This window comes from Pantoea sp. S62 (assembly GCF_016658625.1).
GTDB lineage: Bacteria > Pseudomonadota > Gammaproteobacteria > Enterobacterales > Enterobacteriaceae > Pantoea > Pantoea vagans.
Genome location: NZ_JACVVI010000015.1, coordinates 57,315 through 112,807, shown reverse-complemented (window position 1 = coordinate 112,807; position 55,493 = coordinate 57,315). Strand labels below are relative to the sequence as shown.

The window sequence follows — 55,493 nt, the reverse complement described above, 5'->3', positions numbered from 1 at the left end:
GGTGGTGTCGCAGTTTACGCTGGCCGCAGATACGCAAAAAGGGATGCGCCCCTCCTTTTCAGGGGGTGCGGAACCTGCTGAGGCCGAACGCCTGTATGACTACTTCAGCGATTACTGTCGCCAGCAGGGCATGACCACGGCGAATGGCCGTTTTGCGGCGGATATGCAGGTCTCGCTGGTGAATGATGGTCCTGTGACGTTCTGGTTACAGGTGTGAGATCGCAAGCGGAGCGGCAGGGAACAGGTCACCTATCCGAGCGGGAGAAACATTACATGTATCACCTTCGCGTGCCACAGACGGCGGAAGAGCTGGATATCTATTATCAGTTCCGCTGGGAAATGTTGCGTAAACCGCTGCGTCAGCCGCAGGGGTCGGAACGTGACGCCTGGGATGCCCTGGCGCATCATCAGATGGTGGTTGATGAGCAGGGAAATCCGGTCGCCATAGGCCGTCTCTACATCAACGCCGACAATGAGGCCGCTATCCGCTTCATGGCCGTTCATCCGTCGGTGCAGGGGAAAGGGCTGGGTACGCTGATGGCGATGACCCTGGAGTCGGTCGCGCGTCAGGAAGGCGCGAAGCGGGTAACCTGCAGCGCCCGCGAAGATGCGGTCGCCTTCTTCGCTAAGCTCGGCTATATCAATCAGGGTGAGATTACCGCGCCGCAGACGACGCCGGTACGCCACTTTCTGATGATCAAGCCGGTCGTTACGCTTGATGATATCCTGCATCGCGCCGACTGGTGCGGTCAGCTGCAACAGGCCTGGTATGATCATATTCCGCTCAGCGAGAAGATGGGTGTGCGTATCCTGCAGTTTACCGGGCAGAAATTTATCACCACCATGCCTGAAGCGGGCAACCAGAATCCACATCACACGCTGTTCGCCGGCAGCCTGTTCTCGCTTGCCACACTGACCGGCTGGGGATTGATCTGGTTGCTGCTGCGCGAGCGCCATCTCGGCGGCACCATTATTCTGGCAGATGCGCACATTCGCTACAGCCGTCCGATCAGCGGACGGCCTGGCGCGATTGCCGATCTCGGCTCACTAAGCGGCGACCTTGACCGTCTGGCACGCGGACGTAAAGCACGCGTTCAGCTTGAAGTGGAGCTGTTTGGCGATGATGAATGTGGCGCGGTGTTTGAGGGCGTTTACATCGTTCTGCCAGCCGATCCGGATGGGCCGCTGGAAGAGGGCGGTTCCGGCGCACGTATCAATTAAACATAAGGGCCGCATTTGCGGCCCTTATGTTATTAACGTACCTCGCCTGCCTGCATGGTCTGCTGCACCTGCTGACTGTCGGTTGTCACCGACAGTGTGCCATTAACCGTCGGGCGTATTGGCTGGCCTGCGGCTAAAGCGCCGCTCAGTTGCAGCTGCATATTGCTGTCACCGGTTAACGGCAATGCGGGCCATCCCCAGTTCTGCAACACATTCACCGGCACTGCACGCCCCGTCAGTTGCAGCGTAAGCGGACGGGCTGGCTGCTGGCCGACGGTAGCCGTCCCTTCCATCAGGCCCTTGTTACTGAACGCACTCAGCTCGGTCACCTGAATCTGTTGTGGGTCGGCACTCAGCGCAATCGACGGGTGACGCAGATCGGTGCGGTTAAAGGTCGACTCTGCCGCGTTCAGGCTGAGCTTACCCGACCAGATCCCCCACTGATGCTGCTGCGCCAGCAGCAGGTTCTCGCCGGAACCATCCAGTGAGGTCAGTTGGAAGGGAAACGCCGGATTGATGTCGATAATCAGGTTACGATTAGAGGTGAAACGCGTCACCGCTACGCTATCCAGCCACGCGGGCAGTGCCGCCTGCCAGCGGTCGCGCCAGTCCTGCGGCAGGGTATATTCCAGTCCGGCAACAGCCAGATTTTTCAGCGTCAGGCGTTTATCGCTGCGTGACCAGTCACCGTCAGCCCGAATCACCCCGTTCGCCCAGCGAGAACTGAACTGCGTCAGCGCCAGGCCCTGCGGAGAGAAATCCAGGGTAACGATAGGGTCATTAAGCTCGAATCCACCGTTGATAAAATTGCTGGCATTCAGCGCCAGCGAACCATCATTACTCTGCCAGTCATCGCCCTGCCAGTTAACGTTTCTCAGCGTCAGGTCAAGATCTGTCACCGCCCAGTCAGGCCCCTGCAGGCGGGCATCAGTCATGTCGAGGCGCGTAATCGCAATCGAGGGAACCACCTGCAGGCTATGCAGGAAATCTTTCAGGCTGCTGGCGGTCTGCAGACGAATATCATTCAGTCGCAGCTGATTAATTTTCCAGTTGCCCTGGACATCGCGCTCACCGTTGCCGGTCATGGAACCACGCGCCAGGTCGGCACCCATATTGTCAAAGCGCATTCGTCCTTCGGAAACACTGCCCTGAATCAGGACGTTTTCAGCTGGCACCTTATTCAGCGTCATGCTGCCTGCGCTCATCTGGAAGCGGGCATCGCGGCCCAGCATATCAAGGGCTGTGGGTTTCCACGGCAGAATGCCGCCATTAACCTGCTGAGCAAACAGCGGTAGCGTGCTGTTGGGGCTGTCGATACGCATGTTATTGAGCTGCAGGCGATCGGCCTGAATGGGCAGCGCACTGCCTGGCGTCAGGTTGGCCAGATTGACTTCCCCGTCGCGCAGTTCAAGACTGCTGAAATGCAGCGGATCGCTGAACTGAATCAGTGCCAGACCGAGATCGACCCGTTTCGCTACCAGAACCGCAGGCTGCCCATCATGACCAAAGCTGAAGTCATCCAGAATGATGTGAGAGGGAGAAGAGAAATTGTGTTCAATTTTACTCAGGGAGAGATGCCATTCGGTTTTGTCGCTCACCCAACGGCTAAACCAGCCTGCACCCCACTGTGTCTGCAGCAGCACATAGATCACCACGAGGATGAAAAGCAGCAGCAAAAGTAAGGTGAGGAAAAACTTTCCAATAAATTTCATAGCATCCTTCCCGAGTTAAATCCGGTGAGAGGTTGTTATGCCTGAATTACCGTTACAGCTCAACAGCCTGGATGTAAATCCGAATAATTAGCAGGCAGGCCGAAGCCTGCCTGTGGACTTACTTCTCTTGCGGAAAAATCAGGTTAAGCACGATGGCGGTAATGCCACCTGCCGCAATGCCGGAAGAGAGCAGGGTTTTCAGCCACTCGGGCGCAAACTGCAGGATTAAGGGTTGCTGAGAAACACCCAGCCCCACCGCCAGCGACAGCGCGATGATCATGATGGCGCGACGGTTAAGCGGCTCGCGTGACACGATGCGAACGCCCGAGGCGGCGATGGTGCCGAACATCACAATGGTTGCGCCGCCGAGCACCGGCTCAGGAATGAGCTGAACCAGACCGCTGACCGCCGGGAACAGTCCCAGCACAATCAGCATCAGTGCGACCACAAAGCCCACGTAGCGGCTGGCCACGCCGGTCAACTGAATCACGCCATTGTTCTGACCGAAGCAGGAGTTAGGGAAGGTATTAAACAGCGCGGAGACAAAGGAGTTAAGACCATTCGCCAGCACGCCACCTTTCAGGCGTTTCATATAGAGCGGTCCGCTCACCGGCTGCTCTGAAACATCCGAGGTGGCGGTGATATCGCCGATGGTCTCCAGAGAGGTGACCATAAACACCAGCATCAGCGGGATAAGCAGATTCCAGTCGAAGCCCAGTCCGTAGTAGAGCGGCGCTGGCACCATGATTAACGGCTGATCAGCAGGAATACCTGCTGCAGGCAGCATGCCCATCGCCCAGGCCAGCAGATAGCCCACCGCCATGGCAATCACCAGGGAGGCGACGCGCAGGTAGGGATTCCTCTGTCGGTTCAGCAGCACGATCACCAGCAGCACGGCTCCGGCCAGCATCAGATTTTTCGGCGCACCAAAGGTATGGTCGCTCATCGCACTAAAACCGCCGCCAATGGATGTCAGGCCGACCTGAATCAGCGACAGGCCGATAATCATCACCACAATACCGGAGACCAGCGGCGTAATGATCCGGCGCGCCAGATGCAATACGCGCGACAGCACCATCTCGGTACAGGAGGCCACCATCAGCGTGCCAAAAAGTGCCGCCATCATAGTGGGCACGTCAGCACCGCCATTTTTCAGCGCCATCCCGCCCATAATCAGAGGCGTCACGAAGTTGAAGCTGGTGCCCTGAATCGACAACAGGCCCGAACCCACCGGTCCCCAGGTTTTTATTTGCAGCAGTGATGCCACGCCCGATGCAAACAGCGACATGCTGATCACGTGCCGGGTATCTTCTGCAGGCAGGCCCAGCGCCTGACAAATCAGAATCGCAGGCGTAATAACCGCGACAAACATTGCCAGCAGGTGCTGACCGGCGGCAAACAGCGTTTGTGGCAGGGGTGGACGATCTTCAAGACGATAAATCAGTTCACTTTTCGTGGCGGAAGGCTGATCTGGCTGAGGAGTGGTAGACATCTTCTGTTCTTCCCAAAAAATAGTGTGGCGATTGTAATCATCCGTCGGGCAAAAGCAATCGTTTGCCCGGCGAGGATAAAAAAGGCCGACTCAGATGGAGATCAATCAGACGTTGGTATAACGGGTGTTCTCTGGCAGCCAGCGTTCAATCAGGGCGCTGGCCTGCTCGGGATAGTGCTGGTGGATGTGGCGCGCCACACGCTGAACTTCCGGCACCATTGCGGCATCGCGTAGCAGGTCGGCGACTTTGAACTCCGCGTTGCCGGTCTGACGCGTGCCCAGCAGTTCACCCGGCCCGCGAATCTCCAGATCGAACTGAGCAATGACGAAGCCGTCATTACTGTCACGCAGCACCTGAAGACGCTTCTGCGCCGTTTTGCTCAGTGGCGCTTTATAGAGCAGCACACAGTGCGATGCCACGGCACCACGACCTACACGGCCCCGTAGCTGATGCAGCTGCGCCAGCCCTAACCGCTCCGGGTTTTCGATAATCATCAGGCTGGCATTCGGCACGTCAACGCCGACCTCGATGACTGTCGTCGCCACCAGCAGCTGCAGTTCATTCGCTTTAAAGGCCTGCATCACCGCCTGTTTTTCCGCGGGCTTCATCCGGCCATGCACCAGTCCGATATTTAAGTCGGGCAGCGCCGTTTTCAGGGATTCCCAGCTGGCCTCTGCCGCCTGCGCTTCCAGCAATTCGGACTCTTCAATCAGGGTGCAGACCCAGTAAGCCTGACGCCCTTCGCGGCAGGCATGCTCAACCCGCGCCACAATCTCATCGCGTCGGGTATCTGGGATCGCCACGGTGGTCACCGGAGTACGTCCCGGCGGCAGCTCATCGATGGTTGAGGTATCAAGATCGGCATAGGCGGTCATCGCCAGGGTGCGCGGGATCGGGGTAGCGGTCATGATCAGCTGATGCGGATGGAAACCCTGCTCCTCGCCTTTTTCCCACAAGGCCAGTCGCTGGTGGACGCCGAACCGGTGCTGTTCATCAATAATGACCAGCGCCAGACCGTTGAACTGCACCTGCTCCTGAAACAGCGCGTGTGTACCCACGACCATTGCCACCTGACCGCTGGCTATCGCTTCCTGTTGTGCCTGGCGGGCTTTGCCTTTCTGTTTTCCGGCCAGCCAGCCCACTTCAATGCCCAGCGGCGCAAACCACTGACGGAAGTTACTGGCATGCTGTTCAGCCAGCAGTTCGGTCGGCGCCATCAGCGCAACCTGCTTATCATGGGCGATAACGTTCAGCGCAGAGAGCGCGGCTACCAGTGTCTTGCCCGAGCCGACATCGCCCTGCACCAGCCGCATCATCGGGAAATCGTTGGCCAGATCTTTCTCTATCTCCGTCACCACGCGTTTCTGCGCATTAGTCGGTGAGAAGGGCAGCGCGGCCAGCAACTGGTCGCTAAGATTGTGTCGCGGCGTCATTGGCAGCGCGTAATAGCGCTGAGCACCGGCGCGCACCGCCAGCATGCTGAGGTTGTGCGCCAGCAACTCTTCCAGAATCAGTCTGCGTTGCGCCGGATGACGGCCACTTTCCAGCTCACTGAGTCGAAGATCGGGCGGTGGACGATGCAGGGTGCGCAGCGCATCAGGCAGGCTGATTAAACCGCCGCTCAGCTCCTGCGGCAGCAGCTCGGCAATCGGGCAGCTCTCCAGCAGCGTCAGTGCCTGGTCGGTAAGATTACGCAACGTGGCCTGCCGGATGCCTTCGGTGGTGGGATAAACCGGCGTTAAGGTCTCTTCCAGCGCCACATTGCTCTGTTCGCCCTGGATGCGGTACTCGGGATGAATAATCTCCGCGCCGCGCTGACCGCGTTTAATCTCACCATAGGCGGTGACGCGACGGCCTGGCGACAGGTTGTTCTTCATGCCGGCATTGAAATTAAAGAAGCGCATCGTCAGGACACCACTGCCATCGCTGATCTGGCACACCATCATCCGGCGGCGACCAAAGGTGATGTCAGTGTGCAGCACTTCGCCTTCTACGGTGGCCCAGATACCGGGCAGCAGATCGTCAATAGCATAAAGCTGGGTGCGATCTTCGTAGCGTAGCGGGAGATGAAGCAGGAGATCCTGAATGGTATGCAGGTCAATTTTGGCCAGTTTTGCTGCCTGGCTGGCACCGACGCCGGTCAGGGTACTGAGCGGGATGGCATCCAGCAGACGGCCTTTCATCTTTTTTTACCGGTCGATTGCATGGTTGCCCACCAGCTGGGATCGGCGTCGACTTCGCCCTGCGCATTGATGCGCGGATAGGGTAAACCCTTCTGCTTTGCGACCCTCGCCAGCACCGGGAATCCGCCTTCAAACAGCAGGCGTTGCTGCTCATCGTCGTCCAGCAGGCTGTAATCGCGCAGGTAAAGACCGGCGTTTTGTCGCTGCCGCTGCGCTTCATAGAGGATCAGCGCACAGGCGACTGAGACATTCAGTGACTGCACCATGCCTACCATGGGAATCACGATCTTCCGGTCAGCCAGCGCCAGTGCTTCTTCAGTAATGCCGGTTTTTTCCTGTCCCATCAGGATGCAGGTGGGAAGGGTATAATCAATCTCACGGAAATCCACGGCATCGTCAGAAAGATGGGTCGCCAGAACCTGCATCTTCTGCTGTTTAAGCTGTTTTACAGCGTCGCCGATGGTGGGATGGGTAACCACTTTCACCCAGCTGTTGCTTCCGGCAGACGCGGAAGCCTGGGTGCGCATCCGCTGGCTGGGCCAGACAGCATGCACTTCGTGGATGCCGACTGCGTCGGCCGTGCGGATCACCGCAGACACATTGTGCGGCTTATGCACCTGCTCCATACACACCGTAAGATCGTGCTGGCGCAGTGCCAGCATCGCCTGAATCCGGGCAAAACGTTGATCGTTCATGCCTAATTACGGTTACGGTGGACTTTGATCACATCCGGCATCACGCGAATTTTACGCATGATATTCGCCAGATGGACACGGTCGCGTGCGGTCAGGCGGATAAAGGCGCTGTAGACGCGGCCATCACGCTCTTCGGTATTCAGGCTCTGAATATTGGAACCGGCCGTGTTGATTGCTGCCGTCAGGTTCGCCAGTGCGCCCTGATGGTTGAACATGTCGACTTTGATTTCCGCCACGAACTCCTGCTCGGTGACTTTATCCCACTCGACCGGCATGAATTTTTCCGGCTCTTTCTGGTAGCCGCGGATATTGCGACAGGATTCATGATGCACCACCAGTCCTTTGCCAGGGCTGACATGAGCAACAATCGGGTCACCGGGAATCGGTCGGCAGCATTTAGCGAACGTAATCAACACGCCATCAGCGCCTTTGATCGGCAGCTTACCGCGCTTGCTGTTACTGCTGATGGTCTTGCTGTCCGCCTGCAGCAGGTTCTTCGCCACGACCACGCTCATCGCATTGCCCAGACCAATTTCCGCCAGCAGATCGTCAAGCGAGGTCAGCTTCATACGGTCCAGCTCCTGCCGGATGTTCTCCGCCGGAATCTCCGCCAGTTTACGGCTGCCGCCCAGCGCATGGCTGAGCAGACGGCGACCCAGATTAACCGAGTCTTCACGCTTGAGGTTTTTCAACAGCTGGCGAATTTTGGCGCGGGCTTTGGAGCTGACGACAAAGTTGAGCCAGGCGGCGTTGGGACGGGCGCCTGGCGCGGTGATGATCTCAATCGTCTGTCCGCTGGTCAGGGATTGCGACAGCGGATAAGGCTGACGATCAACGCGTGCGCCGACGCAGGCATGGCCGATGTCGGTGTGAACCGCATAGGCGAAGTCCACCGGCGTCGCGCCGGTTGGCAGCTCAACAATGCGGCCTTCAGGCGTAAAGACGTAGATCTCATCCGGGAAGAGATCGGACTTCACGCTTTCGATAAATTCAAACGAACTGCCCGCACTCTGCTGCAGCTCCAGCAGGCTTTGCAGCCAGCGCTGAGCGCGAATCTGTGCGGTAGTGCCACTTTCGCCCGCCTGTTTATACGCCCAGTGCGCAGCGACCCCCATTTCCGCCATCTGATCCATATCCTCGGTGCGAATCTGCACTTCAACCGGCACGCCGTGCGGACCGATCATGGAGGTATGGAGCGATTGATAGCCGTTAGCTTTGGGGATGGCGATGTAATCTTTTACGCGGCCCGGACGCGGCTTATACAAGCTGTGCATCTGGCCCAGAACGCGATAGCAGGTATCCAGATCTTTCACGATGACGCGAAAGGCATAGATATCCATGATCGAGTGAAAACGCTGCTCTTTAAGCGTCATTTTGCGATAGATCGAGTAAAGATGCTTTTCGCGACCGCTGACGCGGCAGGGAATGCCTGCTTCCTGCAGACGGCCATCGATCTCAGAAAGAATCTTCTGGATCATCTCTTTACGATTACCGCGCGCGGCTTTCACCACCTCTTTAATCACCCGATAGCGGTTCGGGTAGAGAGCCTCAAAACCGAGCTCTTCCAGCTCCGTTTTAAGATGGTGAATACCCAGGCGATGCGCCAGCGGACTGTAAATCTCTAACGTTTCCAGCGCGATGCGGCGACGTTTGTCCGGGCGTAATGACCCCAGGGTGCGCATATTGTGGGTGCGGTCAGCCAGCTTGATGAGAATGACGCGGATATCCTGCACCATCGCCATAATCATCTTGCGGAAGTTCTCTGCCTGCGCTTCTTTCTTGTCGCGGAATTTCAGCTTATCCAGCTTGGAAACGCCTTCGACCAGCTCCGCCACGCTTTTACCGAACAGCTGTTCCATGTCCTGGTAAGTGGCAGGCGTATCTTCAATCACGTCATGCAGCAGCGCGGCCATGAGGGTTTCATGGTCGAGCTTCATTTCCGCCAGAATACAGGCCACGGCAACCGGATGGGTGATATAAGGCTCACCGCTGGAGCGTGTCTGTCCCTCGTGGGCATCACGTGCGACAAGGTAGGCTTGCTGGAGGCGCTTGATCTGCTCCTCTGGCAAGTATTTTTCAATCAGTTGATTGAGACTTTCAAACAGATACAAGGGCGACCTGCAGGTGGCTGTTAACGACGACCTTCAGCGATAGCGGTAACGGCCTGTAACTCAGCGGCTTCCTGCTCTTGCTGTTCCTGACGGTCACGCACATCTAAAATCTGATTGGTGACCAGACCTTCTTCGATTTCGCGCAGAGCGATAACGGTAGGCTTGTCGTTCTCTTCCGGAACCAGCGGATCTTTGCCGCCAACCTGCATCTGACGTGCACGACGTGCAGCGACCAACACCAGGTCAAAACGATTACCAACTTTTTCTACTGCGTCCTGAACGGTTACGCGTGCCATAGGTGTGCTACTCCACAGATGAAGAAATGACTGCGCATCATACTGAAACTGTATTCAGACTGCCAACAGTTTGCTGATTAAAGCATCGTGACGCGCCTTCTGGCGCGCCATACGCAGACGTTCGGCGCGAATAATGGTTTTCAGATCGGACAGCGCCAGATCGAAATCATCATTCACAATTAAATAGTCATACTCGGCGTAGTGGCTCATTTCCGCTACTGCCTGCGCCATACGACGCGTGATGACCTCTTCGCTGTCCTGGCCACGACCGCGCAGACGGCGATCGAGCTCTTCTTTCGACGGCGGTAAAACGAAGATGCTGCGTGCGCCTGGCATTCTGGCGCGGATTTGCTGCGCACCTTGCCAGTCGATGTCGAGAAACACATCAACGCCGGTTGCCAGCACCTGCTCAATAGCATGGCGCGACGTACCGTAATAGTTGTCGAAAACTTTAGCGTGTTCGAGGAAAGCATCTTCCGCGATCATCCGCTCAAATTCATGTTTCTCAACGAAAAAATAATGTTCGCCATGGGCTTCACCCGGACGCATGCCGCGCGTCGTGTGCGAAACAGAGACCTGCGTATCATACAACGGCTGGGTCTTTAACAGTGCCTGAATCAGGCTGGATTTCCCTGCGCCGCTGGGTGCAGAAACAATATAGAGCGTGCCTTGAGCCATGGTTTTCTTGAATTGATTAAAAGCGGAGTCGATTTCCTGCACAGTATACACAGCTTCCCGCTGCCACGCAGCGTTTGCGCAGCGGCAACAGCCAACTTTTGCGTCTCTTCGCGCAAATGTCTGTCAGACCGCTGCAACTAATCCTTTATTGCCACGATATCCCTTCCTGAACCGGACATCGTTTCTGGCTGACGCCAAAGCATTGATATTGAATACCGAAAAACGTCAGGGGAAAGAGTATGAAAGGATTCGGCTGGCCGCTGTTTGCGGCTGTTTTGTGGATCGTTACATGGCCTGTGCATAGCGCCGTTTGTCCGGTCTGGACACCGAACCGGGCGACGGAAGAGATCCGCCGCCTGCAACAGCAACTGCAACACTGGGATGACGCTTACTATCGTCAGGGCCAGAGTCCGGTGGCGGATGCGGATTATGATGCTCTTCAGCAGCGACTGATTCAGTGGCAGCACTGCTTTAGCCCTTATCAGCCGGCTTACGCCCCACAACTGCCGGGTAATGGCACGTCATTGCACCCGGTCGCCCATACTGGCGTAAAAAAGATGCGGGACAAGCTGGCACTGGCTTACTGGATGCAGGGGCGACGCGATCTCTGGGTGCAGCCAAAAGTCGATGGTATCGCCGTTTCACTGGTGTATCGCCAGGGCAGACTGGTGTCGTTGTTAAGTCGTGGCGATGGATTGCGCGGTGAAGAGTGGCTGGCTAAAGCCGCCTGGATCCCGGCGATTCCGCTGAATATCGAGACCCGACTCGACGAGGTTGTGCTGCAGGGTGAGCTATTTCTGCCGATGACCGATCATCAACAGGCCATTGATGGCGGTAAAAATGCTCGCGCACAGGTGGCCGGGGCCATGATGAGTAAACAGCGTGTTCCCCTGCTGAATTCGCTCGATGTTTTCATCTGGGCCTGGCCAGATGGCCCGGCAACAATGACGGAACGCCTTGAGCAACTCAGTCGCTGGGGACTGGGCATTGCGGCAAAATGGAGCCACAGCGTTAAAGATGAAGAGGAGGTCGCTGCCTGGCGGGATCGCTGGTTCCATGCTGCGCTGCCCTTTGTCACTGACGGTGTGGTGGTTCATCAGAGTCTTCGTCCTGCGGGCAAAAACTGGCTGCCGGGAGAGGGAACCTGGGCTGTTGCCTGGAAGTATCAGCCTCCGGAAGTCAGCGCTGAAGTGCTCTCCGTTGATTTTCCGGTTGGTCGAACCGGGAAAATAGCTGCCGTCCTTAATCTGCAGCCGGTGCAGCTGGATGACAAGACCGTCAGGCGGGTTAATGTCGGATCCCTGCGTCGCTGGCAGGAAAGCGATATTGTGGCGGGTGATGTGATTACGCTGAGTCTGGCGGGTCAGGGGATTCCCCGGCTGGAGCGGGTGATCTGGCGCGTGGCAGAGCGCGACTATCCTCAGCCTCCCGACGCGTCGCATTATACGCCGCTAAGCTGTTACACCTTCAGTGCGGAGTGCCAGAAGCAGTTACTGGCAAAATTACGCTGGCTCAGTCAGAAAACGGTGCTGAATATTCCGGGCGTTGAGCGCAGCACCTGGCTGCGCTTACTGGAAACCGGCAGTATGACGCATCTGTTCGGCTGGCTGACATTAACACCGGAACAGATCGCTGCCGCAACGGGCTTCTCTCCGGAACGGGCGAGTCAGCTCTGGCACCGTTTTAATCTCACCCGTCAGCAGCCGTTTCGTCGCTGGGTGGATGCCTTAGGTATTTCACTGCCGCGGAAAGCCCTGAAGTCGCTACCCGATCAGCAGTGGGAGAGCTTAATGCAGCGGGATGTGACGGGCTGGCAGGCGCTACCGGGCGTTGGTGCTGCGCTGGCAAAGCGTCTGGTTGCGCAGTTCCATGATGCTCGTGTGCAGGCGCTGATCGCGTTCCTGCAGCAGCAGGGCATACCTTCTTCCTTAATGCTCGGGATGGGGATAGTTGAAAATCGGCAAACCGAGGCGGAAGCGCAGCGCCAGTAAACGGGCAAAGAAGCCGAACAGCAGGGTAATGATAATCACCGCTTCATGTGCCAGCGTAGTTTTCAGCAGCAGGATATAGATCCAGCCCGAGGCGAAAGCGATACCGGCGTAAAGCTCCTTCTGAAACACCAGCGGAATGCGATTACAGAACATGTCACGCAGTACGCCACCGAAGACGCCGGTAATGACCGCGCTTATTGCGGCAATAATCATGGCATGTCCGGAATCGAGCGCAACCTGCGCGCCGATAATGGAAAAAACCACCAGTCCCAGCGCATCAAGCACCAGGAACACTTTGCGCAGATGTGTCATCAGTGGCGCCAGGAAAGTGGTGATGACCGCTGCTGCCGCCACAATCATGATGTATTCAGGATTTTTTACCCAGCCCAGCGGGTAGTGACCCAGCAGGATGTCGCGCACCGAACCACCGCCGATGGCAGTCACTGACGCGATAATAATGACACCGAACAGATCCATTTTGCGGCGGCCTGCCGCCAGCGCACCGGTCATGGCTTCAGCAGTAATACCAATGATGTAGAGAACGGTCAGTAACATAGCAGACTCCGGTAAAACGGCGGCAAGGCGACGCCTTTGCCTGAAAGACGGCGACAGAGATTTTCAGGCGATCGGCGTCCGTGATAAGCGCAGTGTATACCAGCCAGCCCTGGCGTCCGTATAGAAAGACTTTTCTGCGCAGAGCCTGCGGTGAGTGCCTGTTTAAATCTGAGAAGAAACAGTCTGCAGAAGGTTTGTGCGTTGCGGCCCGCTGTTTTCCGGTTCCGGACGGGCGGATATTAACCGACCGTGAACGCCAGACAACGGCTGGAGGTAAGTCAGTTTATAAGTGAGGTAAAAAGGCTGGATGCGGCAGATAAAGAAGGGAATGGATCAGAGAAATAAAGCAACAGGCTTAATAAAAAGAAAAGGCGTGCTGGTTAACAGCACGCCAACGCATCGTTTCGGATGCTCAGAGCCCACCATACAGACTTATTTTATTATTTGTTTCTTGCACGAATTTTAGAAAAGGCTTTCAGGCTAAAATGGTATTCCGGCTGGAACCATGAACGACCATAGTAGCAGTAAATCAGCATGCGAATAGATGCCATCGCCAGATAACCCCAGATCGCACACAATACTGAAGGTGTCAGCCAGACGGTAAATAAAGTGACGGCAAGACCGGCTAATACTGATGAGGTTTCAGCAAAAGCGATACGGGTATATTGTTTTTCGCGCTGTAATATCGCACGGTAATGCTGACCCTGCGGGATGATAATAAACACCACTGAGACCATCTGCAGCATTAACGCCAGTTCAGGTTGACCAAACAGACTGTTCAGCAGGTGACTGCCCGTAAATAACAGACCAAACACCGCGACACCCATCAACATATTACCCCAGTAGATCGTGGAGAGGTCGTTGATAGAGAGCATACAGCGGCGGATCAGCTTATTTGAGAAGCCGCGATCGGCCAGCGTATCGATAGCCAGTAAAGCTATCACGGCGATCGCCAGCAGGTTCAGTTCATTCGCCTGCAGAATCTGCGCCAGCAACGAAAGCTGCAGTACGCCGATGCCAATAATTTTGATTGAAGAGAGCAGAGACCACTTTGCGCTATTAAGACTGCTTTCACGTATTGCCATAATATACTCGTTAGAGTTCATTGACTCTGTGAGAATTAAATCGTTGTGTAACAGCAATGAGAGGTTGCTGTGACACCGTTGGTTAGTGCAATTTTTCCGGCCGGAGTCCTGAAATACCTTTCCAGGCTTGCCATGTTATTATGGATTCAATCAAATGGTGCCCGGATAAAAAACAGATATCCCTGGTAAATTCTCTGTTTCGTGTCATGGCGGAATCCCCTGCAGCGAATAAGAATTCCGCCAGATCACGAATAAATCCTGTTGTAGTTTTATATTCTCCTGCCAGCATCCTTGCGGCAATCTCAACGAATTCTTTTTCTGATAACAAAGGATACGCAGAGCGGTCCATGACTTTTTTCCTGCTTTATCGTTATGGGTATTGCTGTGTGTGGAATGATTTATACATTGTTTTATTTAATTTAACACCATAAGAAAAGTCTGATTACGCGACCGCAGAAATAAATGGTTTCACTTCATGCATGATAAATATTAAATCTCCAGTACGAGAGTAATAAACGATTGTTGATGATTAATGTATGTGCTTTAGCAAAATTGTTTACACAGCAGATGAAGATGCCTGAAATCAGCGGGGATAGCCTGTCTGTCAGGCACTTTTGCCAGGAATTTTCCTGGCAACAATGCTTAAGCAGGGTTGGTGATAAACGTGCAGAAGGGGTATGCAATCAGATAAACGCTTTATGCTTTATCATCGGAAGTTTTTCTGTTTTTTTTCATAAACAGCCAGTGATAAGTACAGAGAAAAAATCGAGCTAAGTCATTGATTTACTGGGTCAGAAGCTGGTTAAGCTTCTCAAGATCGTTGCTAACCCATTCAATATCCTGCTTAAATCTCTCATCTGAAGTAAATGGCTGGCGGTAAACCGTTACCATTACCTCGGCACCCTGCTCGTTGGCTATCACGCGCATCGGTACATAGATTTCCTTTCCTGAGCCACTGTCAATCCAGTGATCCATTACGCCAAACGGATTATGTGGCGAGAACCGGAGCTTTACGTTTCCCTGAGGGCCTTTAGCACGCCAGCGATTGCCATCGGGTTCTAATGCACTATTCGTCAGCCCGGACGCCCACTTTGGAAAAAATTCCGGCTTCCAGATGGTTTCATAAAGATCTAACCAGTGACGCGGAATCGTCAGGCTCAGCGTGCGCGAGGAGAGCATATAACCTCCGGAGGATAAGCTAAAAAAGCATTAAAGCATGGGGTCAGGCTCGTTAATACGTTGTAACAGCAGAAGTGTGGTGTTGAGAGGGTTTCGTACAAACGGCAGACAACGGATGAGGCTGTCTGCCGCTGACTCAGATGAAATTGCCGCGTGCAGAAACTGCATGCTCTTCGCTATGCCCACTGGCACGACGCAGAACAAAGCCATCCGACTGTGCCATCACTGCGCAGCTGTGATTCGGGAAGATACGAAGCAGCATGCCGACTTCAGGACGGCGATCCTGATAAAGCAGAAAACCATGCTCCTCAGATAACTTTGTCACCTCATACGTGTGGCCCGCTTCGTCGGCTGCAACACCAAAGCCGCTGGCATTGGTGCCGTGTGGCCCTTTATCCGAACTCAGCATTTTCGATCCGGCATCCACAATTGCGAAATGATCGTTTACCGCTACCACACGGGTAATGACGCTCATTGCCAGCTGGTCGATCTGACTTAGCCCGAGGCGACAGGCGGTAAGGTCCAGCAGTGCATAGTTGCCAGGCCGGATTTCACTGATGCCGGGCGCAACCTCGGCTGCCAGGGCCGTAGGCGTTGAACCCACAGAGAGCGGGCAGTCGGTAAATCCCGCAGCCTGCAGTCTTGCCTGAAGCTGCTGCATCAATACCGTTTCCTGTCTGGCAACATCAACAATAGCCGCGGCATTACCGGCACCATATGCGTGGCCGGCATGCGACACTAATCCGGCAAAGCGTATGCCTCTGTCCCGCAGCGCCTGAGCAATCAGCACAGCTTCATCACTATCAGGATTAACACCAATCCGGTGTAATCCAACATCCACCTTAATCGCCACCGCCAGCGCGCAGTCTGGCTGTTGCTGCCACGCATCCGCAATCGCTGCCACACCCTGTAGCCTGTCCGCGATCAGGGTAAGTTTTGCCTGATGAAGCACGGCGAGACGCAGCAGCTCAGCCACGCTTTGCGGCTGCACAACCGGGTAGGCTAACAGCAGATCGCGAACGCCCCCCTGAATAAAGCTGATACCTTCGCTGGGTTTAGAGACCGTGACACCCTGAGCACCATATTCAAGCTGACGCTGAGCAATCCAGACGCTTTTATGTGTTTTGATATGCGGACGCAGCGCGACGCCTGCCGCACTAGCTTTGCGCTGCATATGCTGCAGATTCTGCTCCAGGCGCTCTGCATCCACTTCAATATAGGGCGTAAGGCGGTCATCAATCAGCGGCCTCTGCCACTGCTGTGTATCGTTGATATCCATAAGCTTATCCGGCTTTAACGAGGTAAGAGAATTCATCATTCCTTAATTAACTTTCTGATACCAGCCTGGTGGCCGTGAAAGAGGCGCTGAACAGCAAAAATTAAAGCGTGTGTTAACCCAGGATAGAGCATGCAGCACATGGATGAACCGGAGAGGATATTTAAGCAGACGGGATTAGCAGAATAAAAAAAGCAGGCGCGGTGCCTGCTTTATCTGTTTACTCAGACGTAGAGTGATTGTTCACCCGGCGGACGGGTTTTGAATCGGCGATGCAGCCAGAGGTATTGTTCCGGTGCACGCAGAATCTGATTCTCGATCACTTTATTCATATAAGCTGCAGCAGCAGCCTCGTCCGTATGAGGATAATTTTCCAGCATCGGCTCAATGATCAGATGATAGCCCTCATTATCTGCATTACGAATCAGCATAATCGGCACCATCGCTGGCTTCGCCAGACGCGACAGCACAAAAGTGCCGTTGGTGGTGGCCGCTTTTTCTACCGCAAACAGTGGCGCAAAGGTGCTGCCTTTCGGGCCATAATCCTGGTCCGGCGCAAACCAGACCGATTCACCCTGTTTCAGAGCATTAACCATGCCGCGCAGATCGCGGCGGTCGATCATCGCTTTGTTTGAGCGCATCCGGCCTTTGGTCTGCACATATTCCATTGCCTGATTGTTGTGCGGGCGATACATCGCCATCATCGGCTGACAGAGACCGCTGATGCGGCCGCCCAGCTCCAGTGACATGAAATGCACGCCAATCAGCATCACACCGCGCTTTTCACTCTGCGCAGCGTGGAGATTATCCATACCTGACACTTTAAACAGACGTTTTACCGCACGGTCAGACCAGAACCAGGCAATACCGGTTTCAGCCAGCGCCATACCTAACGACGCAAAATTACCGGCAATCATATGTTCTGTTTTTTCTTCACTGATGCCAGGAAAGCAGAGCTCAATGTTACGACGGGTGATGCGCTCACGGCGTTGCAGGAAATGACGGGAAATTTTGCCGGCACCGGCACCGAGACGCATAAGAACAGGGTAGGGAAGCTGGACCAGAAGCCAGAGTACACCAAGACCAAACCAGGTAAACCAATAACGCGGATGCAGCAGCGAACTGCTAAATTTTCCGGTGTTTTTCATTAACAACCTTCATGAGATAGATGGATGTATCGCATAAAGAGCACTTCCATAAGTCTCCAGGCGGTACAGCTGTACTGATTTCGACCAACACTTTATCAAAAAGTGCCTTCAAAGAAAGGGAAACTACGGAATATACAGGATTGACCTGTTTCATGGAGCCAGCGTTTCGGGTGCGAAAAAAGGGTTCACAACAGGAAAAAGATTTTAAATTCAAAAAATTAAAAAAGACAGACCTGAAATGCGAAGTGTGACTGACAGGCGTTCCGGAAGAGTCCGGAAATGTTTATTTATCAATCTTTACGTAGTGTTGAAGCCAGCCACGGTAATAAAAGGTCGGAGGTGTTGATGAATCTCAAACTATAGTGCCTGAAAAATGAACAAAGCGCCATCAATGGCGCTTCATTAATGACCTGCCGGAAATGTATTACTCGATATTCTGAATCTGTGCATTTATCGTTCTTCATATTATTGATTTTAATAAATTTTTATTAAATTTTTCCTTTTTGGTACAGTATTTGGTACATGAGCCTTCGGTAATGCTTAAGTTTGGCCATTTTGACAATGATAATGGGAATCAGGTTTTTTCAATATGCAAGATTTTTTTCAAAAAATTTCACCATTTCCGGACAGTGGCTCAGGGCTAGGAACTTTAATTTCAGTGGTACTGCCATAATTAATTGATAATTAAGGTTTTTATTTAAACGGTCGTGATGCATCCCGCTAAGAATCTCTGGGATCGGTATTTAATTACAAACTTTAGAATTAAACATAAGTTATGTTCGATTTAATTTTCATTAGTAGTTTTTTATTTTAAAAATTTTTTATTGCTCGATATTTAATTTCATATGGAATTTTATTAATTTTATTGCGTGCATATTAAAGTTATTAATGTTTGATCGTTCACGATTTAAGCAGTATAAATATGTTTATGATTATCATCATGAGGTTAAAGGAATTGCCATGCCTTTAGATGTTGCTTATTCGTTAGAAATTGAAGATTTTATCGATGCAGACAAAGCTTACGAATTTTACTGGTCCGGCCTAATCACTAACAAGAAAGCCTTTATCTGCCCAGGCGATAGTTGCCAGGCACAAGTAACTTGCGCAAATATTGATGAAGAAACTCAAAATATGAGAGTAGTGCCACATTTCAGAATTTATGGAGAGCATGGTGAAAAATGTGAAATTTTTAATAAGATACCATTGAAAATATTGGAGATGACTTCTGAAGAGAGTTCAGGTGAAAAAAAATCGGTTGAACTTTCTGTGGTTGATTCCTTTATGCTTATAAGGCCTCCCTCATATTATGAAATAAGAGACAAGAATACTAATGTTGACGGGGATGATCTTAAGAAGAAAATAAATTATAAAAGTAAAAACCTTACCTATACTTTGAGGCAAAATGGCTTTATTAGTAGTGTATATTCTGTTAGGACAATAGTTAGCCGATATATAAGGTATTTTTCTGATAAGTCAATTGAAAATAGACTTATAAATATAAGCGGTAAAAGTGTTCCGTATACCTCTTTTTTCAAGTTGATATGGGAACAAGACTTAGAAAATTTGCCTGAGGATAGCCTGATTTATTATGGCTGGGCGTATATTGACAGGTACGACAAAGGATATAAGGTAAAATTTAAAAAAGGGTTTAAGAATAAGGATGGGGTTGTTTTGCCTGTTTCTTTTTTCATAAGCGATAATTTGATTGAAAAGTACCCTATTAAAAAATTAGTAACAAAGAGAATTTCATCTATTTCCTCTATGAGCAAACCTACAGGCTTCGTCTTTATATATGGCACACCAAAATTAAAAAAGTTGGCAACAACCTCAAAAGAGTACGTAAATTTTGCTTTATATAATCTTGATATGGTTGATGTTAACAAAGATAGCCCTATGCCTAAAAGAAAATGAATATTACTTAAACCTAATTTCCATATAATTCTATGTTGAAAATTAAAAGAGAAATAACATGGCTAAGCTTACGACTATATCAACAATCTCGTCTTATTTTGGTATCAAAGAAGATCTTCTTGATCAGTTAGATGTTGTTGATGTTTTACTTGACTCAGATACACTTCTGTTTATAGATCCCCTTTTATTATCTGATAGCAAACATGACGAAATGAGCAGGGATGCATTCAAAACATATAATGAAACTTTCGAGAAGATAATTAATCTTCTAAAAGCATCAGATGAAATAAATGATCCTGCTTGGAAAGCTGCTAAAAAATTATTTTCTTTTTCTGAGATCGGTTGGACTTGTCTAGGCTATGGTTCTTCCAGCAAAGGCTCAGGGTTTGGGCCTGAACTTGTTAATACCTCAATGATTACAGCATCGAAAATCATAAAATTAAAAATAGATGATCCTGATCTTTTTATGGTTATGTCTTTATTCGAGGAAGGCATTGGTGCTGATAGAATAAGTGATATGACTACAAATATAATATTTAACCATCTTCTTGATTTTACGCTGAAGGCAAATGAAACCTTAAATTTAAAAACGATAAGTTTTAAATTTAAAGGCAGCGATTATACTTCGATTCTCAATCCATTGACTAATGCTCCTCTAATTCTAGTGCCAAAAGATATAGTTCGTGATCTCCCTATTTCTACAGATTGGAGTGGTGCTATTAGCACGATGAAAGAAAATGTTGATTTGCGGGACAGGATTAATGCAAACTTAGGTAGCCTTCTTGCTTCAATGAGCCGAAAAGAGAAAGCTAGAGCAAAAGAAAGGGCATTAGAGAACCGAGAGTATTTTGAAGATTTACTTCAGTTAATAAAAGAAATTGATAGAGAGCCTTATGATTTTGATAATGATAAAAATGGAGAGCTTTTTTGGGCTAGATTATCTTCCTCTTTTAGTAAGGAACATCCATTCGATTTATCTAAATTCAAAAGAAAACTCAATATTGATGATGTTGAAAATTTGGTTGAGGAGATTATCAATCAGTTCTTAGATTTAGTAGAAAACAAGGGGTTATGGAAGGAAATGTGGACTGAGGAGGGAAAAAACAGAAAGGAAAAAGCTGCACAAAGGTTACTGTTTGCAGTCGCTTATTCTTATTGTAAAGCAAATAATTTAGACATAAGTCCAGAGGCTGATGGTGGTAATGGACCTGTTGACTTTAAAATCTCCCAAGGTTTTGATGCTAAAGTTGTTGTTGAAATTAAATTATCAACTAACAATCAGTTAGTACATGGTTTTGAAAAACAGCTTGAAATATATAAAAAAGCAGACGACACGGATAGAGGTTTTTTTGTCATAATGGATGTCGGATTTATGCGAAATAAATACCGAGATTTGCAGCTCATTAATACAGAATTTAAAAAAACCAATAAGAGAACATCTAAGATAATTTTAATAGATGCTAATCAAAGGGCATCAGCCAGCAAAAGAATCTAATAGCATTCGTGCAGGATAACTGAGCTTAAAGAAAGTGCTGTGTTATTCTGCACTGAATGACATATCTCTCTAGCGCGCGCTCGTAGCCCCGCCACGCCTGCCCGCTTTATGCAGCAGTTTTCATGCACCTGCATGATTAAGCCTGAACCGCGCCGCTGCTGGCCTTATCTGCCGTTCCGGGGTGCCGGAGACTCATGCGTTTTCATGCAGCATAGACATGCACTCACGCAACGGACGTAAAAAAGCCCGGCACGGGCCGGGCTTCGGTGAGTTTCTGTGTCTGTGGCTCAGAAAAGTTTGCGCTTGCGGCGGTCGGTTCTGGCTCCCCGGAAAGGATGCGCACCGCTGACGCTCAGCACGTCATCACGGAACATCAGCGGCTGATTTACGCTCGTCCATCGCTTAATCAGGTTCTGGACATATACGCGGTACAGCGTGTCGGCATCGTTCGCGCCTTCGATAACGCCCGGTGCGTGGGTTGAGCCATTCCGTTCAAACTGGCTGTACTTCATTCTGAGCAGGCTTCCCAGCTCGGCGCCATGAATGATAAAGAAGTCATCAATAAGCGTATCAATGCGTTCATCCGTGATGCCCTCATGACTGAACACGTAAGCGTTAGCCTTGCGCCCGGTCACGTCTGCCAGCACGGGCAGCTGCTTTTCCTTTTCGGCAATCAGCCCGGCAAGATCTGATGCCGTTTCCTGCTGCTCCAGATACTCCACGCGCAGCGTCTTCATCTCCGGCGTGACATTGCCGCCATTCTGTCCCAGCAGTTCACGGAAGCGTGCCCGGTTTTCCCGGCTTGCCTGCTCCATCTCGGCCTTACGCTGGCGCAGCTCGCTGAGATTTTCAGTGGCGGCATTTTCGGTCTGTCGTGCCTCCAGCCAGGCCAGCATCTTCGTGTTGAGGTCTTCGATACGCAGCCGCCATTCAGAGGACAGCCCCTTTACCAGCTCAGTGGTGTGCCTGATAACGTCGGCCTCGGGTAACCGCAGGAGCCATCCGGCTTCCTTGAGTGGACGCTGTGCTCTGGCCTGCGCCGTGCCGATACGATTACCGGCGGCCTGAATCTGTTCGTCGGTCATCTGCTGCTGTGTCATGCTGTTTTTCCTCTCTGTCAGGGCTGTGCGTGGCGGTCTTCGCGGGCGCTGGCTGAACCATAGCGGCCCAGCGTTTGCGGCTGGCGAACCGGCACGTCATTCTTCGGTTGCGGCTCTGCCATTGCGGGTCTGTGTGGCTTCATGATGATTTTCTCGACGCTCTCCAGCGCGGTGAAGGTGCAGGAGCAGTCGAGGTTCTGGCACTGGTACCAGGTACGCTTTACAGAAGGAGCTTCATAAGCGCTGGTGCGGGTGTGGGCTACCTGACCGCATTCGGGACATTTCAGGGCCATTTCGTTTTCCTGTGTGGTCGTTTTCAGTAAGTCAATTGTGCCGGGGCTGGCACAGATGAACTATGTGCGGGCCGTGTACCGTGCCTGACACAACGCCTGCCAGAAAAGGGCGGCTGGCTGACTTACCTTCTGTAAGCGGTGTAACACGAGTAACAGGTGTTACAGCCATGAATTAAAAGAACATTTCTTTATTTTTCCGGTGTAACAAGACGGGTAACACGGTGTAACAGCGCTGACGGATGCGTTACACCTGTTACACCTCACCAGTTAGAGAGGTGTAACAGGCTCAGGCCTTACTGAATGCGGCTGTTACACCCGTTACACCTGTTACCCTTTAAAAATAAGACTCACGCAAAGCCTTTAACGTCAGCCCGGCACCTCGCTGTTGAAGACGTAGAGCCTGCGCACGTTCATCTCTGGCGGGCGGATGCTGGTCTGAAGCTTGCCGTCGGCAGAGGCCATGAGATAGCCACGGTCGGCGCACAGGCGCGCCACCTTGCGCGGATCAAACCCCCTGCAGATTTCCTTCCAGCCGGACGGCATAACGTAGAACGTCGTCACCGCCTCGGTGCCGTGCGCGGTGCTGCCTTTTTCCACCCTGCGCCAGCCCACCATGTTACCGGGCCGGTTGCGCTCGTCGTGCCAGTCGGCAAAGCGGCTGTACTGGTTGGCCGTGAAGAAGCTGCGCACCTGCTCCAGCGCGGCAATGTCTTCCTGGTTGGCGGTGTGGCCGCGGTCTTTCAGCCAGGCGTTCAGGCACACGCGGGTTGCCCGCAGCGCTTCACCTTCCTGCCAGCCGGTAATGCCCAGCCGGGTCGCCAGCTCACCGGCCATTGCCACTAGGGCAAAGCGGTTGACCGCGCGGCCCACCTGATTGCCCGCGTCAGGCGGGGTCAGGGCGGCGGTGTACTCCTTCAGCAGCGTTTTAGCCTGCGCCGTAAGACCGTTCAGGTCGGCGGTCAGCGCCTTCAGCCACTCGCGGAACGGCGCGCCGTAGTAGCTGGCCGTCGCCCATTCCAGATGTTCGGCCAGAGCCTTGCCGCTACCGAAGCCGTGCAGCTCCTCAAACACGCCGAACTTCCCGGAGTCGCTGGGTATCTGGATCATCCTGACCTCCATTCCGGCAAAGGTGCGCTCGCCTGCCTTCGCGGCGTGCTCGGTCAGCGACAGCTCGCCGGTGGAGAAGAACAGCAGCCGCCACTGCTTGCGGGTGCGCAGCTCGCCGTCCGTACCGGCACGGCCCTTGCCCTGACCGTTTGCCAGCATGTAGGCGATGTTGCCCGCTTCGCGCCCGTCCACCTCGCGGATTTCGTCGAGCATCATGGCCGCGTCGTTGCGGCGGCTGGCGCAGCCCTCCAGCGCGTTGCCGGTGGCGCGCCACGTCTGCCAGTAGTCCGGCCCGCCGCACACGGAGGTGGCCGCCTTCATGGTGGTGGTCTTGCCGTCCGTGGATTCCCCCTTGAGGTGATAGCCGCCGCCGTCCATGCCGACCAGCCGCAGCAACGGGGCGGCAAAGGCGAGGCTGACCGCAAACGCCACGCGGGAGTTGCCAGTGCAGAAGCGGGAAACGTGCTCGCGCCACTCCTGCGTGGTGCCGGACACGCGGAAATCGCGCCCCTGTACGGAGGTGGTCTGGAGTATCACGCTATCGGCCCCGTCGCCGCTCACCTCGTCCTGGAGGACGTAAACCTGACCGTGCCAGCCGGTGCGGCTCACGCAGGTCACGCGGCGCTCCGGCTTGCACAGCGAGATATATTCCATCAGGCGCGCGCGGGCCTCGCCGGTGGTGCTGATGTACGACAGGCCGTTGACCAGCAGCACCCGTCGCAGCTCCTCGCCGCTGCCGCTCAGCATCTCCATCGGCATGGCCCAGCGGCGGCGCTCGCCCCATGTATCCTCCCACTCCAGCAGGCGGCCAAAGTTGCCGCCGTCGGCGTCGCAGGTGATGGCCGTGACGCGCAGCGGATTGCAGATTTTGACGTTCTGGATTTCGGTTTCGCCGTTGCGCTGCACCTGCTTTTCGTACCAGAGGTATTCCTGTGTCAGCCGGAACCCGTGCGGCAGCTGCGTGCGGCCCTCACCGCACAGCACCAGACCGTTACGAAAGGCTTCGCGGGCGCGGGTCACGCCGTGCTCCCGGTGAAAGTCGTTCCAGTCGGCTTTGATTTCGCCCGGCGGCAGGCTCACCCAGCCACTGACGGCTTTTGCTGCCTTCTCTGCGAACGCTCTGCCGGGGTTCTCACCCGCATCCTGAAAATCGTTGTCACCGGCGATGATGATTTTCACCTCCGGCCAGCGCGCCCGCATCGCCTGCGCCACGTTCGGCAGGTTGCCTGCCGAAATCGCGGCCACCACGCAACCGGCGGTCAGCTGGCTTACCGTGAGCGCCGTGGCGTAGCCCTCGGTGATGACCACCTGCACCGGCGGCTCAGGCGGCAGCGGGCTGAGCGCCACAAACGCAGCCTTCATGGTGCTGCCGGGCAGCAGGCTTTTCTCCCCTGCGGGGGCAATCAGCTGCGCACCGGTCACCGCGCCGTCTGATGTGGTCAGCGGCAGCAGCAGGGAACCCGCAGGGAAGGCCGTGCCGCCTATGCGCTGTGCGCTGCCGGTCAGGCAGGCCGGATAACCGGCAAAGCCTTTGTCTGCGAGGTAGGCACTTTCACCGCTGTGGCTGGCCTTCTCCAGCGCACCGACGATGGCGGCCATGTCGCGCTTCGGGACTTTTTCTCTGGCAGGCTTAACCGGCAGGGCTTGCACGTCACGCACGTCCAGCACCTCTGCCACCGCCTGCGCAGCCTGCTTTACCCCTTTGCCCGTCACCAGCTTCACCAGGTCAAGGCCGTCACCGTGGCCGCAGTGGCTGCAAATCCACGTACCCCGGCCCTCAAGGTCATCCATGCGAAAACGGTCTTTGCCTTCACACTTAGGGCAGGGGCCGTGCCTGCCGCCGTCCGGCACGTCCACGCCCAGCATCTGAAGAATGACCGGCCAGCGGCCGCGTGCGGCGGCTGTGATGTGTGATACTGACTGTACTGTCATAACGCCTCCTTAATGCCGGTACAGCGACGCGCCGGTGTCGCAGAACGATTCAAACGCCGCCGGAAGCGTGGCGTAAAGCCCTTCCATTACCTCATACCCGCGCGCCGTCAGAGCGGGCGGTGCGGTCAGGAGCGTCGGCTCCACCATGTCGGTAAGCAGTGCCAGCGCCGCCGCAGCGCCGTGCGCTTCGCCATACTCGTTAACCATCGCGCTCTCAATATGCAGGGCGATGGCCATCTCGATACGCTCCACCGTCATGCGGTGCGGGCCGCGCATTTCGCTGCCGGTGTCGGCCAGATGCCTTGCCCGCCATGCGTAAGCGATGGCGCGACGGTACAGTGCCGTTGTCAGCTCGAGCGGGAACACGGATACCTGTGGCTTCTTCATTCGCGGGCCTCCTCAATCAGTGCACAGCAGCGCGTAACGTCGGTCAGGTCGGCGCGCAGGTAATCCATCAGTGCGGCTACGCCGGGCAAGCTATGCGTGGTTAATGCACCCGGACAGGAATGCTCGGAAAACAGTAGCTGGAGCAGGTCGCAGGCTTCCTTTGCACGGGTCAGCTTCTCAAAAGCGTCTTCCGGCAGGCCGTAGGTAAAGGCGGCAAATGCACCGCTTTCAGGCAAGGGGATGCCCTGAGCACCGTTGTGCCCGATTGAAACTGTCATGATTTACTCCATTAAAGCTGGCTGTGTGTCAGAGGAATTTTGAGTAGTGGCCGTCGTCAGGCTCCGCAGGCTGCTGTGCAGCCCGCTCTCGCCAGCGCTCATACTTCACCGTGGGATGCAGATTAAACGGGCTGAACCCGCCGCTGCCTCCGGTCGGGACGGTGAGACGATGCGGCGCACCGGCAAGCCGGGTATAGTTTTCCTGAAACCACGCCAGTGGGGAGGAGGTCACCTGACCGTCGCTGTCGTAGCGATACAGAACCTCGTGACTGAACTCAGGGTTAACGGATGCGACTGACGCAGGTGCATCGGTAAATCGCAGTATCGTCACCGTCCAGCCCTGTGAATGCTGCCAGCGTTCGCCGCTCTGAGGATATTCACGCATGGCAGCCTCCGCGGCAGGGCAGGCGGCCCGCAAATAGCAGGATGTAATCAGCCGCCATTCGGCTGCGGGCGCTGCGCTCGTCAATGGCAGTAATACGCAGCATGACGGGGCGGCAGGACAATTGAGAGCGGTTGATTGCCGCGAAGATCCAGGTAGACTTTGATGCAGCCATAGGGGTACTCCCAAGTTCATTTATGGTCAGGCTTTGCGAGGTATTGCGAGTACCTTGCAGAGCCGCTTGTTTTCAAATGCTTTGTTATATAAGGTACGTACCTTACCGTTCTTATTAAAGTTAAAGGTACGTACAATGTCAAGAGTTAAAGATCGCACTCCTAAAACCGGTGGCAAATCGCCCACCTTCCAGATCCGCATCAATCCAGAGCTAAGAGAGCAACTCGATCTTGAAGCTGCGAAAGACCAAACCACACTCGGCAACTGGTTCAAGGAGGTTGCAAGAGAAGAACTTAGGCGTCGTGGCATTGAACCTAAAGGATGATTTTTGCGGTGACTCGTCGCCGCATATTTTTCAATGTGCACGCTGCTGCCCTATCCATTCTTTTACCTCCTCAGCGCGCCAGGCAGTAATACGAGCGGAAATTTTTACTGGCTTCGGAAATGATCCAGATGCAACCCGTCGCCATAGCGTTGCTGACGAAAACGGCAGGCAATGCATCAACTGTTTTTGTCTGATAAATCCGGTTTCAGGGATGATTCCGTAAGGTGTGTGCTTCAAATTAGGATCTCCTATCTCAATGAGTACAAGTGGTGTGGGATGAGATTAATGGAGACGCATTGATGAATTCCACTGAAAGTGGAATTCCATAAAGAAGATGAAAATTCCATCAAAAAAAATGAATTCCATCGATTCATTACTGTTGGAGAGGGAAGGTGAGGGCTTTTAAACTTATGATTTATAAGTGACTTATTTTAAAGAGATTTGTATTGCACTTCATTGCACCTCATTGCTCTTTATAAACACTTAGGTTCGACACTATTGGCCAATATTGGCAACTAAAGGGCAATCGAAGGTAATGCCTGGGCATTGTTTGGCACATTTCGATACCGGAAGAGATATCAATGCATCCTAAGAGCAGGCAACAAAACGTCACTCCTCATCATAAAGTGAGTTAAGAGATGCTCTCAGCTTGTCGTAAAAAGAAGATTTACCCATCCCTTTTTGGCTTATGCCATTAGATTTCGCATAATCGCTCAACAATCTGTGCAAAGGTTCGATGCTTGGGGAACCAGCATTGTTAATCCACTTTGTCGATCCACTGGTTGATTTTTCCATAGCGAGATTGATCGCGAGCAAACCTATAATTTTATGAAGAGATGCATTCTCCTCGTTTTTCTTGTGGGCACCACGCTTGTCCTGAACATTTTCTTTAGCGATTAAAACTGCCTTTTCGCCGCCACACTGAAAAATGAGTGATTCACCATACTTTTTATATGTTTGACTCAAGGCTTGAGTGCATCTTTCGATCAAAAAATCGGGAGTTACATCTTTTTCAAGAAGAATGAAACAAGATGAGAAAAGGATGTTTGCCTCTATGGGGCTATTGGTCGCGATTGCTTTAGGATAAAGTATATCCAGTTCATTTTGCTTTCCTTGTGATTTAAGGATAGCGTGTAAATTCCTGTTAACTCTAATTAGATATACACAATAATCACTGATAATACTGTTTTTATCTTTCGGTAACTCATCGTTTCTAAGGTTAGGATCAACATTGGCTAATGCCCTAGCCAATTCCTTTATTTCAATTTGGGGGTAGTGGGTTAGCCTTTCAATGGAGCTACCTTTTGAGAAACTAAAATCCATTATAACTTCGCCTCTATTTCTGCTAGAAAGTCAGCCAGTTTATCAAGCGCTAATTTTCTTTCATTAAAGTAATTATGTCTATTGTAGATACCTTCAACGCCTTTAATGCGATGATTAAGGCAACGCTCTGCTACCACTGGATCGATATTTAAAAATGCCAGGTGGGTTCTGGCAGTTCGTCTGAAGTCGTGGATAGTAAAGCCTTCAACTCCTTCCATATGCGGTTTAAGCTTTGCCAGCGCAACTGGAAGTGTACTTTCGGCAATATGAGGTATCATCCTGTTCTGCATTTTTCTGGCTGGCAGAACCCATTCACTGCCTAAAGAAAGTTGCTTTAGCTCATTCAGCCAAATTAAAGATAATTTAGGAAGAGGGATATCCAGGTTATCGCCGTTTTTAGTGTTTTTTAAATACCAGATACCTTCCTCAAGATCAAAGTCTTCCCATTTAGCTGAGCACAGTTCCATTTTCCTGCAGCAAAGAAGTAAAAGTAGCTTAAAAGTTATTTCATTCTGTCGGCTAAATCCTTTAGCTATTTTCATCGCGCGAAAAAGTAACGTAATTTCCTCTTCTGAAAGAAAACGATCTCTGGATTTTTCCTGTCCACCTGCATCATTGTTATCAAAGGCTGCCGCTGGGTTAACACTCAGATAGTGACGTTTTATACCATAGTTAAATATGCGCTTTATCCAACGTAATACATCATTAGCGATAGTTGGCGCGCCGCGTTGAACAATGCTTTGCAACATTTTATCAATATCACGAGGCTTAACGTCTTCAACCTTTATGTTGCCTATGTGAGGATTGATATCTTTTTCAATGCGCCTGCGAAGAATATCGGGGTGTTTCCAGCGTCCAACAATTTGTTTCTCGTAGTACTCAATCGCAAGGTCAGAAACACTACGAGCATTCTTCTCTTTCTCGATTTTGGCAAGCGTAGAGGCTTTGCGCTCCTGCTTCTCTCCGGCGACGTCATAGCCTAAAGCTACTCTTGCCGATAGCTCTCTGGCCCGTTCGCGCGCTTTTGCTAAGGATAGATCCCCGTACGAACCGATCCACATTGCACGGGCTTTGCCTCCGTAGCTGTAGCGAAAGCGCCATTTGGGTATTGAGAACTCTTTGCGGTAGCAAAGGTACAATCCGTTTCCGTCAGAGCGTCCTTCAAACCGTTCCTGAGACTTGAGCCAGGCTTTTATCTGTATGTCTGTTAGCTTTCCCATTCTGCCTGCTTGTACCAAACCGATAACGGTAAAAGGATAATTGGTACATCAGATGGTACAGTAAAAGCGCGAGGTTTTGCGAGATGTGATGATTCTTAATGAGACAATAAAACCCGTAAGTCACGGGTTTTATTGTTGTTATGACATCATGTGAAAGTAAGTGAGAACTTACTCGATGTTCTGAATCTGCTCGCGCATCTGTTCAATCAGCACTTTCAGTTCGATCGCTGATGCGGTGATATCGGCATTGATCGACTTTGATGCCAGCGTGTTCGACTCACGGTTGAACTCCTGCATCATGAAATCGAGCCGACGGCCAACCGCTTCTTTCTTTTTCAGGATGTTGTAGGTCTCTTTAACGTGCGCATCCAGACGATCCAGCTCTTCGGAGACGTCGACACGCTGCGCCATCATCACCAGTTCCTGCTCAAGGCGATTGTTCTCCAGCTGAACTTCAGCATCTTCCAGTTTGGCGACCAGACGTTCACGCTGCCATTTGATGACTTCAGGCATCTGCGCACGCACTTTACTGACTTCCTGCGAGACCCCTTCCAGACGCTGCTCAATCATCGCTTTCAGCGCGGTGCCTTCGCTTTCACGTGCCGCAATGAAATCATCCAGCGCACTATCCAGCGCCTTCAACAACTGTGTGTTAATGGCATCCAGATCCTGCTCCTGTGCAGACATCACACCGGGCCAGCGCAGGATATCCAGCGGATTAATCGCGCCTTCATCGCTCTGCATTTTCACCCAGTTGGCTGCCTGCACCAGCTGTTTCGCCAGCGTTTCGTTGAGCATCAGCTCGCCCTGTGCACTGGGGTCTGCGTCATAACGCAGGTTGCACTCAATTTTACCGCGCGTCAGACGCTGACGAATGCGTTCGCGGATAACCGGCTCCAGCCCACGAAACTGTTCCGGCAGACGGATGTAGGTTTCCAGATAACGCTGGTTAACAGAACGCAGCTCCCAGGCGGCGCTGCCCCATTCGCCTTTGGCTTCGCTGCGGGCATAAGCGGTCATACTGCGGATCATAAGCGGTACTCATTTGCGGAAAGATGGGTGAAGTATAGCGAGGCGAGCCACGGCATAACAGGCATAAGCGTCTCACCGGAAAATAACGAACCATTTCCGCTTTCCGCGAGAGCCACTTATGATGACCACTAACCCCTTGTGAGGATGATCGATTTATGTCACGCGTTATTGCTCTTCCTGTTGTGATGGCTCTGCTGCTGGCAGGTTGCCAGACGCGCCACGCGCCGCCCACGAAACCGCAACCCATCTGTGCGGGTGGCGACATGATGATGCAAACCACACTGTGGTTTGGACTGAGCAAACCAGATGGCGGCAGGGTGAGTTCACTCGACTGGATGAACTTTGTGGATAATGAGGTCACGCCACGCTTCAAAGCGGGACTGTCGGTTTATGACGCTAAAGGGCAATGGCTGGGCGAGAACGGCAAACTGGCACGTGAGAACAGTAAAGCGCTGATGCTGATCCACGGTATCGATCCTGCCATCAATCAGGACATTGAGGCGTTACGTACCCTCTATAAAAAACGCTTTGGTCAGGAGTCGGTGATGCGGGTGGATGCACCCGTCTGTGTCGGATTCTAGGATGAACGCGGGCGGCAGCGAGGCCGCCCGCGGAGTACTCAGATAAACAGACCGGCAAAAGCCGCAGAGAGCAGGCTCACCAGTGTGGAGCCATAGACCAGCTTCCAGCCAAACCGGGAAACCACATTTCCCTGTTTCTCGTTCAGGCCTTTAATTGCGCCCGCCACAATGCCGATAGAGGCAAAGTTAGCAAAGGAAACCAGGAACACCGACAGAATACCCAGCCCACGCGCACTCATGCCCGCCGCGACTTTCTGTAGCTCAATCATCGCCACAAACTCATTCGCGACCAGCTTGGTTGCCATGATGCTGGCCGCCTGCAGGGCATCCGCTTTGGGAATGCCGATCAGCCAGGCCAGAGGATAGAACAGATAGCCAAGCAGCTGCTGGAAGCTGTAACCGAACACCGCCGCAAACAGCGCGTTGATGGCAGCAATCAGGGCAATAAAGCCAATCAGCATGGCCAGAATGATCATCGCCACTTTGAAACCAGCCAGGATGTACTCACCCAGCATCTCAAAGAAACTCTGCTCTTCATGCAGTTTTTCCAGCGCGATAGGCTGCTCATTCTGGCTCTCCATCGGGTTAATGATCGACAGAATGATGAAGGTACTGAACATGTTAAGCAGCAGTGCGGCAACCACATACTTCGGTTCAATCATCGACATATAAGCACCGACAATCGACAGCGAAACGGTAGACATCGCGGTCGCTGCCATCGTGTAGAGCCGGCGCGGCGGGATATCACCCAGAATCCCTTTATAGGCGATGAAGTTTTCCGACTGACCGAGAATCAGCGTGCTGACGGCGTTAAATGACTCCAGCTTGCCCATGCCGTTAATCTTCGACAGCAGCGTCCCGAAAATCCGGATCAGCAGCGGCAGGATGCGCCAGTGCTGCAATATGCCGATGAGTGCTGAAATAAAGACAATCGGGCAGAGCACGCCAAGGAAGATAAATGCCAGCCCCTGTTTGCTCATTCCGCCAAACACGAATTCTGTACCCTGTGCGGCAAAGCCAAGCAGCGTCTCAAAGAATCCCGCGAACGAGCCAACCAGCGCCAGCCCTCCGGCAGAGTGAAGGAAGAACCAGCCCAGCGCGGCTTCCACCACAATCAGTTGAACAATAAAGCGCAGGCGAATCTGTTTACGGTCATGACTGACCAGCAGCGCAAGGGCGAAAATCACCACCAGCGCCAGCAGGAAATGAAGAATGGCGGCCATATGTCTTTTTTATCAGAGAGAAAGGAAAGCGCATTTAGCCACAGCTGGCCGGGAATTTCATCTGGTGCCTGCGTCAGACCGGCGCAAGAGACAGCGGGCAAGGAAGTCCGTATAATGCGCAGCCAATCATTAGCAAGCCGGAGAATACCCATGCGTCCAGCAGGCCGTAGCGCACAACAGGTGCGTCCAGTCACATTGACCCGCAATTACACCAAACACGCAGAGGGTTCCGTTCTGGTGGAATTCGGCGAAACGAAAGTGCTTTGCACTGCCTCCGTAGACGAAGGGGTTCCGCGTTTCCTTAAAGGCCAGGGCCAGGGCTGGGTCACGGCTGAATATGGCATGCTGCCGCGTTCTACCCACAGTCGTATGGCGCGTGAAGCCGCAAAAGGCAAGCAGGGTGGCCGTACGCTGGAGATTCAGCGTCTGATCGCCCGTTCACTGCGCGCCGCGGTTGATCTTAAAGCGCTGGGTGAATTTACCATTACGCTCGACTGTGACGTCATTCAGGCCGATGGCGGCACCCGCACCGCGTCAATTACCGGCGCCTGCGTGGCGCTGGCCGATGCGCTGAACAAGCTGGTGGCCAGCGGCAAGCTGAAAGCCAATCCAATGAAGGGCATGGTCGCGGCGATTTCAGTAGGTATCGTTAAAGGCGAAGCGCTGTGCGATCTGGAGTACGTTGAGGACTCCGCGGCAGAAACCGACATGAACGTCGTGATGATGGAAGATGGTCGCATGATCGAGGTGCAGGGCACCGCTGAGGGCGAACCGTTCAGCCATGAAGAGCTGCTGACGCTACTGGCGCTGGCACGTGGCGGCATTGAGGAATTGATTCAGGCGCAGAAAGCAGCGCTGGAAAATTGATGTAACAGGCGACCTCAGGGTCGCCTTTTCTTTATTTGAGGAGTGAGAAATGAAAGCCTGGCAGCGTCAGTTTATTGAATTCGCCCTGAACAAGCAGGTGCTGAAGTTCGGTGAGTTCACTTTAAAGTCAGGGCGTAAAAGCCCCTATTTCTTTAATGCTGGTCTGTTTAACAGCGGACGGGATTTAGCGCTGCTGGGACGCTTCTACGCGCAGGCGCTGGTGGATGGCGCTGTCGATTTCGATCTGCTGTTCGGCCCGGCCTATAAAGGCATTCCGATTGCGACCACCACGGCGGTGGCGCTGGCGGACCATCATGACCGCGATGTGCCCTACTGCTTCAACCGCAAAGAAGCCAAAGATCACGGTGAAGGCGGCCTGCTGGTGGGCAGCCCGCTGCAGGGCAAAGTGATGCTGGTGGACGATGTGATCACGGCAGGTACAGCGATTCGTGAGTCGATGGATATTATCGGTGCGCACAACGCTACCCTGGCAGGCGTGCTGGTGTCGCTTGATCGTCAGGAGCGTGGACGTGGAGAGATGTCGGCGATTCAGGAAGTGGAACGTGATTACGGCTGCAAAGTGACCGCCATTATCACACTGGCCGACCTGATTAGCTGGCTGGAAGAGAAGCCGGAGATGGCCGATCATCTGGCTCAGGTTCGTGCCTATCAGAAAGCGTACGGGATTTAACAGAGGCGGGCATGATGCCCGCCTTCTTTGACTCTTTACACCAGCTGGGCGGCCATCAGCGGCCAGCGAGCCTCAAAGTCTGCGGTGGGACTGAAACGAAACTCAGAACGGACATAGCGCGACAGTAAACCTTCACAGAAAGCCAGCAGCTGGCTTGCCAGTAACGCCTCATCAGCCTGAAAAGCTTCGCCCTCACGCATTTTCCGTTCACGCATCACCTGACGCAGTTGCACTTCAATCCGCTCAAACAGCTGATTAATACGTCCCTGCAGCCGGTCCTGCTCGAACATCAGCGCATGGCCGGTCAGGATGCGCGTCAGTCCCGGATTACGCTCACCAAATCCCAGAATCAGTTGCACGATCAGACGCAGGCGCGTCATGGTCTCTTTTTCATCTTTGAGGATCAGATTGATGCGGGTAATCAGACTGTCTTCGATAAACTCAATCAGGCTATCGAACATGCGTGTCTTACTGGGGAAGTGACGATACAGCGCCGCTTCGGAAACGCCTACCGTGGCTGCCAGCTTGGCGGTGGTAATGCGCTGACTGCCATCACCTGACTCCAGCATCTGTGCCAGCGCCTGCAAAATCTCTTCGCGACGGTTCCGCTTCGCGACTTTTTTTTCTGCCATGACCTTAAAAACCCCTGAAATTCACCTAAAAACAGGCAACACCTACGCATCTGCCACAGGAACGCGTCCCATGGCGATGAGGAAAAATAACGGGCGTAAGTGAAAGTCGGTAATGCGGGTTACTGGCGACCTGAGTGGCCGAAGCCGCCTTCGCCGCGCAGGCTAGCGTCGAAATCGTCGACCAGGTTAAATTCCGCCTGTACCACCGGTACAAAGACCAGTTGTGCCATGCGATCGCCGGGTTGCAGAGAGAAACTTTCCTGGCCGCGATTCCAGACCGACACCATCAGCTGTCCCTGATAGTCGGAGTCAATCAACCCGACCAGGTTGCCCAGCACGATGCCGTGTTTATGGCCAAGACCGGAGCGCGGCAGGATCACAGCGGCCAGATCGGGGTCGGCGATATGAATCGCCAGACCGGTCGGGACCAGCGTGGTTGTGCCTGGTGCGATGTCGAGCACCTCATCAATACAGGCGCGTAAATCTAACCCAGCGGAACCTGACGTGGCGTAGGTCGGCAGTGGAAACTCTTTGCCGACACGCGCATCCAGAATTTTAACGTCTATTTTTTTCATCATAACGGCTGACAATCTCGTCTATTAATTGTTGGCCAAGGAGAGACTTATCGCTGAGCGGTAAGCGTTTTTCTCCATCCTGCCAAAAAAGGTGAAGAGCATTGGTGTCGCTATTAAATCCCTGTCCGGCTTTAGCGACATCATTAGCGCAGATCAGGTCCAGATTCTTGCGCACCTGTTTTTGCCGGGCGTATTCTTCCACATTCTGTGTTTCAGCAGCAAATCCAACCACAAATGGCCGGTTTTCCTGAAGTGCGGCGACCCCGGCAACAATATCGGGATTCTTTACCAGGTTCAGCGTGACGTTATCATCGCCGCCCTGTTTCTTGATTTTATCGGCCGCAATATCGGCTGCCCGGTAGTCTGCCACGGCTGCGCTTGCAATGAAAATATGTTGTTTATCTATCTCGCTCATGACGGCGGCCTGCATCTCCAGGGCGCTGGTAACATCAATGCGCCGCACACCCGCTGGTGCCGCCAGGCTGACCGGACCACTGACCAGCGTTACCTGTGCGCCACGCCTGGCAGCAGCGGCGGCAATCGCAAAGCCCATTTTGCCGGAGCTGTGATTCGAGATGTAGCGCACCGGGTCCAGGGCCTCACGGGTTGGACCGGCGGTTATCATAATGTTGAGATGTTGCAGATCGTTGACGGGCGCCGCCCACTGCACCGCATGGTCAACAATCACCAGCGGGTCAAGCATCCGGCCCGGCCCGACATCACCGCAGGCCTGGCTGCCGCTGTCCGGCCCCCAGATCAGCACGCCACGCTCATGCAGCGTATGCAGGTTGTACTGGGTCACCGCCGCACGATACATCTGCTGATTCATGGCGGGCACTACCGCTACGGGTGAGGCCGTCGCTAAGACGGCGGTGGTCACCAGATCGTTTGCCATACCGGCAGTGATACGGGCAATCAGGTCGGCAGTGGCCGGTGCCAGCACAATCAGGTCGGCCCATTTTGCCAGTTCAATATGACCCATCGCCGCTTCCGCTGCCGGATCAAGCAGATCGTCAAACACCGGATAGCCTGAAACGGCCTGCAGGCTGAGCGGAGTAATAAAGGCCTTTGCCCCCTCCGTCATCATTACGCGGACATCAGCGCCGCGGTCGCGCAGGCGACGCACCAGCTCAGGTGCTTTATAAGCAGCGATACCGCCACTCACGCCAAGAAGAATTTTTTTGCCGACTAATCCCATCATGATGTTGGCCTCACTAAGCTCTCTGCCGCCCGCGGCGGCGAATGCACGGACTTTATCACAAAAGCGTGTACGCGCCTTTTCACCAACTGCGTTTGCGAGCTGCCTCGAAGATTGATGCGCCACTGATAGCGGTACGCTTCAGGATGGGCCACTCTTAGGCGCATCTCAGGGAGAGCAAAGATGAAAATCAAGGGACCACGGGAAAAACTGCAAAAACTGGGCGCGCATTCGCTCAGCGATACCGAACTGCTGGCCATCTTTCTCCGCACCGGCTCGCCGGGGCAGAACGTCCTTGAGCTGGCCGGGCAGATGCTGGAGGGATTTGGCTCGCTTTATCAGCTCATGACGTCAGACAAAGCGGCAATTTGCAAAATTAAAGGGGTCGGTGATGCCAAGCTGGCGCAACTGCACGCGATTGCCGAACTGGCGAAGCGCTTTTTCGCCAGTAAGCTGGCGCGCGAAAGCGTGATGGAAAATCCACAGATTACACGCCAGTATCTGCAAAGTCTGTTAGCCCACCAGGAGCGGGAGATCTTTATGGCCCTGTTTCTGGATAATCAGCATCGGGTGCTGCGGGCACAAAATATGTTCTCTGGCTCCATTAATAGCGTGGAAGTTCACCCCCGCGAGATCGTCCGGGAAGCGCTGAAGCTCAACGCAGCCGCCCTGATACTGGCGCATAATCATCCGTCGGGGATGGCGGAACCGAGCCGTGCTGACCGTGAAGTGACCCATAAAGTCAGCGAAGCCTGTCAGCTATTCGACATCCGTCTGCTCGATCATCTGGTGATTGGCCATGGCGAATATGTCTCCTTTGCTGAGCGGGGATGGCTCTGATTCAGGGAAAATTCGCGCCAGGTGGCGGCTTTTTGCCCGATCATTCGGGATCTTTATCTGTTCGGGACTTGAGCACTTGGGCTGAGCGGCGTATACTACGCCACCTTTGAGAATCTCGGGTTTGGCGGTTAGGCCAGCTTAGCGGGTTCCATGGAACTCGCCTGGCGGGCTGCAAGCCTGACGAGGCGGCCAAAACCTAATTTTTAAAGCTCGAGCTGATTTGATTTTTGGAGATATAGACATGTCACGAGTCTGCCAGGTAACTGGAAAGCGTCCGGTAACGGGTAACAACCGTTCCCACGCAATGAACGCGACGAAACGCCGTTTCCTTCCGAACCTGCACTCACACCGTTTTTGGGTTGAGAGCGAGAAGCGCTTCGTTACTCTGCGTGTATCTGTTAAAGGTATGCGCATTATTGATAAAAAGGGCATTGATACGGTTTTATCCGACATGCGTGCCCGTGGTGAGAAGTACTAAGGTACTAAGGAACTGAATCATGGCTAAAGGTATTCGTGAGAAGATCAAGCTGGTTTCCTCTGCTGGTACAGGTCACTTCTATACCACCACGAAGAACAAACGTACTAAACCAGAGAAGCTGGAACTGAAAAAGTTCGATCCGGTTGTACGTCAGCATGTGATCTACAAAGAAGCTAAAATTAAGTAATTTTAGTGTTCTGCTAAAAACCCGGCTCCGGCCGGGTTTTTTGTTTGTGTAAAACGCTGAGGAGAAGGTATGCCAGAGTTGCCAGAGGTTGAGACCAGCCGCCGCGGTATCGAGCCGCATTTGGTCGGTGAAACCATTCTTCACGCCGTGGTGCGTAATTCACGTCTGCGCTGGCCTGTTTCGCAGGAGATCCTGGCGCTAAGCGATCAGCCGGTGCTTAGCGTGCAGCGTCGGGCGAAATATCTGCTGCTGGAACTGCCGCATGGCTGGATTATTATCCACCTGGGCATGTCGGGCAGCCTGCGGGTGCTTTCCGAAGAGCTGCCAGCAGCGAAGCATGACCATGTTGATTTGGTGATGAGCAACGGCAAAGTACTGCGTTACACCGACCCGCGCCGCTTTGGTGCCTGGCTCTGGAGCAGCGATCTGACGGGCAGCAGCGTGCTGGCACATCTTGGGCCTGAGCCGCTTAGCGACCAGTTTGACGGTACTTACCTGTTTGATAAGTCACGTGGCAAACGGACGCTCATCAAGCAGTGGCTGATGGATAACAAAGTGGTGGTGGGCGTGGGCAACATTTACGCCAGTGAGTCACTGTTTACCGCCGGGATCCTTCCCGATCGTGCCGCAGGAAGTCTGTCACAGGCTGAAGCGGAGCTGCTGGTCAACACCATTAAAGCGGTGCTGTTACGTTCAATTGAACAGGGCGGTACTACGCTGCGTGACTTTTTACAGACCGACGGCAAACCTGGCTATTTTGCCCAGCAGTTGCAGGTTTATGGCCGGGCCGGTGAACCCTGCCGGGCATGCGGTACGCCGATTATCAGCGGCAGGCACGGGCAGCGCAGCACCTACTGGTGCCCCAACTGCCAGCATTAAGCCAGTTTAGCCAGCAGTGCCTGATGCACAGGCGCGGGCAGAAAGGCGGAAACATCGCCGCTGTGACGCGCCACCTCTTTGACCAGCGAAGAGGAGATAAACGAAAAGCCTTCAGACGGCATCAGGAACACACTCTCCAGCGTTGGCAGCAGGTGACGATTCATCTGCGCCAGCTGCATTTCATATTCAAAATCTGACACCGCACGTAAACCACGGACCAGCACATTCGCCTGCTGGTCACGGGCGAAATTTGCCATCAGGTCGCTGAAGCCGATCACCTCAACGTTCGGCAGATGGGCCACCACCTGACCGGCCAGCGCCACGCGCTCATCCAGGCTGAACATCGGTTTTTTACTGGGGCTGGCAGCAATGGCCAGAATCACCTGATCAAACATCTGCGCTGCCCGCGTCACGATGTCGAGATGACCGAGCGTTACAGGATCAAACGTACCGGGATAGATGGCTTTAGTGGTCATACTCGCCCTTTTGCCGAAGCGTGATTCAGCGCCCAGAGGGCTGAATATTTATTGAAGGTATATTGCGCGTTGACCACCGCCAGAATCCAGCCCTGTTTGCCGTCGAGAAAACCGGCACGCAGCAGCAACGTTTTAACAAACGCGCCCAGCGTATGGCTGAACACAGAAAAGAGGCCGCAACGCTTACCGCGCTGGTGACGTTCCGTGGCCCAGGCTTCAGCATAGGCCAGTTGTTTGCGCTGAAAGGCGATTAAATCGCGGCAGGTCAGATGTTCCAGAGCGCCAGGCAACGCCACCACCGGTGCGCCGTCACTCTGCAGTGATTCATGCACCAGATTGTCATTGTAATGGAAGGTGCGTGGATAGAGACGCATCACGCGGTCGGGATACCAGCCACTGTGGCGCATAAAGCGGCCGAGAAACAGATTACTGCGGCCCAGGCTGTAAACCGTGCGGCTGGGTGGGGCGACCAGCACCTGCTCAATCGCGGCACGCAGTTCGAGTGAAACACGCTCATCTGCATCGATCATCAGAATCATGTCGCCGGTGGCATAGCCCTGTGCGCGCTGGCGCTGAATGCCATAGCCCTGCCAGTCATCACTTTTATAGACCTGCGCCCCAGCCTGCGTGGCGATCTCAACACTGTCGTCACTGCTGCCAGAATCCAGCACAATAATTTCGTCGGCCCAGCTGACTGAGGCCAGACAAGCCGGCAGCAGCTCCGCTTCATTTTTGGCGATCATCACCACAGAAAGACGCTGGCGTGCTGACATTAGTGGGCCCGTGGTGGCAGATGCGGTTCGAGTAACTGTAGCAGACGCTGAAGCGCACCCTGGTTCTGGTGCAGTACGTCTACCGCATGGCGTCCGTAATAACGGCGGTAATCATCATCCTGTAACAGGTTGGTGACCTCTTTTTCCAGTGAAATCACGTCGGTGACGGTGATCAGACCCTGGCCTTCCTGCAACTTGCTGCAGATATCTTTGAAGTTCCAGATGTGAGGCCCCATCAGCACCGGAAGGGCATGGGCCGCGGGTTCCAGCGGGTTGTGTCCGCCCCGCTCAACCAGGCTGCCGCCGACAAACGCCAGATCGGCGATGCCGTAAAGCAGCATAAGTTCACCCATTGAGTCGCCGATGACCACCTGCGTGGAACCCGAAGGGATCTCACCGCTGCTGCGCAGGATAAAGCTGAAGCCGCGTTCCTGCGTCAGTTCGCGCGCATCGTTAAAGCGTTCAGGATGGCGGGGAACCAGAATCAGCAGCAGATCCGGAAACGTCTGCAGCAGGCGACGATGGGTATCCAGCACGATGGCCTCTTCGCCTTCGTGCGTGCTGGTGGCAATCCACACCGGGCGACGCGGCGCCCACTGGCGACGCAGTGTTACCGCTCTGGCGGCCAGTTCTGGCGTCACGGAAATATCAAACTTCAGGCTGCCGGTAATCGCCAGCTGTGAACGTTTCAGGCCCAGACTCAGGAAGCGGTCGCCATCTTCCGTATTCTGTGCCGCAATCAGCGTGATGCTCTGCAACAGCTGGCGCATAAATTTACCCAGCTTGCGATAGCCTTTGGCGGAGCGGGCCGAGAGGCGGGCATTGGCGATCACCAGCGGAATGTTACGCTGGTGCAGAATGCGGATAATGTTCGGCCACAGCTCCGTTTCCATGATGATCACCAATCGTGGATTAACCGTATCCAGAAAACGATTAATCGAACCTGGCAGATCATAAGGCAGATAGACGTGATGCACATCTTTGCCAAAAGCAGATTGCGCCCGCTCAGAACCAGTTGGCGTCATGGTGGTGACGGTAATCGGCAGGGTCGGGTAACGATGACGCAGTGCGCGCACCAGCGGAATCGCGGCCAGCGTTTCACCCACAGAGACCGAGTGCAGCACAATGCCGTCAGGCTTCACTTTGCCGACACAATAGCCATAGCGTTCTGCCCAGCGTTTGCGATAGGCAGGCGCTTTACGACCGCGCAGCCACAGGCGCAGCCAGATCAGTGGCTGAATGAAGTAGAGCAATGCGGTGTAAATGGTCGTCATAGTTACCGTTACAGCAGGTTCGCGTCTAAAAACAGATTAAAATGAGATGGCGGCATGGTATCAGAAACCCTGCATGCACTCATCCCACATTGTCAGTTGCTACTCACTACCTGCTGATAAAGCGAAGTCAGCGCCTGCGCCAGCCGTTGTGGACCATAAAGCTCAATTTTTCGCCGTGCCGCGTCACCCATTCGTGAATCGACGGAAAGTGCCGGTATGGCGTTAATTGCCTCATTTAAGCCATTGATATCCAAGGCATCACAGACGAAGCCTTCCTGACCAGCAGTAATAAATTCCGCGCCACCGCAACCGGTGCTGGTAATTACCGGTAAGCCGCAGGCCATCGCCTCCAGCACCACATTCGGAAAGGGATCATAGAGCGTGGGCAGCAACAGGCCATCCGCCGCGTGATAGAACGGCTGCACATTCTGCTGTACGCCGACAAAGCGCAGGCGGTCCAGGCAGTGAAGCTGGTTTGCCAGCTGCTGATAACGTTGTAATTGTTTATCCTGGCCCACCACAATCAGATAACGATCGCTGGCAGCCAGCGCCTGTATCGCCGCTTTCAGTCCTTTGCGCTCAAAGCCGGAGCCGACATAAATCAGTACGGTCGCGGCATCGGGCAGTGATAGCTGCTGTCGGGTGGCGCGACGGGTTGCTTCCGTGGCGGGCTGGAAACGGCTGGCATCGATAGCGTTATGAATGACATGGATTTTTCCGGCGTCGAGCGAAAAGCAGCGCAGGATATCGCGCTTAACCATCTCTGAATTACAGATCACCGCTTTCAGCGTCGGAGAGTTGAACATCTCCGCTTCCGCCTGCAGAACATAGCGGTGATAAGGACTGAGTGCAGCACTCAGCCGTTGCCAGGATGACACGATGCGGGCGCGCTGTTCCAGCCACACGCGATGCACGCCATCACCCGCACGGAAAATGTCACAGCCCGCGATGCGCTCATGGCTTTGTACAATATCAAACTTTTCGCGCTCCCAGCAGGCGCGTGCTGCCCGGGCAAAACCGCGCTCACGGGAGACCCGGCCTAGCTTTGCCGGATTACAGATATGCAGATGCCAGTCTGGGTTGGGCGTGCCCTGCCAGCTGCGGGTAATGATGTTGAGATCGAGCTTTTCGCTGCCCAGCGCCTCCAGCGCGCGTGAGATAAAACGTTCAGCACCGCCATCCGGACGATATTTCTGCCGGACAATCGCCAGCCGTAACTTACTCATTCAGGTAGCTCCTCGCTGCCGCGACCACATCCGTTACCGGAATGGCCGAGAGATAACGCTGGTCAGTTTTGGTGTCGATGGAATCGGGTGAGGGCAGCGGGCCATAATCGCCCGCCCAGATAACCTGATTGTTGTCACCCCAGGGCCGCCAGTGCTGCAACTTGGTCGGGCCAAACAGCGCAATGCAGGGGGTTTCAAGCGCAGCAGCCATATGCATCGGCGCAGAGTCGACGCCAATAAACAGACGGGCATGATCGATCAATGCCGCCAGCTGCGGCAGCGTGAACTGACCCGCCAGCGAAACCACATCCTTTGATACACAGAGCGCGCGAATGCGGTTAATCATCGCCAGCTCCTGCTTGTCCGGCCCGGCGGTCAGCACCACTTTGCGGCCCGTCTGCGCCAGCTGATCAAGTGTGGCTGCAACGCTCTCCTCTTCCCAGCATTTAAAGCCCCAGCGTGAGGTCGGCTGCACCACAATATAGGGCGCGGTAATATGATGTTCCGCCAGTCGGGCCAGCACGATTTGCCGATCAGCGTCGCTGTAGTGCATTGAGACGCGTGCGCCATCGCTGCTGATGCCGAGGGGCGCCAGCGCCGACATATTCTGCTCAACGGTATGCAGTTTGCTGTGATTGTGTGTGGGGACCAGGCAGTTGTGACACCATCGCCACAGCACGTTATCGCGTTTTTTATAGGCAAAACCGATGCGAACGGGTGCCGCAGAGAGACGGGTAATCTGGGCAGCGCGCCACTGATCGGCCAGATTGATCACCAGATCATAATGGGCGTCGCGCACGGCGCGAATTAATGCACGCTCATGGCCCAGCTTGCGCCAGGTGCCCTCCTGCTTCCATTTGCGATCGATGACGTGCAAATGGCGGATGGCCGGATGCGCTTCCAGCATCGGACGCGTTTCCTGATAGAGCAATACGTCGATGCTGGCCTGCGGATAACGCTCATGAAGCGCATTGATGGCGGGCGTTGTGAGCAGCATGTCACCATGATGGCGCAGCTTAATCAGTAATATATTTTTTGGAGAGAAGTTTGCTGGAATCAGGCTGGCCATAAACAAGAGTTCTCAGAATTCAGTGAACCGATTGTAGGGCAAACCCTTTTTAGGATAAAGCCAGCCTCAAAGGTTATTTATCACGCCAGCGATAGAGCCGCGCCAGCCATAACAGCAACTGATACCACTGCTTAATTCCCCGGGCATTACGTAGCATGCGCAGGTGTGTACCGGTCGTGAACAGATCGGCAATGATTGCCTGGCGTGCGCGGGCATCAGGCTCACGTCTCACACTGTGGCAAACGCTGAGCGCTTCATGCGTTACCTGATAGTGAAACGACGGGTAGATCTTCACGCGGTCACGATAACGGGTGTTTAGCTCTTCCAGCAGCCGCGCAATCTTCAGGTAGTGACGCTGATATTCCACGTTGCGCTCGCCGGTCCGTTTGCGGTTGCTGATGGAGGCGTCGTGCATATAGTAGCGATAGAGCACTGCGTCGGTATACCGCACGCGTTTCGCCAGCAGCATAAACTCGGTGGTCCAGGGAATATCCTGATGATGCAGGCCCGGTTCAAACTGCAACTGATGCTGCTCAATCAGTTCCCGACGATAGATCCCCAGCCAGACCACATGCATATAACGATGCGTTTTCAGCGCGGTATTGAGCCAGTCGGCACCGCTCAGCACCGGCGTGCTGCGCAAACGGTCCAGCGGAATCAGCGGTTTTACCCGCTGGCTGTGTTTGAAAAACCACTCGGCGTTGCACTGTGCCGCATCCAGATTGTCCGCTTCTGCCATCGTTACCAGCGTCTGATACATCTCGGGCTGCATGGTGTCATCTGCATCCGGGAAGGTGACATATTTCCCGCGGGCTATCGCCAGACCGGCGTTACGGGCGCGCGACACGCCGCCATTTTCCTGATGAATCACACGAATATGAGCGTGCTGCTGTGCATACAGGTCAGCGCGCTCACCTGAGCCGTCGGTTGAACCGTCGTCGACAATGATGATCTCCAGCGAGACCAGCGTCTGCGCCAGCAGAGACTCCATGAACTCATCAAACATGCTGCCCGCATTGAACATCGGCGTAATGATACTCAGCAAAGGAGAAGTACTCATCACACTATCTTCACCCGCGTTGAATTCACTGCGAAAGGGCATTGCCTCGTCATAAATCATTTCCAAATCAGCAGAATGGAATCAGGAAGTTAACGATTATAAGACGGTGTAGCTTTCCTGCTTTACTAAAAACCACGCCCGACAATAATAATGCGCTATATGCGCTTTTTTTACGCAAAGTCGCTTTACAGGTAAACAGATTATTATGCTGGTGTTCATTCAGCGTCTTTTTTATAAGAAATGGTGGTAAACAGCAGGCGGGATAAATGACGGGAAAGTCAGGCGCTGAAATAACCGCGCCCGTATCAATTATGATAAACCTGAGAGCGCTATTGCTCGCTCTGCTTAAAAAACTTGAGACTGACATACTTCATCATCCAGCTCATGCTTTCAGCATACTGTTTCTGATGCCACTTGATGCGGGAAAATCGCTTCATCTCTTTATAATGTCTCGGTGTATCAAGCGGTTGTGAAGCCCAGGGGGAGCGCTGGTAATAGCGGTAGTAGAGCTGAGCAAGATCGCTGCCCGCCCAGGCATGCCAGGGTTTGCATTTACCGGTGTAGTGAATCATCACGGTGTCCGCTGGAACGGCAGTATGATCCCAGACTTTATTGGCGATGATGTCGTAAATATAGTTATAGCGGTCCGGCAGGATCAGAATCTCATTCTCCAGCACGATATTCAGCGCATCCTGATCGGGAAAACCAAACTCTGCGCCCTGCGTCACCAGCACGTCAGTAATGCGCGCCGTAGTCTGCCTTTCGAGCCAGCGCGGAATATTGATCAGCATAAAGCCGGAGTTGAAATAGTGATGATGCTTCAGCCCCAGCCTTGCGCACTGGTTCTGCCGCGCACGTGGTGTGTCGTTACAGGCCGCCAGCGTGTAATCCGCGATATCCAGGGCGAACAGGGGCGAGTAGTCACCCACTACAAGCGTGTCAGCATCAATATAGATCACCCGATCGCTGTAGCTCGCCACAGTTTCAGGGATCAGGAAGCGGTAGTGGATGCTTTTAGGATAGCGACCCACAGCAGGCAACTGATCAACCCAGGCACTGTTAAAAATATGCAACGTAATCGCCAGACGGTGGCCTGTGGCCAGCAAGTGCAGTTTTTCCACATCTTCATCACGCAGGGAATCGGAGAAAATATGGGCGTGGAACGCGGTATCAGGATGATGATGGAGAAGTGAAAACAGCGTAATGCCCAAGCCACGCGCATAGGCGTGGTTGATGCCAAACGCAACGTGAACCGGATTATCATCCGTGTCAGCAAGCGTGTTGACCAGCAGCTGACTTTGCTGAACGGCATCAGCAAGAGGGGTAATTGCCATTACGCTTTACTATTCCAGATTATGAGTAATAAACGTTTGTATTCTAGTCAGTTTATCATGATCCAGCCCGAATAATTTTTCAGCGGGCTGATCAAACTTAAAACGGGTAGCAAAAACGAACGTCGAGGCCGCAATATTATCGGGTCCGATAAACAACACGTTATTGACCGGACGCTGCTCCCTGACTTCACACGGCCCGTAAAGCATGATCACCGGAATCTGCTGGGCATCAGCAATATACGCATTGCCAGAATCAGAGGCGATATAGAAATCCATCTGCGCAATGGCCCAGGGAACCTCTTCCAGTTTCAGCTCACCAATCAGGCTGACGATATTCTCTTTGGGGCCGGTCAGGCTCAGTAACTCATCCAGCCACGGTTGCTCAGCCGGTGGGCCAAAGACATAAAAGGTACAGGGCAACTCAGCCAGCGCCGCCATCAGCTGCTGCCAGATGCTGGCAGGAATGGTTTTGGCCCGATTACCGGCAGAAATACTGATACCTATTTTAATACCGCTGCACGGATTACGCAGCGCGGCGGGCGGCTCAGCCGGCTGCAAGAGCGGCGAGGTCGCATGTTTGGGAAAATCGGTATAGCGGTAGTCACGGTTAATCAGTTTCAGATAACTGTCGAGCGTTAAATCCGTTTTGCTATGGTCGACAATGCCGCTGGCGCTGCGATAGAAGGTTGCATGATAGGACTTACGCACATAGGTGCGCAGAAACTGCTTGTTCGGTGCGTTACATAACGCGGCGAAAAACAGGTTCACGCTGTTGGGCTGTACCAGATAGACGTTGTCATAACGGTTCATCAGCGTGAACGCGAGCTTCAGTTTGGCAAAAAAGCTGCGTTTAGCATCTTCAATCAGAAAGTAGCGGCTGACCGTGTCATCGTGACGCGCCAGCGGCTCGACCGCCTTGCTGATCAGCAGTTCAGACTGACCCAGGGCGCGCAGCATCGGGGTGATATTGATGAAATCACCTATCTTTGCCGTCTGGATGATTAAGCTGCGTCCGGTTGGACGGTAAAACAGCCGCATTACCGTCCGCAAAGGCACCAGCAGCAGATAGATCAGCACATAGTTCATGGCGTATTTTCCCTGATAACAGCCTGAAGTTTTTCTGCCACCGCGTCAGCAGTCAGCTCCGCCAGATTATGATTCGGGGCGCTCAGTGCCTGTTGGTTCTGCCCATAACCACCAATCAAACCAGGATCGGTCGGGCCATACAGCGTGAGGTTGGGACGATCCAGTGCCGCCGTCAGGTGACTTAATCCGGTATCGACCGAGACCACCGCCCGTGCGCCCGCCAGCTGTTGGGCTATCGCTTCCAGCGTCAGCTTAGGCAGCACCTCAACATGCTCAAAGCCTTCAGCAAGACGCAAGGCGCGTTGATGCTCATGTTCTGCACCCCAGGGCAATTTCACCCGCAGCCCGCTGGGCTGCACCAGCTCAATCAGCTGACGCCAGTGGGATTCCGGCCAGTGCTTGTTGTCACGTGTCGTGGCATGCAGAAAGACCAGATAATGATGTGCGTCAGCGGACATATGATGCAGAAAGTGTCCGGCAATCGCGTAGTCACCCTGACTTTGCGGCTTTTCATAGCCCAGGCTTTTGGCGAACAGTTCACGCGTTCGCTCAACCGCGTGTTGTCGCTTACTGACTTCATGGCGGACGTCATACCACCAGCTGGCAAACGGCTCACGCGCGCTACGGCTGTCCTGCCCGTGCTTTAACCCTTTCGATAAGCGGGTAACCAGCGCGGCACTTTTGATTAGCCCCTGCGCATCAATGACGACATCGTACTCACGCGACTGTAACGCGCGCTTAAACAGCACTCGCTCTTCACGCTGCTGACTGCCAAACCAGTGTTTGCGCCAGCGGCGGATTGCGACCGGTAACACCTTATCGACCGCAGGATGCCAGCCAGGGATCTGCGCGAAGTTCTCTTCCACCACCCAGTCGAAACGGATGCCGGGGATAGCATGCATCGCATCGGTCAGTGCCGGCAGTGAATGCAGTACATCGCCCATTGAAGAGGTTTTAACAATCAGGACGTGCATGGCACCTCCTGTGGTGCGAGCAGTTCGCTCAGCGTCTGATGTACGCGCTCAGGCTGAATATCGATCAGGCTCTGGTGATAGCCCTGGTCGGCATCGCCTTTACGCACTTTGTGATAGCCGGTAATCAGGCGAATAATACGCGCCTGTTTTGCAAGCGGCGGCGTAAAGTCAGGGCTGCTCGGCCCATAGAGCGCCACCAGCGGACGGTCCAGCGCCGCAGCAATATGCATCAGGCCGGAATCGTTACTGACCACGGCCCGGCATTGCGCCAGCAGAATCACTGCCTGCTCCAGCTGGGTTTCACCGGCCAGATTACGGCAGTGGCCGCGTGCATCTTCTGGCAGCGCAGCGATAATCTCGTCGCCGGTCGGGCGATCTTTGGCGGAGCCAAACAGCACAATCTGGAAGCCTTCAGCAATCAACTGACGGGCCAGCGTGGCGTAGTGATAGTGCGGCCAGCGTTTGGCCGGACCAAATTCGGCACCCGGACAAAAACCGATGATCGGACGGGTTGCCGCCAGCTGAAACTGTGCGGCGGTTTCAATCTTTTCCTGCTCTTCAACCTGCAGCTTTGGCCACAACAGCGGCTGTGGCAGCTGCGCCGCCGAGGCAACCGGTGTGTCGTAGCCCAGCGCAATGTAGCGCTCAACCATGAGTGGAAACGCGGTTTTATCCAGCACCCGCAAATCGTTCAGCAGGCCATAGCGCATTTCACCGCGCCAGCCGACGCGGCGTTTTATTCCGGCAAAGAAGGGGACCAGCGCCGACTTAAAGGAGTTAGGCAGCACATAAGCACGGTCGTAGTGACTGGCGCGCAGCACTTTCCCCAGCCGGCGACGCTCACCAATCTCCAGTGCGCCATGCCCGAGCGGCATCGCCAGCGCCTGATTCACCTCCGGCATGCGTGACAGCAACGGACGGCACCATGCCGGTGCCATCACATCAATCACTGCATCCGGATGTTCGGCCTTGAGTGTGCGATAGAGACTTTGCGACATCATCATATCGCCGACCCACGACGGGCCGATTACCAGAATTTTCATCGCCGGAGCAGCTTCCTTTATGCGTTGCGGTTCAGCCAGACCATATATTCAGCGACGCCCTGCGCCACCGTTTTAAAGGGCTTGTCGTAACCGGCAGCACGCAATTTAGTGAGATCGGCCTGGGTATAAGCCTGATAGCGTCCTTTGAGTTTTTCCGGGAACGGGATGTACTCGATCTGACCTTTCTGGTGGAACTTCAGTACCGCATCAGCCACTTCCTGGAAGGATTCGGCGCGGCCTGTACCACAGTTATAGATTCCGGAGACGCCATTTTCCCAGCACCACAGATTCACTTCTGCCACATCATCAACGTGGATGAAATCACGTTTAAAGCCATCGCTGCCTTCAAACAGTTTTGGATTTTCATCGTTGCTGATCTGCGTGTTCAGATGGAAGGCAACGCTGGCCATGCTGCCTTTGTGGCCTTCGCGCGGGCCGTAGACGTTGAAATAGCGGAAGCCGCACACCGGCGAGTTCGCTTCCGGCAGCATCTGACGGACGTAGTGGTCGAACAGCATCTTGGAGTAGCCATAGACATTCAGCGGCTGCTCATACTGGCGCTCTTCGATGAAATTCTCGTTGCGTCCACCGTAAGTGGCTGCGGAAGAGGCGTAAAGGAACGGGATCTCGCGCTCAAGGCAGAAGTGCAGCAGCTCTTTGGAATACTGATAGTTGTTCTCCATCATATACTTACCATCCCACTCAGTGGTGGAGGAGCAGGCGCCCTGATGGAAGACCGCTTCGATCGGGCCTAAATCATCGCCCGCGATCACGCTCATCAGGAACTCTTCTTTGTCCATGTAATCGACAATATCCAGGTCGACTAAATTGGCAAACTTGGTGCCATCCTTCAGATTATCCACCACCAGAATGTCGGTGTGACCGCGATCGTTCAGCGCTTTGACGATGTTGCTGCCAATCATTCCTGCGCCGCCAGTTACGATAATCATGTTGTTACCTTCAACGTTGTGGGGTGAAACAGGAGGTTTCACACACGAATACCTCACATCATAACATTTCATCAGGGTGCAGACAGCCAGATGACTCTGTAACGCGTTACGCGTACATCGTCGTGGCGTGAACTATGCTGCAAAAATGACATTCTGTTGGGCGATTTATCGTGAAGAAGCGGCCTGTTCAGTAAGATATGCCAGATTTTTGCCATCTGAGGAGAGCAATGATGCCTGCGCAATTTTATCAACAACTTCGTCAGCAACTTGATGATGCACGTCAGGAAGGACTGTTTAAACAGGAGCGGATCATCACCTCTGCTCAGCAGACGGAAATCGCGGTTGGCAGCGATCCGGCAGTGATTAACTTCTGCGCCAATAACTACTTAGGTTTAGCGAACCATCCGGCGCTGATTCAGGCGGCGAAAGAGGGAATGGATTCGCATGGTTTCGGCATGGCGTCGGTGCGCTTTATCTGCGGCACGCAGGACAGCCATAAGCAGCTGGAAAAGCGGCTGGCAGCGTTTCTCGGGATGGAGGATGCCATTCTCTACTCCTCCTGCTTCGACGCCAACGGCGGTCTGTTCGAAACCCTGCTTGATGCGCAGGATGCGGTGATCTCGGATGCGCTGAATCATGCCTCCATTATCGACGGCGTCCGGCTGTGCAAAGCGCAGCGTTATCGCTATGCCAATAATGACATGGCAGAGCTGCGGATCTGTCTGCAGGAAGCACGCGATAAAGGTGCCCGTCATATCCTGATCGCCACCGATGGCGTCTTCTCAATGGATGGGGTGATTGCAAATCTGCCCGCCATCTGCGATCTGGCCGATGAATTCTCCGCGCTGGTGATGGTAGATGATTCCCATGCGGTGGGTTTTGTCGGGAACGCCGGACGCGGCACCCATGAATATTGCGACGTCATGGGCAGGGTCGACATCATTACCGGCACGCTCGGGAAAGCACTCGGCGGCGCGTCCGGTGGCTACACCGCAGCAAAGGCCGAAGTGGTGGAGTGGCTGCGTCAGCGTTCCCGTCCCTATCTGTTCTCTAACTCGCTGGCGCCGGCCATTGTGGCCGCCTCGCTGCGGGTGCTGGATCTGCTCAGTGAAGGTGACGGACTGCGTCAGCGTCTGTGGGACAACGCCCGTTACTTTCGCGAGCAGATGACGGCGGCAGGCTTTACGCTGGCGGGGGCCGATCACGCCATTATCCCGGTGATGCTGGGTGAAGCCAGTGTTGCCCAGGAGTTTGCCCGCCTGCTGCAACAGGAAGGCATCTACGTGACCGGTTTCTTCTATCCGGTGGTGCCAAAAGGTCAGGCACGCATCCGCACCCAGATCTCTGCGGCGCACACCCAGCAACAGCTGGAGCGTGCGGTGGCGGCCTTTACCCGCATCGGCAAACAACTGGGCGTCATCGCCTGAGGAGTCCGTCATGAAAGCACTCGCCAAACTGAAGAAGGAAGCGGGCATCTGGATGGTGACCGATGCCCCGGTTCCTGAGCCAGGGCATAACGATCTGCTGATTAAGATCCGTAAAACCGCCATCTGCGGCACCGATGTTCATATCTACAACTGGGATGACTGGTCGCGCAAAACCATTCCGGTGCCGATGATTGTCGGGCATGAGTATGTAGGTGAAGTGGTCGCGATTGGACAGGAAGTGAAAGGCTTTACGATTGGAGATCGGGTTTCGGGCGAGGGGCACATTACCTGTGGACACTGTCGCAACTGCCGCGCCGGACGCACTCATTTATGCCGTAACACGATGGGTGTGGGCGTTAACCGTCAGGGCTGCTTTGCGGAGTATCTGGTCATCCCCGCCTTTAATGCATTTAAAATTCCTGACAATATTTCCGATGAACTGGCGGCAATCTTTGATCCGTTCGGCAACGCAGTGCATACCGCTCTCTCGTTCGACCTGGTCGGCGAGGATGTCCTGATCTCGGGTGCAGGTCCAATCGGCATCATGGCCGCTGCAGTCTGTCGCCACGTCGGCGCACGCAATGTGGTGATCACGGACATCAATGAGTATCGCCTGGCACTGGCGCGGAAAATGGGCGTCACACGTGCGGTCAATGTGGCGAATGAAGATCTGCGGGACGTGATGCACTCGCTGGGGATGACGGAAGGATTTGATGTCGGACTGGAGATGTCGGGCGCGCCTCCTGCCTTCCGTTCACTGCTGGAGGTGATGAATCACGGTGGGCGGATCGCACTGCTGGGTATCCCGCCGGGTGAAATGGCGATCGACTGGAATCAGGTGATCTTCAAGGGGCTTTTTATCAAAGGCATTTATGGCCGTGAGATGTTTGAAACCTGGTACAAAATGGCGGCGCTGATTCAGTCCGGTCTCGATTTAACGCCGGTCATTACGCATCGCTACGGTATCGACGATTTCCAGCAGGGCTTTGATGAGATGCGTTCAGGACGCTCGGGGAAAGTGATACTAAGCTGGGATTAAAACAACGGCCGCTGGCACGGCGGCCGCAGGATTAGCTTTGCTTCTTCTCTTCGTCGGTCAGGTAGCGCACTTTGCGCGTGTAGTCCTGGCCTTTGAAGTTCAGCGGCTGCTGCGGGTCAGCAAGGTATTTTTGCCATTCCGACAGCGGAAAGCCGCCATGCGCGCCAACCACTTCCGGCGAGATGACTGCTGACTGACCACCGATTTTCTTGGAGACCGGCCAGTTAGCCCATTCGCCCAGATTGACGGTTTTAATATCCAGCATATCCAGCAACACCGCGAGCGGCAGCTGATCGGTCGGCGGCTGGCTGTCGTTCATTAAATTCCAGGTGTCATTAAACAGCGTCAGCCACAGTGGCGAAATACGCTGCCAGACTTCACGGGTGGCAGCCAGGTAAGCGCCATTCACGTGGTCCACCAGATAAGGCCGGATACTGTGCGGATAGTAGGCGGGAATCGCCTCTTGCGGCGCACCGTCCAGCTTGGCAATCATTTTCCCCTGACGGAAGCTGGAATAGAGATGGTCCGGCTTCATCATGATCTGCGGCATCTTAAGCAGATTGAGGTCGGAATCGATCATCAGAATACCGTCGCCTTCTGCCTGCAAGGGCGCCTGCAATTTGATCAAACGACTGCGATAGATCTGCTTATAGCGATAACTCTCTTCCCGGTGCGGCACATCCAGCGTCGCCACGCGGGTTTTAGCGGGCAGGTTACCAAAGGCGTGCGCTGGCTGATCGCTGACAATCACGACCTCTTTTGCCTCCGTCGCGAAACGTGCCGCAAAATCGGCACTTAGCAAAGCCTCTTCAATATAGTCCGCGCCGGTGCAGGGAATCACGACAGACGTGACCGGCACAGTGCCCTGAACCTCTTTTTGCGAATAAGGCAGGTTATGGCGCGCACTGATATGGCGGTAACGGGGATTTAAAAAATTAAGCATGAGGTTTCTTTTTGGCGACGCTTTGCAGAATATTCTCGACGCCGCTGATATAGGTTTCAATGGCGTACTGTTCACGTACGCGTTTCGCTGCCGCATTGATCAGGCGTTGACGCAAATCCGCATCCTGCCATAGTGCGGTCAGGTGCTGGGTCAGTTGTACCACGTTGCCATAATCAAACAGCAGCCCGGTTTCGTCATGACTGATCAATTCGGCAGTGCCGACCACACGGGAGCCCACAACGGCGGTATTTACCAGCATCGCCTCCAGCACAACCCGGGGTAAGCCTTCACTGCGTGAGGCCAGAATAAACGCATCAAAAGCCGTGAGGTAATCGAGAGCATTGTTCTGAAAGCCCGTAAAAACCACGTGATGCTGGATGTTCTCTGCAGTCGCAAGTTGCAGCAGATGCTGAAGTTCCGGACCTGCGCCGACAATCACCATCCGCCAGTCTGCATCGGGATTGGCGCGTTTAAAACGGCCCAGCGCCTGCAGGATATGGTGATTAGATTTGCGCAATATCAGAGAGCCGATAGTGCCAAATACGAAGGTCGAAGGGGAGAGTTTGAAACGCTGGCGGACTTCAAGGCGGTCGGGCAGAGTCTGGTGAACGTCGATGGCATTACTGACGGTAAAACAGCGTTCCGCATCGATACCATGGCGACGCAGGGTGTTATTGACGCCCTGAGATACGGCAATCACAGCCTGGCAATCCTGATTCACCATGCTGACCAGCCGCGGTTCCAGAACCGGATCGATACGGCAGTGTTGAACCACCGCAACGTCAAGGCTGCGCGCGGCCAGATAACCTTCCACATTAGTACTGGGCTGGTTATTCATATAGAGCGTGTCGAAGTTACCCAACTGCAGCAGGGAATTAATTTTGCTGGCATTAGGCATAATTCGCCAGCGCGTATCAATCTCGTCGATAACACGCTTCTTAAGCTTTTTGTTGAAAAACAGCAGCGCCCGCACGGCTTCTTTAACAAGTTTTGCCCAGCGTGGCTGTTTGATTTGCGGAATAAAAAAGACCGGAATGGCCAGCGCATTCAGCGTGGCCTCAATCGTTTCGTCGTTACCACGGCTGTAGTTGTGGTAGAAGCAGCAGGTGATATCAAATTTTTGACGATCGATACGTTTCAGCAGCTCCAGCATACTGTTGGTGCCGCCGCCCCACTCTCTGCCGTTATCCAGCAGCAGGATTTTTTGTTTATTTATCGTCATCCCTATCACTGTTTCCGCACAGCCCGTTATTGTCCGACCCTGGATTATAGTAATTTCTGCGTATAAATGAACGCTAAGCCTGAGACTTAGCATTCATAGCAAATCAGAAGAGATTTTTTAGCGTGGTAAACAGTGGGCTGTGATTCACACTTTCAGCGATTACCGCTAAGGCTCGGGTCGCCGGAACCGGTGCCAGTGGCTGTTTCGCTTTACACAGGCCGGCAGGTTGGAAGCGTGGTGGCACCGGTTTTGCCGGAGCGGCAGGCGTCGGTGAGCCGCTTCGCAGTGATTCGTTCAGCAGCTGGCTGGGGCGAACCAGCGTAATGTCGGCTGGCAGCGTGGGTAACATCTGCTGCAGCACCCGAACGGTAGTCGGATGGGGATGGCCAATGGCAATCGCATAACCGTCGCGCTGCGCCAGCTTCACCGCCCGGCTGAACTGCTGGCGAATGGCGTTAATATCCTGGCTGTCATCAAGGAATACCCGGCGTTTTAACACCTTGACCTGGGTACCCTGCGCGGCAGGTATCGCCTGACTGTTAGCGATGGTCATGCTATCCAGGAAGTAGAGATTGTAGTGGTTCAGCGCCTGCATCACTTTCTGCATGCCGGGCAGGCTTGAGGTCATCCTGCTGCCCATATGGTTGTTCAGACCGACGGCATAAGGCACGTTGTTAACCGCATTACGCATGATGCGGGTAACCTCTTCACTGCTCATCTCCGGCGTTAAGGTATCTTTTTCCAGCGGCTGTTTGCTGAGCGGCGCCATCGGCAGATGGATCAGGACTTCATGACCACTCTGATGTGCTTTAGTCGCCATCTCATGCGCATGGGGTGCGTTGGGCAAGACCGCCACTGAAATGG

The 55,493-nt window shown here is 53.8% G+C and carries 58 protein-coding genes (2 of these 58 cut by a window edge); 16 read left to right on the top strand and 42 right to left on the bottom strand.

The annotated features are described in order from the left end of the window. Together dtd and fabY are read left to right on the top strand one after the other, a co-directional pair. Positions 1–217, top strand: the 3' portion of a protein-coding gene (dtd, locus tag IBT54_RS19330; protein WP_201252770.1) for a D-aminoacyl-tRNA deacylase. It extends 221 nt beyond the left edge of the window; only the last 217 of its 438 coding nucleotides appear in the window; the start codon falls outside the window, past its left edge; the stop codon is at positions 215–217. 56 nt (positions 218–273) lie between these two features. After that, complete coding sequence (gene fabY / locus IBT54_RS19325; protein ID WP_013359528.1) at positions 274–1,221, top strand: fatty acid biosynthesis protein FabY; 948 nt, start codon at positions 274–276, stop codon at positions 1,219–1,221. A gap of 32 nt (positions 1,222–1,253) precedes the next feature. Here fabY and IBT54_RS19320 read toward each other — a convergent pair whose 3' ends face one another. The 7 genes from IBT54_RS19320 to gmk all read right to left on the bottom strand — a co-directional run bounded on the left by IBT54_RS19320 (position 1,254) and on the right by gmk (position 10,389). After that, entirely contained in the window at positions 1,254–2,933 is a 1,680-nt protein-coding gene (locus IBT54_RS19320; RefSeq protein WP_201252769.1) for an AsmA family protein, read from the bottom strand. 118 nt (positions 2,934–3,051) lie between these two features. Then, on the bottom strand, positions 3,052–4,425 hold the full coding sequence (locus IBT54_RS19315; protein ID WP_013359526.1) for an NCS2 family protein: 1,374 nt from the start codon (positions 4,423–4,425) through the stop codon (positions 3,052–3,054). Between the two features lie 105 nt (positions 4,426–4,530). Next, positions 4,531–6,609, bottom strand: a complete 2,079-nt coding sequence (gene recG / locus IBT54_RS19310) for an ATP-dependent DNA helicase RecG (RefSeq protein ID WP_201252768.1) — start codon at positions 6,607–6,609, stop codon at positions 4,531–4,533. Next, a complete protein-coding gene (gene trmH, locus IBT54_RS19305) occupies positions 6,606–7,304 on the bottom strand; it encodes a tRNA (guanosine(18)-2'-O)-methyltransferase TrmH (RefSeq protein WP_013359524.1) in 699 nt (232 codons plus the stop codon). The genes recG and trmH overlap by 4 nt, the downstream gene beginning before the upstream one ends. 2 nt (positions 7,305–7,306) lie before the next feature. After that, positions 7,307–9,415 carry a bifunctional GTP diphosphokinase/guanosine-3',5'-bis pyrophosphate 3'-pyrophosphohydrolase gene (gene spoT / locus IBT54_RS19300; protein WP_013359523.1) on the bottom strand — a complete coding sequence of 703 codons (2,109 nt, stop codon included), beginning with the start codon at positions 9,413–9,415 and terminating at the stop codon, positions 7,307–7,309. 20 nt (positions 9,416–9,435) lie between these two features. Beyond that, a complete protein-coding gene (gene rpoZ / locus IBT54_RS19295; RefSeq protein ID WP_003851346.1) occupies positions 9,436–9,711 on the bottom strand; it encodes a DNA-directed RNA polymerase subunit omega in 276 nt (91 codons plus the stop codon). Positions 9,712–9,765: 54 nt separating this feature from the next. Further along, a complete protein-coding gene (gene gmk, locus IBT54_RS19290; protein ID WP_033734537.1) occupies positions 9,766–10,389 on the bottom strand; it encodes a guanylate kinase in 624 nt (207 codons plus the stop codon). A 239-nt stretch (positions 10,390–10,628) separates the two neighbouring features. Between gmk and ligB the strand changes: the two genes are divergently transcribed. After that, positions 10,629–12,380 (top strand): NAD-dependent DNA ligase LigB, encoded by a 1,752-nt coding sequence (ligB, locus tag IBT54_RS19285; RefSeq protein ID WP_201252767.1) that lies wholly within the window; start codon positions 10,629–10,631, stop codon positions 12,378–12,380. Here ligB and IBT54_RS19280 read toward each other — a convergent pair. The 6 genes from IBT54_RS19280 to lpxP form a co-directional block, all read right to left on the bottom strand. After that, positions 12,318–12,935: a trimeric intracellular cation channel family protein gene (locus IBT54_RS19280; protein ID WP_013359520.1), complete on the bottom strand. Its 618-nt coding sequence runs from the start codon at positions 12,933–12,935 to the stop codon at positions 12,318–12,320. The two genes, ligB and IBT54_RS19280, sit on opposite strands and share 63 nt — an antisense overlap. 440 nt (positions 12,936–13,375) lie before the next feature. Next, positions 13,376–14,020 carry an oligosaccharide flippase family protein gene (locus IBT54_RS19275; RefSeq protein WP_041457277.1) on the bottom strand — a complete coding sequence of 215 codons (645 nt, stop codon included), beginning with the start codon at positions 14,018–14,020 and terminating at the stop codon, positions 13,376–13,378. Positions 14,021–14,102: 82 nt separating this feature from the next. Beyond that, positions 14,103–14,369 (bottom strand): hypothetical protein, encoded by a 267-nt coding sequence (locus IBT54_RS19270; protein ID WP_041457142.1) that lies wholly within the window; start codon positions 14,367–14,369, stop codon positions 14,103–14,105. Positions 14,370–14,803: 434 nt separating this feature from the next. Further along, a complete protein-coding gene (locus IBT54_RS19265; RefSeq protein WP_033734531.1) occupies positions 14,804–15,199 on the bottom strand; it encodes a hypothetical protein in 396 nt (131 codons plus the stop codon). A 136-nt stretch (positions 15,200–15,335) separates the two neighbouring features. After that, positions 15,336–16,478, bottom strand: a complete 1,143-nt coding sequence (locus tag IBT54_RS19260; protein ID WP_095706472.1) for an alanine racemase — start codon at positions 16,476–16,478, stop codon at positions 15,336–15,338. Positions 16,479–16,699: 221 nt separating this feature from the next. Further along, positions 16,700–17,623 carry a kdo(2)-lipid IV(A) palmitoleoyltransferase gene (gene lpxP / locus IBT54_RS19255; RefSeq protein ID WP_013359516.1) on the bottom strand — a complete coding sequence of 308 codons (924 nt, stop codon included), beginning with the start codon at positions 17,621–17,623 and terminating at the stop codon, positions 16,700–16,702. A gap of 20 nt (positions 17,624–17,643) precedes the next feature. Between lpxP and IBT54_RS19250 the strand changes: the two genes are divergently transcribed. From IBT54_RS19250 to IBT54_RS19240, 3 genes are all read left to right on the top strand, one after another. Then, on the top strand, positions 17,644–17,874 hold the full coding sequence (locus IBT54_RS19250; RefSeq protein WP_201252766.1) for a hypothetical protein: 231 nt from the start codon (positions 17,644–17,646) through the stop codon (positions 17,872–17,874). Positions 17,875–18,511: 637 nt separating this feature from the next. Continuing rightward, entirely contained in the window at positions 18,512–19,534 is a 1,023-nt protein-coding gene (locus IBT54_RS19245) for a hypothetical protein (RefSeq protein WP_236263515.1), read from the top strand. Positions 19,535–19,592: 58 nt separating this feature from the next. Continuing rightward, positions 19,593–21,029, top strand: coding sequence for a hypothetical protein (locus IBT54_RS19240; protein WP_201252765.1), 1,437 nt, complete (start codon positions 19,593–19,595; stop codon positions 21,027–21,029). A gap of 287 nt (positions 21,030–21,316) precedes the next feature. Here the strand turns inward: IBT54_RS19240 and IBT54_RS19235 are convergent, their stop codons facing one another. The 7 genes from IBT54_RS19235 to IBT54_RS19205 all read right to left on the bottom strand — a co-directional run bounded on the left by IBT54_RS19235 (position 21,317) and on the right by IBT54_RS19205 (position 26,683). After that, positions 21,317–22,129: a hypothetical protein gene (locus IBT54_RS19235; protein WP_201252764.1), complete on the bottom strand. Its 813-nt coding sequence runs from the start codon at positions 22,127–22,129 to the stop codon at positions 21,317–21,319. A gap of 17 nt (positions 22,130–22,146) precedes the next feature. Further along, complete coding sequence (locus IBT54_RS19230; RefSeq protein WP_201252763.1) at positions 22,147–22,422, bottom strand: ogr/Delta-like zinc finger family protein; 276 nt, start codon at positions 22,420–22,422, stop codon at positions 22,147–22,149. A 366-nt stretch (positions 22,423–22,788) separates the two neighbouring features. After that, positions 22,789–25,461, bottom strand: a complete 2,673-nt coding sequence (locus IBT54_RS19225; RefSeq protein ID WP_201252762.1) for a TOPRIM and DUF927 domain-containing protein — start codon at positions 25,459–25,461, stop codon at positions 22,789–22,791. 9 nt (positions 25,462–25,470) lie between these two features. Continuing rightward, complete coding sequence (locus IBT54_RS19220; protein ID WP_201252761.1) at positions 25,471–25,848, bottom strand: DUF5375 family protein; 378 nt, start codon at positions 25,846–25,848, stop codon at positions 25,471–25,473. Next, complete coding sequence (locus IBT54_RS19215) at positions 25,845–26,126, bottom strand: hypothetical protein (protein ID WP_201252760.1); 282 nt, start codon at positions 26,124–26,126, stop codon at positions 25,845–25,847. The genes IBT54_RS19220 and IBT54_RS19215 overlap by 4 nt, the downstream gene beginning before the upstream one ends. Before the next feature lie 28 nt (positions 26,127–26,154). Further along, positions 26,155–26,511 (bottom strand): hypothetical protein, encoded by a 357-nt coding sequence (locus IBT54_RS19210; RefSeq protein ID WP_201252759.1) that lies wholly within the window; start codon positions 26,509–26,511, stop codon positions 26,155–26,157. Then, complete coding sequence (locus tag IBT54_RS19205; RefSeq protein ID WP_115387046.1) at positions 26,504–26,683, bottom strand: host cell division inhibitor Icd-like protein; 180 nt, start codon at positions 26,681–26,683, stop codon at positions 26,504–26,506. The genes IBT54_RS19210 and IBT54_RS19205 overlap by 8 nt, the downstream gene beginning before the upstream one ends. Positions 26,684–26,818: 135 nt before the next feature. Between IBT54_RS19205 and IBT54_RS19200 the strand changes: the two genes are divergently transcribed. Further along, positions 26,819–27,007: a toxin-antitoxin system HicB family antitoxin gene (locus IBT54_RS19200; protein WP_126690258.1), complete on the top strand. Its 189-nt coding sequence runs from the start codon at positions 26,819–26,821 to the stop codon at positions 27,005–27,007. 30 nt (positions 27,008–27,037) lie between these two features. Here the strand turns inward: IBT54_RS19200 and IBT54_RS19195 are convergent, their stop codons facing one another. From IBT54_RS19195 to IBT54_RS19180, 4 genes are all read right to left on the bottom strand, one after another. Continuing rightward, entirely contained in the window at positions 27,038–27,244 is a 207-nt protein-coding gene (locus IBT54_RS19195) for an AlpA family transcriptional regulator (RefSeq protein WP_096072318.1), read from the bottom strand. 372 nt (positions 27,245–27,616) lie between these two features. Then, complete coding sequence (locus tag IBT54_RS19190; RefSeq protein WP_187496250.1) at positions 27,617–28,330, bottom strand: hypothetical protein; 714 nt, start codon at positions 28,328–28,330, stop codon at positions 27,617–27,619. After that, positions 28,330–29,550 (bottom strand): site-specific integrase, encoded by a 1,221-nt coding sequence (locus tag IBT54_RS19185; RefSeq protein ID WP_187496249.1) that lies wholly within the window; start codon positions 29,548–29,550, stop codon positions 28,330–28,332. Before IBT54_RS19185 ends, IBT54_RS19190 begins: the two co-directional genes overlap by 1 nt. 168 nt (positions 29,551–29,718) lie before the next feature. Next, positions 29,719–30,582: a YicC/YloC family endoribonuclease gene (locus IBT54_RS19180; RefSeq protein ID WP_013359515.1), complete on the bottom strand. Its 864-nt coding sequence runs from the start codon at positions 30,580–30,582 to the stop codon at positions 29,719–29,721. Positions 30,583–30,737: 155 nt separating this feature from the next. Here IBT54_RS19180 and IBT54_RS19175 point away from each other — a divergent pair, with 155 nt between their 5' ends. Continuing rightward, positions 30,738–31,163 (top strand): DUF3574 domain-containing protein, encoded by a 426-nt coding sequence (locus tag IBT54_RS19175; RefSeq protein ID WP_201252758.1) that lies wholly within the window; start codon positions 30,738–30,740, stop codon positions 31,161–31,163. A 38-nt stretch (positions 31,164–31,201) separates the two neighbouring features. Here the strand turns inward: IBT54_RS19175 and IBT54_RS19170 are convergent, their stop codons facing one another. Then, positions 31,202–32,386 carry a NupC/NupG family nucleoside CNT transporter gene (locus IBT54_RS19170; protein WP_013359513.1) on the bottom strand — a complete coding sequence of 395 codons (1,185 nt, stop codon included), beginning with the start codon at positions 32,384–32,386 and terminating at the stop codon, positions 31,202–31,204. A gap of 150 nt (positions 32,387–32,536) precedes the next feature. On the opposite strand from IBT54_RS19170, the gene rph reads away from it, so the two are divergent. Both rph and pyrE read left to right on the top strand, forming a co-directional pair. Then, complete coding sequence (rph, locus tag IBT54_RS19165) at positions 32,537–33,253, top strand: ribonuclease PH (RefSeq protein WP_003851334.1); 717 nt, start codon at positions 32,537–32,539, stop codon at positions 33,251–33,253. 49 nt (positions 33,254–33,302) lie between these two features. Beyond that, complete coding sequence (gene pyrE / locus IBT54_RS19160; protein WP_003851333.1) at positions 33,303–33,944, top strand: orotate phosphoribosyltransferase; 642 nt, start codon at positions 33,303–33,305, stop codon at positions 33,942–33,944. Positions 33,945–33,979: 35 nt separating this feature from the next. Here pyrE and slmA read toward each other — a convergent pair whose 3' ends face one another. From slmA to coaBC, 3 genes are all read right to left on the bottom strand, one after another. Further along, positions 33,980–34,576 carry a nucleoid occlusion factor SlmA gene (gene slmA / locus IBT54_RS19155; protein ID WP_033734520.1) on the bottom strand — a complete coding sequence of 199 codons (597 nt, stop codon included), beginning with the start codon at positions 34,574–34,576 and terminating at the stop codon, positions 33,980–33,982. 119 nt (positions 34,577–34,695) lie between these two features. Beyond that, the gene (gene dut / locus IBT54_RS19150; RefSeq protein WP_013359511.1) at positions 34,696–35,154 is read right to left on the bottom strand and encodes a dUTP diphosphatase; all 459 of its coding nucleotides are present in this window, start codon (positions 35,152–35,154) and stop codon (positions 34,696–34,698) included. After that, on the bottom strand, positions 35,132–36,352 hold the full coding sequence (gene coaBC, locus IBT54_RS19145) for a bifunctional phosphopantothenoylcysteine decarboxylase/phosphopantothenate--cysteine ligase CoaBC (RefSeq protein ID WP_201252757.1): 1,221 nt from the start codon (positions 36,350–36,352) through the stop codon (positions 35,132–35,134). Before coaBC ends, dut begins: the two co-directional genes overlap by 23 nt. A 180-nt stretch (positions 36,353–36,532) precedes the next feature. Between coaBC and radC the strand changes: the two genes are divergently transcribed. From radC to mutM, 4 genes are all read left to right on the top strand, one after another. Further along, positions 36,533–37,189, top strand: coding sequence for a DNA repair protein RadC (gene radC / locus IBT54_RS19140; protein WP_095706496.1), 657 nt, complete (start codon positions 36,533–36,535; stop codon positions 37,187–37,189). A gap of 241 nt (positions 37,190–37,430) precedes the next feature. Next, positions 37,431–37,667 (top strand): 50S ribosomal protein L28, encoded by a 237-nt coding sequence (gene rpmB / locus IBT54_RS19135; protein WP_013359508.1) that lies wholly within the window; start codon positions 37,431–37,433, stop codon positions 37,665–37,667. A 19-nt stretch (positions 37,668–37,686) separates the two neighbouring features. Then, a complete protein-coding gene (gene rpmG / locus IBT54_RS19130; protein ID WP_001051798.1) occupies positions 37,687–37,854 on the top strand; it encodes a 50S ribosomal protein L33 in 168 nt (55 codons plus the stop codon). A 69-nt stretch (positions 37,855–37,923) separates the two neighbouring features. Further along, on the top strand, positions 37,924–38,733 hold the full coding sequence (mutM, locus tag IBT54_RS19125) for a bifunctional DNA-formamidopyrimidine glycosylase/DNA-(apurinic or apyrimidinic site) lyase (protein ID WP_013359507.1): 810 nt from the start codon (positions 37,924–37,926) through the stop codon (positions 38,731–38,733). Here the strand turns inward: mutM and coaD are convergent. From coaD to rfaD, 11 genes are all read right to left on the bottom strand, one after another. Next, entirely contained in the window at positions 38,730–39,209 is a 480-nt protein-coding gene (gene coaD / locus IBT54_RS19120) for a pantetheine-phosphate adenylyltransferase (protein ID WP_033784308.1), read from the bottom strand. The genes mutM and coaD overlap by 4 nt on opposite strands. Then, positions 39,206–39,982 carry a glycosyltransferase family 2 protein gene (locus IBT54_RS19115; RefSeq protein ID WP_201252756.1) on the bottom strand — a complete coding sequence of 259 codons (777 nt, stop codon included), beginning with the start codon at positions 39,980–39,982 and terminating at the stop codon, positions 39,206–39,208. The genes coaD and IBT54_RS19115 overlap by 4 nt, the downstream gene beginning before the upstream one ends. Then, positions 39,982–41,256: a lipid IV(A) 3-deoxy-D-manno-octulosonic acid transferase gene (waaA, locus tag IBT54_RS19110; protein WP_013359504.1), complete on the bottom strand. Its 1,275-nt coding sequence runs from the start codon at positions 41,254–41,256 to the stop codon at positions 39,982–39,984. Before waaA ends, IBT54_RS19115 begins: the two co-directional genes overlap by 1 nt. A gap of 92 nt (positions 41,257–41,348) precedes the next feature. Next, positions 41,349–42,482 carry a glycosyltransferase family 4 protein gene (locus IBT54_RS19105; protein WP_201252755.1) on the bottom strand — a complete coding sequence of 378 codons (1,134 nt, stop codon included), beginning with the start codon at positions 42,480–42,482 and terminating at the stop codon, positions 41,349–41,351. Then, complete coding sequence (gene rfaQ / locus IBT54_RS19100; protein ID WP_061061129.1) at positions 42,475–43,551, bottom strand: putative lipopolysaccharide heptosyltransferase III; 1,077 nt, start codon at positions 43,549–43,551, stop codon at positions 42,475–42,477. Before rfaQ ends, IBT54_RS19105 begins: the two co-directional genes overlap by 8 nt. Before the next feature lie 73 nt (positions 43,552–43,624). Next, positions 43,625–44,611, bottom strand: a complete 987-nt coding sequence (locus IBT54_RS19095; protein ID WP_236263513.1) for a glycosyltransferase — start codon at positions 44,609–44,611, stop codon at positions 43,625–43,627. A gap of 329 nt (positions 44,612–44,940) precedes the next feature. Next, positions 44,941–45,945 (bottom strand): glycosyltransferase family 8 protein, encoded by a 1,005-nt coding sequence (locus IBT54_RS19090; protein WP_201252754.1) that lies wholly within the window; start codon positions 45,943–45,945, stop codon positions 44,941–44,943. 9 nt (positions 45,946–45,954) lie between these two features. After that, on the bottom strand, positions 45,955–47,031 hold the full coding sequence (locus IBT54_RS19085) for a glycosyltransferase family 9 protein (protein WP_201252753.1): 1,077 nt from the start codon (positions 47,029–47,031) through the stop codon (positions 45,955–45,957). Beyond that, positions 47,028–48,005: a lipopolysaccharide heptosyltransferase RfaC gene (rfaC, locus tag IBT54_RS19080; protein ID WP_201252752.1), complete on the bottom strand. Its 978-nt coding sequence runs from the start codon at positions 48,003–48,005 to the stop codon at positions 47,028–47,030. Before rfaC ends, IBT54_RS19085 begins: the two co-directional genes overlap by 4 nt. Beyond that, entirely contained in the window at positions 47,993–49,048 is a 1,056-nt protein-coding gene (gene rfaF, locus IBT54_RS19075; protein WP_033784299.1) for an ADP-heptose--LPS heptosyltransferase RfaF, read from the bottom strand. Before rfaF ends, rfaC begins: the two co-directional genes overlap by 13 nt. A gap of 17 nt (positions 49,049–49,065) precedes the next feature. After that, positions 49,066–49,998: an ADP-glyceromanno-heptose 6-epimerase gene (gene rfaD / locus IBT54_RS19070; RefSeq protein WP_033734492.1), complete on the bottom strand. Its 933-nt coding sequence runs from the start codon at positions 49,996–49,998 to the stop codon at positions 49,066–49,068. A gap of 230 nt (positions 49,999–50,228) precedes the next feature. Between rfaD and IBT54_RS19065 the strand changes: the two genes are divergently transcribed. Together IBT54_RS19065 and tdh are read left to right on the top strand one after the other, a co-directional pair. Continuing rightward, a complete protein-coding gene (locus IBT54_RS19065) occupies positions 50,229–51,425 on the top strand; it encodes a glycine C-acetyltransferase (protein WP_107319156.1) in 1,197 nt (398 codons plus the stop codon). Between the two features lie 10 nt (positions 51,426–51,435). Continuing rightward, positions 51,436–52,464, top strand: coding sequence for an L-threonine 3-dehydrogenase (tdh, locus tag IBT54_RS19060; protein WP_013359493.1), 1,029 nt, complete (start codon positions 51,436–51,438; stop codon positions 52,462–52,464). 31 nt (positions 52,465–52,495) lie between these two features. Here the strand turns inward: tdh and IBT54_RS19055 are convergent, their stop codons facing one another. The 3 genes from IBT54_RS19055 to IBT54_RS19045 form a co-directional block, all read right to left on the bottom strand. Further along, positions 52,496–53,407, bottom strand: a complete 912-nt coding sequence (locus tag IBT54_RS19055; RefSeq protein ID WP_201252751.1) for a hypothetical protein — start codon at positions 53,405–53,407, stop codon at positions 52,496–52,498. Further along, on the bottom strand, positions 53,400–54,629 hold the full coding sequence (locus IBT54_RS19050; protein ID WP_013359491.1) for a glycosyltransferase: 1,230 nt from the start codon (positions 54,627–54,629) through the stop codon (positions 53,400–53,402). Before IBT54_RS19050 ends, IBT54_RS19055 begins: the two co-directional genes overlap by 8 nt. A gap of 103 nt (positions 54,630–54,732) precedes the next feature. Then, a protein-coding gene (locus IBT54_RS19045) for a divergent polysaccharide deacetylase family protein (RefSeq protein ID WP_013359490.1) crosses the window boundary here: on the bottom strand, positions 54,733–55,493 show its 3' portion. 142 nt of this gene lie beyond the right edge of the window; the window shows 761 of its 903 coding nt (coding positions 143–903); its start codon lies beyond the right edge, outside the window; it ends in the stop codon at positions 54,733–54,735.

Excerpts from the sequence above, each read along its gene's own strand:
- fabY (WP_013359528.1), top strand. The coding sequence starts at position 274 with ATGTATCACCTTCGCGTGCCACAGACGGCGGAAGAGCTGGATATCTAT.
- IBT54_RS19320 (WP_201252769.1), bottom strand. The coding sequence starts at position 2,933 with ATGAAATTTATTGGAAAGTTTTTCCTCACCTTACTTTTGCTGCTGCTT.
- IBT54_RS19315 (WP_013359526.1), bottom strand. The coding sequence starts at position 4,425 with ATGTCTACCACTCCTCAGCCAGATCAGCCTTCCGCCACGAAAAGTGAA.
- recG (WP_201252768.1), bottom strand. The coding sequence starts at position 6,609 with ATGAAAGGCCGTCTGCTGGATGCCATCCCGCTCAGTACCCTGACCGGC.
- trmH (WP_013359524.1), bottom strand. The coding sequence starts at position 7,304 with ATGAACGATCAACGTTTTGCCCGGATTCAGGCGATGCTGGCACTGCGC.
- rpoZ (WP_003851346.1), bottom strand. The coding sequence starts at position 9,711 with ATGGCACGCGTAACCGTTCAGGACGCAGTAGAAAAAGTTGGTAATCGT.
- gmk (WP_033734537.1), bottom strand. The coding sequence starts at position 10,389 with ATGGCTCAAGGCACGCTCTATATTGTTTCTGCACCCAGCGGCGCAGGG.
- ligB (WP_201252767.1), top strand. The coding sequence starts at position 10,629 with ATGAAAGGATTCGGCTGGCCGCTGTTTGCGGCTGTTTTGTGGATCGTT.
- IBT54_RS19280 (WP_013359520.1), bottom strand. The coding sequence starts at position 12,935 with ATGTTACTGACCGTTCTCTACATCATTGGTATTACTGCTGAAGCCATG.
- IBT54_RS19275 (WP_041457277.1), bottom strand. The coding sequence starts at position 14,020 with ATGGCAATACGTGAAAGCAGTCTTAATAGCGCAAAGTGGTCTCTGCTC.
- IBT54_RS19270 (WP_041457142.1), bottom strand. The coding sequence starts at position 14,369 with ATGGACCGCTCTGCGTATCCTTTGTTATCAGAAAAAGAATTCGTTGAG.
- IBT54_RS19265 (WP_033734531.1), bottom strand. The coding sequence starts at position 15,199 with ATGCTCTCCTCGCGCACGCTGAGCCTGACGATTCCGCGTCACTGGTTA.
- IBT54_RS19260 (WP_095706472.1), bottom strand. The coding sequence starts at position 16,478 with ATGGATATCAACGATACACAGCAGTGGCAGAGGCCGCTGATTGATGAC.
- lpxP (WP_013359516.1), bottom strand. The coding sequence starts at position 17,623 with ATGAAAAACACCGGAAAATTTAGCAGTTCGCTGCTGCATCCGCGTTAT.
- IBT54_RS19250 (WP_201252766.1), top strand. The coding sequence starts at position 17,644 with ATGGATGTATCGCATAAAGAGCACTTCCATAAGTCTCCAGGCGGTACA.
- IBT54_RS19245 (WP_236263515.1), top strand. The coding sequence starts at position 18,512 with ATGTTTGATCGTTCACGATTTAAGCAGTATAAATATGTTTATGATTAT.
- IBT54_RS19240 (WP_201252765.1), top strand. The coding sequence starts at position 19,593 with ATGGCTAAGCTTACGACTATATCAACAATCTCGTCTTATTTTGGTATC.
- IBT54_RS19235 (WP_201252764.1), bottom strand. The coding sequence starts at position 22,129 with ATGACACAGCAGCAGATGACCGACGAACAGATTCAGGCCGCCGGTAAT.
- IBT54_RS19230 (WP_201252763.1), bottom strand. The coding sequence starts at position 22,422 with ATGGCCCTGAAATGTCCCGAATGCGGTCAGGTAGCCCACACCCGCACC.
- IBT54_RS19225 (WP_201252762.1), bottom strand. The coding sequence starts at position 25,461 with ATGACAGTACAGTCAGTATCACACATCACAGCCGCCGCACGCGGCCGC.
- IBT54_RS19220 (WP_201252761.1), bottom strand. The coding sequence starts at position 25,848 with ATGAAGAAGCCACAGGTATCCGTGTTCCCGCTCGAGCTGACAACGGCA.
- IBT54_RS19215 (WP_201252760.1), bottom strand. The coding sequence starts at position 26,126 with ATGACAGTTTCAATCGGGCACAACGGTGCTCAGGGCATCCCCTTGCCT.
- IBT54_RS19210 (WP_201252759.1), bottom strand. The coding sequence starts at position 26,511 with ATGCGTGAATATCCTCAGAGCGGCGAACGCTGGCAGCATTCACAGGGC.
- IBT54_RS19205 (WP_115387046.1), bottom strand. The coding sequence starts at position 26,683 with ATGGCTGCATCAAAGTCTACCTGGATCTTCGCGGCAATCAACCGCTCT.
- IBT54_RS19200 (WP_126690258.1), top strand. The coding sequence starts at position 26,819 with ATGTCAAGAGTTAAAGATCGCACTCCTAAAACCGGTGGCAAATCGCCC.
- IBT54_RS19190 (WP_187496250.1), bottom strand. The coding sequence starts at position 28,330 with ATGGATTTTAGTTTCTCAAAAGGTAGCTCCATTGAAAGGCTAACCCAC.
- IBT54_RS19185 (WP_187496249.1), bottom strand. The coding sequence starts at position 29,550 with ATGGGAAAGCTAACAGACATACAGATAAAAGCCTGGCTCAAGTCTCAG.
- IBT54_RS19180 (WP_013359515.1), bottom strand. The coding sequence starts at position 30,582 with ATGATCCGCAGTATGACCGCTTATGCCCGCAGCGAAGCCAAAGGCGAA.
- IBT54_RS19175 (WP_201252758.1), top strand. The coding sequence starts at position 30,738 with ATGTCACGCGTTATTGCTCTTCCTGTTGTGATGGCTCTGCTGCTGGCA.
- IBT54_RS19170 (WP_013359513.1), bottom strand. The coding sequence starts at position 32,386 with ATGGCCGCCATTCTTCATTTCCTGCTGGCGCTGGTGGTGATTTTCGCC.
- rph (WP_003851334.1), top strand. The coding sequence starts at position 32,537 with ATGCGTCCAGCAGGCCGTAGCGCACAACAGGTGCGTCCAGTCACATTG.
- pyrE (WP_003851333.1), top strand. The coding sequence starts at position 33,303 with ATGAAAGCCTGGCAGCGTCAGTTTATTGAATTCGCCCTGAACAAGCAG.
- slmA (WP_033734520.1), bottom strand. The coding sequence starts at position 34,576 with ATGGCAGAAAAAAAAGTCGCGAAGCGGAACCGTCGCGAAGAGATTTTG.
- dut (WP_013359511.1), bottom strand. The coding sequence starts at position 35,154 with ATGATGAAAAAAATAGACGTTAAAATTCTGGATGCGCGTGTCGGCAAA.
- coaBC (WP_201252757.1), bottom strand. The coding sequence starts at position 36,352 with ATGATGGGATTAGTCGGCAAAAAAATTCTTCTTGGCGTGAGTGGCGGT.
- radC (WP_095706496.1), top strand. The coding sequence starts at position 36,533 with ATGAAAATCAAGGGACCACGGGAAAAACTGCAAAAACTGGGCGCGCAT.
- rpmB (WP_013359508.1), top strand. The coding sequence starts at position 37,431 with ATGTCACGAGTCTGCCAGGTAACTGGAAAGCGTCCGGTAACGGGTAAC.
- rpmG (WP_001051798.1), top strand. The coding sequence starts at position 37,687 with ATGGCTAAAGGTATTCGTGAGAAGATCAAGCTGGTTTCCTCTGCTGGT.
- mutM (WP_013359507.1), top strand. The coding sequence starts at position 37,924 with ATGCCAGAGTTGCCAGAGGTTGAGACCAGCCGCCGCGGTATCGAGCCG.
- coaD (WP_033784308.1), bottom strand. The coding sequence starts at position 39,209 with ATGACCACTAAAGCCATCTATCCCGGTACGTTTGATCCTGTAACGCTC.
- IBT54_RS19115 (WP_201252756.1), bottom strand. The coding sequence starts at position 39,982 with ATGTCAGCACGCCAGCGTCTTTCTGTGGTGATGATCGCCAAAAATGAA.
- waaA (WP_013359504.1), bottom strand. The coding sequence starts at position 41,256 with ATGACGACCATTTACACCGCATTGCTCTACTTCATTCAGCCACTGATC.
- IBT54_RS19105 (WP_201252755.1), bottom strand. The coding sequence starts at position 42,482 with ATGAGTAAGTTACGGCTGGCGATTGTCCGGCAGAAATATCGTCCGGAT.
- rfaQ (WP_061061129.1), bottom strand. The coding sequence starts at position 43,551 with ATGGCCAGCCTGATTCCAGCAAACTTCTCTCCAAAAAATATATTACTG.
- IBT54_RS19095 (WP_236263513.1), bottom strand. The coding sequence starts at position 44,611 with ATGAGTACTTCTCCTTTGCTGAGTATCATTACGCCGATGTTCAATGCG.
- IBT54_RS19090 (WP_201252754.1), bottom strand. The coding sequence starts at position 45,945 with ATGGCAATTACCCCTCTTGCTGATGCCGTTCAGCAAAGTCAGCTGCTG.
- IBT54_RS19085 (WP_201252753.1), bottom strand. The coding sequence starts at position 47,031 with ATGAACTATGTGCTGATCTATCTGCTGCTGGTGCCTTTGCGGACGGTA.
- rfaC (WP_201252752.1), bottom strand. The coding sequence starts at position 48,005 with ATGCACGTCCTGATTGTTAAAACCTCTTCAATGGGCGATGTACTGCAT.
- rfaF (WP_033784299.1), bottom strand. The coding sequence starts at position 49,048 with ATGAAAATTCTGGTAATCGGCCCGTCGTGGGTCGGCGATATGATGATG.
- rfaD (WP_033734492.1), bottom strand. The coding sequence starts at position 49,998 with ATGATTATCGTAACTGGCGGCGCAGGAATGATTGGCAGCAACATCGTC.
- IBT54_RS19065 (WP_107319156.1), top strand. The coding sequence starts at position 50,229 with ATGCCTGCGCAATTTTATCAACAACTTCGTCAGCAACTTGATGATGCA.
- tdh (WP_013359493.1), top strand. The coding sequence starts at position 51,436 with ATGAAAGCACTCGCCAAACTGAAGAAGGAAGCGGGCATCTGGATGGTG.
- IBT54_RS19055 (WP_201252751.1), bottom strand. The coding sequence starts at position 53,407 with ATGCTTAATTTTTTAAATCCCCGTTACCGCCATATCAGTGCGCGCCAT.
- IBT54_RS19050 (WP_013359491.1), bottom strand. The coding sequence starts at position 54,629 with ATGACGATAAATAAACAAAAAATCCTGCTGCTGGATAACGGCAGAGAG.